The organism is Bradyrhizobium sp. 142 (genome assembly GCF_023074015.1).
GTDB lineage: Bacteria > Pseudomonadota > Alphaproteobacteria > Rhizobiales > Xanthobacteraceae > Bradyrhizobium.
The window spans coordinates 1-47,539 of the sequence record NZ_JADPKQ010000417.1 but is presented as its reverse complement, the minus strand read 5'-3'; the positions used below and the strand labels follow the sequence as shown (position 1 = coordinate 47,539).

At 61.5% G+C, this 47,539-nt stretch carries 40 protein-coding genes, 1 tRNA gene and 4 pseudogenes; 24 read left to right on the top strand and 21 right to left on the bottom strand.

Features of this window, described 5'->3' with window-relative positions; translation table 11 throughout:
• Positions 1-918: 918 nt before the first annotated feature.
• Positions 919-1,044: pseudogene (locus IVA82_RS38825) on the top strand (ISAzo13 family transposase); the annotation flags it as partial.
• Positions 1,045-1,442: 398 nt separating this feature from the next.
• Here IVA82_RS38825 and IVA82_RS38820 read toward each other — a convergent pair.
• The 3 genes from IVA82_RS38820 to IVA82_RS38810 all read right to left on the bottom strand — a co-directional run bounded on the left by IVA82_RS38820 (position 1,443) and on the right by IVA82_RS38810 (position 5,616).
• Positions 1,443-2,609: a hydrogenase maturation nickel metallochaperone HypA gene (locus IVA82_RS38820; RefSeq protein ID WP_247493838.1), complete on the bottom strand. Its 1,167-nt coding sequence runs from the start codon at positions 2,607-2,609 to the stop codon at positions 1,443-1,445.
• 9 nt (positions 2,610-2,618) lie between these two features.
• Complete coding sequence (locus tag IVA82_RS38815) at positions 2,619-4,934, bottom strand: SNF2-related protein (protein ID WP_247493837.1); 2,316 nt, start codon at positions 4,932-4,934, stop codon at positions 2,619-2,621.
• A gap of 606 nt (positions 4,935-5,540) precedes the next feature.
• Positions 5,541-5,616 (bottom strand) — tRNA-Ile (locus tag IVA82_RS38810).
• 280 nt (positions 5,617-5,896) lie between these two features.
• Between IVA82_RS38810 and IVA82_RS38805 the strand changes: the two genes are divergently transcribed.
• The 4 genes from IVA82_RS38805 to IVA82_RS38790 all read left to right on the top strand — a co-directional run bounded on the left by IVA82_RS38805 (position 5,897) and on the right by IVA82_RS38790 (position 10,451).
• Positions 5,897-6,208 carry an alpha/beta fold hydrolase gene (locus IVA82_RS38805; RefSeq protein WP_247383677.1) on the top strand — a complete coding sequence of 104 codons (312 nt, stop codon included), beginning with the start codon at positions 5,897-5,899 and terminating at the stop codon, positions 6,206-6,208.
• A 14-nt stretch (positions 6,209-6,222) separates the two neighbouring features.
• Positions 6,223-7,854, top strand: a complete 1,632-nt coding sequence (locus IVA82_RS38800) for an MFS transporter (protein WP_247493836.1) — start codon at positions 6,223-6,225, stop codon at positions 7,852-7,854.
• Positions 7,855-8,101: 247 nt separating this feature from the next.
• Complete coding sequence (gene acs / locus IVA82_RS38795; protein ID WP_247493835.1) at positions 8,102-10,078, top strand: acetate--CoA ligase; 1,977 nt, start codon at positions 8,102-8,104, stop codon at positions 10,076-10,078.
• 88 nt (positions 10,079-10,166) lie between these two features.
• The gene (locus IVA82_RS38790; protein ID WP_247493834.1) at positions 10,167-10,451 is read left to right on the top strand and encodes a nucleoside monophosphate kinase; all 285 of its coding nucleotides are present in this window, start codon (positions 10,167-10,169) and stop codon (positions 10,449-10,451) included.
• A gap of 138 nt (positions 10,452-10,589) precedes the next feature.
• Here IVA82_RS38790 and IVA82_RS38785 read toward each other — a convergent pair whose 3' ends face one another.
• Genes IVA82_RS38785 through mdcA form a run of 7 tightly spaced genes read right to left on the bottom strand, consistent with a single transcriptional unit; the run spans position 10,590 to position 16,601 of the window.
• Complete coding sequence (locus IVA82_RS38785; protein WP_247493839.1) at positions 10,590-11,507, bottom strand: acyltransferase domain-containing protein; 918 nt, start codon at positions 11,505-11,507, stop codon at positions 10,590-10,592.
• Positions 11,501-12,355, bottom strand: coding sequence for a triphosphoribosyl-dephospho-CoA synthase MdcB (gene mdcB, locus IVA82_RS38780; protein ID WP_247493833.1), 855 nt, complete (start codon positions 12,353-12,355; stop codon positions 11,501-11,503). Before mdcB ends, IVA82_RS38785 begins: the two co-directional genes overlap by 7 nt.
• Positions 12,352-12,999 carry a malonate decarboxylase holo-[acyl-carrier-protein] synthase gene (gene mdcG, locus IVA82_RS38775; RefSeq protein WP_247386173.1) on the bottom strand — a complete coding sequence of 216 codons (648 nt, stop codon included), beginning with the start codon at positions 12,997-12,999 and terminating at the stop codon, positions 12,352-12,354. The genes mdcB and mdcG overlap by 4 nt, the downstream gene beginning before the upstream one ends.
• Positions 12,992-13,729: a biotin-independent malonate decarboxylase subunit gamma gene (gene mdcE, locus IVA82_RS38770; protein ID WP_247386175.1), complete on the bottom strand. Its 738-nt coding sequence runs from the start codon at positions 13,727-13,729 to the stop codon at positions 12,992-12,994. Before mdcE ends, mdcG begins: the two co-directional genes overlap by 8 nt.
• A complete protein-coding gene (locus tag IVA82_RS38765; RefSeq protein WP_247386177.1) occupies positions 13,716-14,630 on the bottom strand; it encodes a biotin-independent malonate decarboxylase subunit beta in 915 nt (304 codons plus the stop codon). Before IVA82_RS38765 ends, mdcE begins: the two co-directional genes overlap by 14 nt.
• Complete coding sequence (gene mdcC, locus IVA82_RS38760) at positions 14,627-14,944, bottom strand: malonate decarboxylase acyl carrier protein (protein ID WP_247386178.1); 318 nt, start codon at positions 14,942-14,944, stop codon at positions 14,627-14,629. The genes IVA82_RS38765 and mdcC overlap by 4 nt, the downstream gene beginning before the upstream one ends.
• 10 nt (positions 14,945-14,954) lie before the next feature.
• Positions 14,955-16,601: a malonate decarboxylase subunit alpha gene (gene mdcA, locus IVA82_RS38755; protein WP_247386180.1), complete on the bottom strand. Its 1,647-nt coding sequence runs from the start codon at positions 16,599-16,601 to the stop codon at positions 14,955-14,957.
• A 193-nt stretch (positions 16,602-16,794) separates the two neighbouring features.
• On the opposite strand from mdcA, the gene madL reads away from it, so the two are divergent.
• From madL to IVA82_RS38740, 3 genes are read left to right on the top strand one after another with little or no spacing between them, the layout of a single operon-like run.
• Positions 16,795-17,229: a malonate transporter subunit MadL gene (madL, locus tag IVA82_RS38750; RefSeq protein WP_247386181.1), complete on the top strand. Its 435-nt coding sequence runs from the start codon at positions 16,795-16,797 to the stop codon at positions 17,227-17,229.
• Positions 17,226-17,990 (top strand): malonate transporter subunit MadM, encoded by a 765-nt coding sequence (gene madM, locus IVA82_RS38745; protein ID WP_247386183.1) that lies wholly within the window; start codon positions 17,226-17,228, stop codon positions 17,988-17,990. The genes madL and madM overlap by 4 nt, the downstream gene beginning before the upstream one ends.
• Entirely contained in the window at positions 17,991-18,686 is a 696-nt protein-coding gene (locus IVA82_RS38740; RefSeq protein WP_247386184.1) for a GntR family transcriptional regulator, read from the top strand.
• Between the two features lie 149 nt (positions 18,687-18,835).
• Here the strand turns inward: IVA82_RS38740 and IVA82_RS38735 are convergent, their stop codons facing one another.
• The 6 genes and pseudogenes from IVA82_RS38735 to IVA82_RS38710 all read right to left on the bottom strand — a co-directional run bounded on the left by IVA82_RS38735 (position 18,836) and on the right by IVA82_RS38710 (position 23,567).
• On the bottom strand, positions 18,836-19,462 hold the full coding sequence (locus IVA82_RS38735; RefSeq protein ID WP_247493832.1) for a LysE family translocator: 627 nt from the start codon (positions 19,460-19,462) through the stop codon (positions 18,836-18,838).
• Positions 19,463-19,476: 14 nt separating this feature from the next.
• Positions 19,477-20,106, bottom strand: a complete 630-nt coding sequence (locus IVA82_RS38730) for an FMN-binding negative transcriptional regulator (RefSeq protein WP_247493831.1) — start codon at positions 20,104-20,106, stop codon at positions 19,477-19,479.
• A gap of 60 nt (positions 20,107-20,166) precedes the next feature.
• A complete protein-coding gene (locus IVA82_RS38725) occupies positions 20,167-20,658 on the bottom strand; it encodes an ester cyclase (RefSeq protein WP_247493830.1) in 492 nt (163 codons plus the stop codon).
• A 38-nt stretch (positions 20,659-20,696) separates the two neighbouring features.
• Positions 20,697-21,905, bottom strand: a pseudogene (locus IVA82_RS38720) (PLP-dependent aspartate aminotransferase family protein).
• 97 nt (positions 21,906-22,002) lie between these two features.
• Positions 22,003-22,986: an MDR family oxidoreductase gene (locus IVA82_RS38715; protein ID WP_247493829.1), complete on the bottom strand. Its 984-nt coding sequence runs from the start codon at positions 22,984-22,986 to the stop codon at positions 22,003-22,005.
• A gap of 14 nt (positions 22,987-23,000) precedes the next feature.
• Complete coding sequence (locus IVA82_RS38710) at positions 23,001-23,567, bottom strand: TetR/AcrR family transcriptional regulator (RefSeq protein ID WP_247493828.1); 567 nt, start codon at positions 23,565-23,567, stop codon at positions 23,001-23,003.
• Positions 23,568-23,917: 350 nt separating this feature from the next.
• Here IVA82_RS38710 and IVA82_RS38705 point away from each other — a divergent pair, with 350 nt between their 5' ends.
• The 13 genes from IVA82_RS38705 to IVA82_RS38645 all read left to right on the top strand — a co-directional run bounded on the left by IVA82_RS38705 (position 23,918) and on the right by IVA82_RS38645 (position 35,968).
• Positions 23,918-24,913, top strand: a complete 996-nt coding sequence (locus tag IVA82_RS38705) for a tripartite tricarboxylate transporter substrate binding protein (RefSeq protein WP_247493827.1) — start codon at positions 23,918-23,920, stop codon at positions 24,911-24,913.
• 18 nt (positions 24,914-24,931) lie between these two features.
• A complete protein-coding gene (locus tag IVA82_RS38700) occupies positions 24,932-26,110 on the top strand; it encodes an acyl-CoA dehydrogenase family protein (protein ID WP_247493826.1) in 1,179 nt (392 codons plus the stop codon).
• Between the two features lie 20 nt (positions 26,111-26,130).
• A complete protein-coding gene (locus IVA82_RS38695; RefSeq protein ID WP_247493825.1) occupies positions 26,131-26,793 on the top strand; it encodes a 3-oxoacid CoA-transferase subunit A in 663 nt (220 codons plus the stop codon).
• Positions 26,790-27,467, top strand: coding sequence for a 3-oxoacid CoA-transferase subunit B (locus tag IVA82_RS38690; RefSeq protein WP_247493824.1), 678 nt, complete (start codon positions 26,790-26,792; stop codon positions 27,465-27,467). The genes IVA82_RS38695 and IVA82_RS38690 overlap by 4 nt, the downstream gene beginning before the upstream one ends.
• Positions 27,464-29,107: a thiamine pyrophosphate-dependent enzyme gene (locus tag IVA82_RS38685; protein WP_247493823.1), complete on the top strand. Its 1,644-nt coding sequence runs from the start codon at positions 27,464-27,466 to the stop codon at positions 29,105-29,107. The genes IVA82_RS38690 and IVA82_RS38685 overlap by 4 nt, the downstream gene beginning before the upstream one ends.
• 35 nt (positions 29,108-29,142) lie before the next feature.
• Positions 29,143-29,652 (top strand): MOSC domain-containing protein, encoded by a 510-nt coding sequence (locus IVA82_RS38680; protein WP_247493822.1) that lies wholly within the window; start codon positions 29,143-29,145, stop codon positions 29,650-29,652.
• Positions 29,653-30,603 carry a PDR/VanB family oxidoreductase gene (locus IVA82_RS38675; protein WP_247493821.1) on the top strand — a complete coding sequence of 317 codons (951 nt, stop codon included), beginning with the start codon at positions 29,653-29,655 and terminating at the stop codon, positions 30,601-30,603. It abuts the gene before it with no gap.
• Positions 30,604-30,692: 89 nt separating this feature from the next.
• On the top strand, positions 30,693-31,226 hold the full coding sequence (locus IVA82_RS38670; RefSeq protein WP_247386223.1) for an XRE family transcriptional regulator: 534 nt from the start codon (positions 30,693-30,695) through the stop codon (positions 31,224-31,226).
• Between the two features lie 11 nt (positions 31,227-31,237).
• Positions 31,238-31,705, top strand: a complete 468-nt coding sequence (locus IVA82_RS38665) for a tripartite tricarboxylate transporter TctB family protein (protein WP_247493820.1) — start codon at positions 31,238-31,240, stop codon at positions 31,703-31,705.
• Positions 31,706-33,259 (top strand): tripartite tricarboxylate transporter permease, encoded by a 1,554-nt coding sequence (locus tag IVA82_RS38660; RefSeq protein ID WP_247493819.1) that lies wholly within the window; start codon positions 31,706-31,708, stop codon positions 33,257-33,259.
• A gap of 805 nt (positions 33,260-34,064) precedes the next feature.
• Positions 34,065-34,844 (top strand): YggS family pyridoxal phosphate-dependent enzyme, encoded by a 780-nt coding sequence (locus IVA82_RS38655; protein ID WP_247493818.1) that lies wholly within the window; start codon positions 34,065-34,067, stop codon positions 34,842-34,844.
• A gap of 447 nt (positions 34,845-35,291) precedes the next feature.
• Complete coding sequence (locus IVA82_RS38650; RefSeq protein ID WP_247493817.1) at positions 35,292-35,648, top strand: hypothetical protein; 357 nt, start codon at positions 35,292-35,294, stop codon at positions 35,646-35,648.
• 14 nt (positions 35,649-35,662) lie between these two features.
• Positions 35,663-35,968, top strand: a complete 306-nt coding sequence (locus tag IVA82_RS38645) for a WGR domain-containing protein (protein ID WP_247493816.1) — start codon at positions 35,663-35,665, stop codon at positions 35,966-35,968.
• Positions 35,969-36,039: 71 nt separating this feature from the next.
• Here the strand turns inward: IVA82_RS38645 and IVA82_RS38640 are convergent, their stop codons facing one another.
• Positions 36,040-36,195, bottom strand: coding sequence for a hypothetical protein (locus IVA82_RS38640; protein WP_247493815.1), 156 nt, complete (start codon positions 36,193-36,195; stop codon positions 36,040-36,042).
• A gap of 585 nt (positions 36,196-36,780) precedes the next feature.
• On the opposite strand from IVA82_RS38640, the pseudogene IVA82_RS38635 reads away from it, so the two are divergent.
• Positions 36,781-36,981, top strand: a pseudogene (locus IVA82_RS38635) (hypothetical protein); the annotation flags it as partial.
• A 124-nt stretch (positions 36,982-37,105) separates the two neighbouring features.
• Here the strand turns inward: IVA82_RS38635 and IVA82_RS38630 are convergent.
• A pseudogene (locus IVA82_RS38630) lies at positions 37,106-37,800 on the bottom strand (transglycosylase domain-containing protein).
• A gap of 1,432 nt (positions 37,801-39,232) precedes the next feature.
• Here IVA82_RS38630 and metC point away from each other — a divergent pair.
• Positions 39,233-40,459 (top strand): cystathionine beta-lyase, encoded by a 1,227-nt coding sequence (gene metC, locus IVA82_RS38625; RefSeq protein WP_247493814.1) that lies wholly within the window; start codon positions 39,233-39,235, stop codon positions 40,457-40,459.
• A 937-nt stretch (positions 40,460-41,396) separates the two neighbouring features.
• The gene (locus tag IVA82_RS38620; protein WP_247493813.1) at positions 41,397-42,122 is read left to right on the top strand and encodes a LuxR family transcriptional regulator; all 726 of its coding nucleotides are present in this window, start codon (positions 41,397-41,399) and stop codon (positions 42,120-42,122) included.
• A 481-nt stretch (positions 42,123-42,603) separates the two neighbouring features.
• Here the strand turns inward: IVA82_RS38620 and IVA82_RS38615 are convergent, their stop codons facing one another.
• The 3 genes from IVA82_RS38615 to IVA82_RS38605 form a co-directional block, all read right to left on the bottom strand.
• The gene (locus tag IVA82_RS38615; RefSeq protein WP_247386243.1) at positions 42,604-43,341 is read right to left on the bottom strand and encodes an outer membrane beta-barrel protein; all 738 of its coding nucleotides are present in this window, start codon (positions 43,339-43,341) and stop codon (positions 42,604-42,606) included.
• Positions 43,342-45,152: 1,811 nt separating this feature from the next.
• Positions 45,153-46,193, bottom strand: a complete 1,041-nt coding sequence (locus tag IVA82_RS38610; RefSeq protein ID WP_247493812.1) for an IS110 family transposase — start codon at positions 46,191-46,193, stop codon at positions 45,153-45,155.
• A gap of 684 nt (positions 46,194-46,877) precedes the next feature.
• A partial coding sequence (locus IVA82_RS38605) for a hypothetical protein (RefSeq protein WP_247493840.1) occupies positions 46,878-47,539 on the bottom strand: 662 nt, incomplete at its 5' end.

The following is a 47,539-nucleotide window of genomic DNA, read 5'->3' as shown; positions in this document are numbered from 1 at the left end:
CTCGTGAGGGCCGCCCGGGCTTCCGCCGGAAGCTCCGGCCATGCTGGCGCGCCGATGGCGCCGTTCGACAGGCCGCTCCCGAACAGATCCATCTGCGGCCGCGGTTGTCGATTGTGTCGGTATCCGCTCCCTGGCATTGCCGTCTGCCGTGACATGGGTCTCTCCCCGAATCTGGTCGTGAGAGGCTCTGGATGCGCCAGAAAGCAGGGCAGCTGATGGCGTTCGATCCTTCAACGCCAGATCGAGAAGCGCAGAAAGCGCTGCAAGTGCGGTTATGCTGACAAATGGCCGAGCTGCCAAAAGCTCAGCCTCAGGGCATGCCGTCCGGTCGAACATCCAGGCTGGAACCTCCAGCCAACGATCTGTTTGCGATCCATCCAGCGAGCAGCGGAAAGCGACTTCATCAGCCTTGTCGACCGTTCCGTGAACGTAAACTCGGCAGCCAAACCAAGGATGATATCGATAAAGAATCTCGCGAAGAACGGTCCTGTGGGCGTTCTCAAACCTTGTTGTACAACGGACGAAGGCCCCATTCGAGTCTTGACGACATGACCCCGGATCAAGCCTACTTCAACCTTCCGCCGCTCCGCGCGGCGGCCTAATCCCGGCAGAGGCTCCACTTATCGACGCGGAAAATCTGTTCAGACAACCGGAGCCGGCTCTCTCCGCGCTGGGCATGCGCGATGGCTTCTTTGGCGGCGATGAGGGGGAGATCGCAGCGACCGGAACCTTCAGCTTGCCTTCATCGATGAGGCGAACGGCGGTCGCGACATGCTCGGCCACCTTCAGCAAGCTGCTCCACGCGGGATTGCCGAGCCAGAATCTGACGAGACTAATGTTCTTGAAGATGAGCTGACCGGGATGCACGGCGCCGGGCTTGCCGCTCATGCCGGCGTAGAAGACGAGCTTTCCGCCCGGAGCGTTGATACGAAAAAGAAGGAGTTGGCAGGCAATTTCAAGAATAACGGGCGGGAATGGCGGCGCGGTGGAGTGCCCGAACTCGTCAACGTCCACAATTTCATCGATCCCAAGCTGAGCCGTGCCACACTCTATGATAGGCCGCCGCTGCTTCGCCAGGTCTCATGGATCTTCGGAAGCGGGAGCATCCTCTCTCGCCGCAAGCTTCCGCGCTTTCCTCGCCCGGCGCCTTTCCATTTCGGCCGCAGCGGTCTCCTCGATCGAGCGTACCGCGTCCGGCAATTTTCCGAAGCGCTTGACGTAGAGATGCGCGATGAAATCCGGCAACGGCATCTTCCACGGTTCCTGACGATGATTGGCGAGCTTGCCGAATTTGTCGGGGTTTAATCCGAGCTCGCGTGCCATCTGGATATGCATATGCGACAGGTTCCATCGCCGTCGTGCATCGATCCACGGCCGCAATCGGTTCTGAATAGACTCTCGACTATTGCTCATGACGCGACGCTCTGCGCTCGGGTCTTCGATCACTCTGCAGGCATCGGGCTTGTCTGGCCGCACCGTGGGCAAGCCATCGGGAAGCAGGCGCGACAGAAGAGCTTGCCGCAAGACGAGCAAGCCGCCTGGCCTGCGGGTTCGGTGAGATGCAGCTTGTCGTCGCAAACCAGGCGAACCCGACCGCGACCGAACCCCGCCTCGCACAGCGGCGGCTCCATCGCCTTGATGAGAGGATGCCAATCGACTCTGATCAAGCGCTCGCCTTTGCGGCGACGTATCAGCACATCGAAGCGTTGCACCGGCACGTACAATTCCAGCGTCTGGACCCATTCCACCGTGACCCGCAGGGCGTAGTTGTGGCGCAGATCATCGAGCTTGGCTCGATGCTCGCGCTCTATGGCCTGGATGCGCAATGTCTCGCGCTGGCGGTCGTCCTGCGCCCGCTCGCCCCCTGCGTGAGCGAGCGTCGCAAGGCGTTTGCGAGCCGCGCGGTACAGTTCGTCATGAAAGGCGTGGACGCGATCGCGGTCGCGCGTCAGCCGCCGCCTCATGGCGCGCAGGAACGGTTCGATCTCGTCGCGCACCTGACGACCGAGCAGCGGGCGTAGCCTGGATTCAATCGTGGCAGCGTCCCATCCGGGACCGGCCGCGCGCATCGTGGTCGGAGCGGGCGCCTGCCAATCGGGCAACTGCGCCAGGATCTGCCGCATTTGCGGCACCAGATCAGTGATCGCCGCCCCGGTGCTGGTGTTGACGCCCAGCCATATCAGTCCCTCGCGCTTGTCGTCCGATGCTGCGACATAGCGGAAGGTCAGGATCAGGCAGCGCGCATAGGTTGCATTCATGCCCTGGAAGCGCCAAACCGCGTTCGGAAGGTCTAACGTGCGGTCGAGGACTCGTTGCGGCTCGCTCGGCGGCGTCGGGACGCCGTCGCCGGGCGAAACCTCTCGCGTGGCCCAGCGCCCGTCGTCGCTGAGCAACGCAGCAAGCCGGTCCACCCAGTCACCTTCCAGCCCGATCGGAATCGCCGCGGGGGAACGTTCCGTACCGAAACCGAGCCGCGAAAACTCGGGCCAGCCCATCGACTTCTGAACGTAGGGTGGCGCGAGCACGGCAAGCTCCTCTGCATCGACCACCTCGACAGCCGCGCCTCTGCGCTCCAGCAGATCAGCAACGAACCCCTGCAAGTCGCCCATCGCTCCGCCTCACGCAGCTTCGAAATCTTCGCCGAACAACGACTCGTCGAGCGTCTTGGTGTCCTCATGCTGCTCCCGCGCCTCCAGCAGGCGACGGCCGAGCGCCGCCACGGCCTCGTCGCGGCCAGTTTCCGTCACTTGCAGCCAGGCATCCAGCATCAACTCCGCGAAATCGTGATCCTCATCGAGGCTGCCAAGGATCGCCCCCACTTCGCCTACCACGAGCTCGAACATCGAGATCTTCTCGTCGAGCAGGTGAAGAATCTGCTCCTCCAGCGTGCCGCGAGTCACCAGGTTGAAGACGAAAACCTCGCGCTGCTGGCCGATGCGATCGATTCGTCCAATGCGTTGCTCGATCGCCATCGGATTCCAGGGCACGTCAAAATTGATCAGCGTGTTGCAAAACTGAATGTTGCGTCCTTCGCCGCCGGACTCGGTGCACAGAAGGACTGGCACCTCTGCGCGGAACTGCTTGATGGCGCCGTCCTTTTCAGGACCGCTCAGGCTTCCGTCGAAGCGCGCAAAGGCAACGCCTTCCCTGTGCAACATGTCGGCGAGATGGTCCAGCGTTTCGCGATAATGGACAAAGACAAGCTTCTTTTCATCGGGATTTCGCCGCAGCAGAGTGAGCAATTCGGTTTCCTTGCCGCCGTTGCCGATACGCTCCCAGCGGTGGGCGATTGCATGCCAGTCCGGAGAGTCTGAATTGCGTTCGGCGAAACGCTTCACCGCAACCGCAACCGCGGCCGGAGAGGAACCCGCGGCCCCGAGCAGATGCTGCAAAGCGAGGCGACTCTTCGCGGTGCCGTCCGCAGCTTCCTGCCGGCACGCCGCCGCCAGCTCCTGGTACGCCGCCCGCTCGTCCTGGGCGCCGTCCACCCGGATCGTTGTCGCGTGGCGGCGCGGCAGCTTGAGTGCCACGACAGCGCGCGTATTGCGGACCATGGCATCACGCATCAACGCGCGAAGCCGTTGAGGATCGGCAGGTTGACGCGGTTTGCCCGGCATGACGTGGGCGGCTCGAAATTCCTTCGGAGTCTTGAAAATGCCCGGCTTGAGCAACGTGAGTATGTTGTACAGCTCGGTGAGGTCATTCTGTACCGGCGTGGCCGACAGCAACAGCAGGAAGCGCTTGTTGAGTGCGTCCACAAGCTTGTAGCTCTGGCTCGAGCGATCGCGCAGGTGATGGGCTTCGTCCACAATGACGAGATCGAATTTGCGTTCCAGCAGTCGGCTCGCGTGCTCGCTCCGTCGCGCCACCGGCAGTGACGCTATCAGGCTCCGCTCGTTCCAGAAGCCCTCTGGGTCGCTGCGTAAACGCGCTTCATGAGTTGTGGCGCAGGTGATGCCAAATTTCGTCTCAAGTTCTTCCCGCCACTGACCGACGAGAGATGCGGGCGTCAGCACAAGGAAGCTCTCGACCATTCCTCGCAACAGGTATTCTTTGAGAACAAGGCCGGCCTCGATCGTTTTGCCAAGCCCAACTTCGTCGGCGAGAAGTACCCGGCCGCGGAACTGCTTCAGCACCTTGCGTACCGTCTCTACCTGATACCAGAACGTGTCGACCCCGCGCAGGTGCGGCAAGCAAAGCAATTCGTCGAAGCCTTGTGCCAGACCGAGACGGGCATGGCACTCACGCAGGCCATACCAACCGCTGTCGTCACAAACCGGCGGTTCCCGCACGGCAGCCAGCAGCGGCGCAAGATCGATTTCGGCGTCGAATGGGATATCGACGTCGATCAACGACAGGCCTGCAGATTCCGCGACCTCCTCCGCCGACGCTCCTGCTTTCTTGCCGGCAGTCACCGGCGTGGCCCTAGTTGGCCGCCCGGCCGATTTGACCTGTGGCTTGCTTCGCGCGACGCTGGTCCTCGAAGCTGCTCGCTCGCGGCGCGGTGGCTTGCGTCGCTCGAAGATGCGTTCCAACTCGCGATTGAGCCAGGCCCGGCGAGCCCAACCAGCGGGGAAGTTGACGAAGGCGCGATACGGATCGGCAAGCCCATGCGTTTCGAGCACCGAGCGCGCAACTACGAGCTTGTTCTGCTGTGCAAGCGCCAAGGCGGCCAGGAGATGATAAGCCTCGACCAGGACGTAACGTTTGGCAAATCGCTTTAGAAACGTCAGCGCTCGCTCGTGATTCCGATCAAGGAGGGCGGCGGTCGCGGCGAGTAACAGGACACGTCCATCGCCCGGGCGGCTTCGAACGGCCTGCTCGGCAAGTGGCAAGAGCCCAGACTCGCGATCCGGGTCGGTGATCGCCGCAAGAAGAGCATCTTCCGGGAGCGTCTGGTCGGCTGTTTCCGGCGCCACACTCGCGGCCGCCATCGGCTCTTTCGATGCGTTCGGCAGTGCTTCGAACGGCAAGATCATCTGCGGCGACGGACGGGTCATGATCGCGTCGTATGTTGCTGAGCCGGGAACTACGGATGATTCGATCCGCAGAGCGTAGCAATGTCAGCCGCGCAAGCAAACGATTGAAATGCGGCTCACGAGTCCTGTGGATAGCAGGCGCCAGTCTGGAATGCGCTATAGCCGCCGCTCCAGCTCCGCGTGCCGTTATTGGAGACCCCTCAACCTCCATTGGGCGAACCGGTCCCAAAAAGACAGCCTGGACTTAATGTCCTCGCGTTGAGGGTATCGCCGAAGAGCAAGGAGCGATGGAGGAGGCGGGCGATGTCCAGGTGCGGGTTGGCTGCCGTCGGGATGCACGAACAGGCACGAATACGCAGCGCCGCGTTTGCTGGCGTGGCGAATAATCTTACGGCTCAGCAATCCGAACAGGAGCACCATGAAGAAGTTCGTACCTCGGCCGCGAGCGAACGCGGCGTCTGGTGGCCCGATGAGCGAGGCGATGGCGCTCCCGGGCTTCAAAATCCGAACCGATTCCTCGATCGCATCGCCCCTGACAGTGCCGAGCACGCGAGCGAAGGTTGGTGGGCCCGGCAGGACTCGAACCTGCAACCAGACCGTTATGAGCGGCCGGCTCTAACCATTGAGCTACAGGCCCCAAGGCGACCGCTGAAAGATGGCCGGCAACGGTGCGCCGTTCGTCTACAGGATGGACGGCATTCCGGCAATCTCAAATTGCTCCGATTGAGTCACGCCTTAGCTCATCTCCACCGAACAGAACAAGCCAACCGTGCAGGTGAATTTCTCACGTCGCTCCAGCAAGGGATCTGGGCGTTGTCACGGCGAGCCAAACGGTCATCGAACGGTCCTTCGGATCCGCTGCAAGCCGCGCGCTCATCGACTTCGCCAAGAAGGAGGTCGCGCAGACACCAGCCTTCGTGGCCCGACAGGCGATTGCCTCACTTAACGCGTCGGATAGCCGCGCCAAACTCGGCGATATCCGCGTACCGACGCTGGTCATCGTCGGCGAAGAAGACATCATCACGCCGCCAAAGGAGTCGCAGATCCTTGCGGAGGGCATTCCTAACAGCAGGCTCTATAACATTCCAGCGGCCGGGCATTTTCCGATGCTCGAGCAGCCGAATACGTTCAATCAATTGCTGGGAGAATTTTTGGTGCGACAGGGAATGATGCCGCCACCGCCTCGCGTTGCAGTCTGTGCGACGTCCCTCGTCCACCAAAACATCTGATGCGGGAGAGCAAAATGTCCGTTCAATCCGTTCATACCATCCATTCAGGCACTGATGTCGCCTCCCATCGTCTTGATCGCGATACTAAGCGTATCATCTTCGCAGCTGCCCTCGGCACCGTCTTCGAGTGGTATGACTTCTTCGTCTACGGCTCTCTTGCCGCGTTCTTCAGCACGCTGTTCTTCCCAAAGGGAAATGAGACAGCGGCATTGCTCGCGGCGTTGGCGACTTTCGGGGCGGGCTTCGTCCTTCGCCCGTTTGGTGCGGTCGTCTTCGGGCGGCTCGGCGATCTCGTCGGGCGCAAGAAGACGTTTCTCGTCACAATGCTGGTGATGGGTCTCGCCACCGCGGCAGTCGGTCTGCTGCCGACCTTCGAAACCTTCGGTTGGTGGGCGCCCACAATCCTGGTCGGCCTTCGCCTGCTGCAAGGTCTCGCGGTCGGCGGCGAGTTCGGCGGCGCAGTGACCTATGTTGCGGAGCATTCTGATGCGGACCGCAGAGGGTTCACCACGAGCTGGATCCAGATCACGGCGACGCTCGGATTATTTCTTTCGCTGATCGTGATCCTGCTGTGCCGCTCTTCGATGTCAGCGGAAAGCTTCTCGAGTTGGGGCTGGCGTATACCGTTCGTGGGATCGCTCGCCCTTCTTGTTCTCTCGCTTTACATTCGTCTTAAGCTGCATGAGTCACCGGTGTTTCAGCAGATGAAGGCTGAGGGCAAAGGCTCGAGGAGTCCGATCGCAGATACGTTCGGTGATCGTCGCAATCTGCGTCTGGTGCTTGTGGCAATTTTCGGCGCCGTGGCTGGTCAGGCCGTGATCTGGTACACTGGGCATTTCTACAGCCTCTATTTCATGACGGCCGTGCTGAAGATGAGCCTCGAGCAGGCAAACTTGTATCTGCTCTTCGCGCTGGCTATTGGTACGCCGTTCTTTCTGTTGTTCGGCTGGCTGTCCGACAAGATAGGGCGCAAGCCGATCATCATTGCCGGATGTGCCTTGTCGGCCTTATTGATCAACCCTCTCTTCCATGGACTGGCAACCTACGGCAATCCGGCGCTCGCGGATTTCCGCTCGAAAACCGCTGTGGTGATCCACGCAAACGACTGTACCGAAAATCAGTCGTTGTTCGGTCAACTCTTCAGTCCCCAAGCGGCCAAAGAGTGCACCCGCGCGAAGTCGTTCCTAACAACGCGAGCCGTTCCTTACGTCGTGAAAGCCGATGCGGCATCTCTCACTATCCAGATCGGCGATGAAGCGGCTGTTCCCTTCGACGAGGCCAAGCTCCTAAGGGCACTCACCGAAAGGGGTCTTCCGGGATTGAAGGCGCCGGCCGAACCCAATGGTCCCATGGTAGTCGCGGTACTCTTCGGGCTGGTGTTCCTCGCGACGATGGTTTATGGCCCGCTAGGAGCCCTTCTCGTCGAACTTTTCCCGGTGCGCATCAGGTACAGCGGCGTCTCCATTGCCCTACAACTGGGCAATGGCTGGATTGGTGGATTTGCGCCATTCGTCGCGACCGCAGTCGTCATCTCTACCGGCGATATTTTCGGTGGACTCTGGTACACGATCGCATTCGCGGCTTCGACGGCAATTATCGGAGCTATACTGCTGCCGGAGACTCGCGGTCGAGACATCAATACTTGATCGTGTACCTTGGGAATCGGCGAGATCGTCTTGTTACGCTCGCCGGTTCTCCGCTCTTTCCTGACGTTTGGCTTCCGACGTCGAGCAGATGCATGCAATCCGCTGGGACGACCGGCTCGGCTGTTCAATGTGGGATGGGCCGCTACTGGCTTACGGCGGTAGCCATTTTCCGCCGCCGGATTACGAGAGCGTAGCTGCACCTTCAAGATGATATGAGTGTGCGCATGAAATGAACGGAGGATGTTCGATGGACGCAGAGAAGAGAGCGGCCGCCGAGAGGGTATATCAGGTTTCGGCCGAGTGGGCCAAGCGCGCCTGGATCGACCAGGTCAAGTACAAGGACATGTACGCCCGCTCGATCGCGGACCCGAACGCGTTCTGGGTCGAGCAGGCCAAGCGCATCGACTGGATGCACGCACCCACCAAAATCGAGAACGTCTCCTTCGCCCCCGGCAACATCTCGATCAAATGGTTCGAGGACGGCATCCTCAACGTCGCCCATAACTGCATCGACCGGCATCTCGCCAAGCGCGCCAACCAGACCGCGATCATCTGGGAAGCCGACGATCCCTCGCAGTCGAAGCACATCGCCTACAAGGAGCTGCACGACGAGGTCTGCCGGATGGCGAACATTCTGCGCACCCGCAACGTCAAGAAGGGCGACCGCGTCACCATCTACCTGCCGATGATTCCGGAAGCGGCCTACGCGATGCTGGCCTGCGCACGGATCGGCGCAATTCACTCCGTGGTGTTCGCCGGCTTCTCGCCCGACAGCCTCGCCCAGCGTATCAACGACTGCCAGTCCAGGATCGTCATCACCGCGGACGAAGGCCTGCGCGGCGGCAAGAGGGTGCCGCTGAAGGCCAATGTCGACGCCGCGATCGAAAAGAGCAGCGACGTCGATTGGGTGGTCGTGGTCAAGCGCACCGGTGCCGCGGTCAATATGAACCCGACCCGCGACCTCTGGTATCACGACGCCGCCAAAATGGTGACGACGGAGTGCCCGTGCGAGCCGATGCACGCCGAAGATCCGCTGTTCATCCTCTATACGTCGGGATCGACCGGCCAGCCCAAGGGCGTGCTGCACACCTCGGCCGGCTACCTGGTGTTCGCGGCGATGACGCATCAGTACGTGTTCGACTATCACGACGGCGACATCTACTGGTGCACCGCCGACGTCGGCTGGGTCACGGGCCACAGCTACATTCTCTACGGGCCGCTCGCCAACGGCGCGACCACGCTGATGTTCGAAGGCGTGCCGAATTACCCGGATAATTCGCGATTCTGGAACGTCATCGACAAGCACAAGGTCAACATCTTCTACACCGCGCCGACCGCGATCCGCGCGCTGATGCAGTCGGGCGACGACCCCGTGAAGAAGACCTCGCGCGCGAGCCTGCGCCTGCTTGGCTCGGTCGGCGAACCGATCAATCCGGAAGCCTGGGAGTGGTATCACCGCATCGTCGGCGACGACCGCTGCCCGATCGTCGACACCTGGTGGCAGACCGAGACCGGCGGCATTCTGATCACGCCGCTGCCGGGCGCGACCAAGCTCAAGCCGGGCTCGGCGACGCAGCCGTTCTTCGGCGTTGCGCCTGAAATCGTCGATGCCGACGGCAAGGTGCTGGAGGGAGAAACCACAGGCAATCTCTGCCTGACCCGGTCATGGCCGGGCCAGATGCGCACTGTCTATGGCGATCACGCCCGCTTCGAACAGACTTATTTCTCGACCTACAAGGGCAAATACTTCACCGGCGACGGCTGCCGGCGCGACGCCGACGGCTATTACTGGATCACCGGCCGCGTCGACGACGTCATCAACGTCTCCGGCCATCGCATGGGCACCGCGGAAGTCGAGAGCGCGCTGGTGGCGCACGAGAAGGTGTCGGAAGCCGCCGTGGTCGGTTACCCGCACGATATCAAGGGCCAAGGCATCTACGCCTATGTCACCCTGATGGCCGGCGTCGAGCCGAGCGACGAACTGCGCAAGGAGCTCGTCACCTGGGTGCGCAAGGAGATCGGCCCGATCGCCGCGCCCGACCAGATCCAGTTCTCGCCCGGCCTGCCCAAGACCCGCTCCGGCAAGATCATGCGCCGCATCCTGCGCAAGATCGCCGAGGACGAGCCCGGCAGCCTCGGCGACACCTCGACTTTGGCCGATCCCGGCGTGGTCGACGACCTCGTCAAGAACCGGCAGAACAAGCGGTCTAGCGCCTCACAATGATCGATGTGATTCCTGTTCGTGGCGCGGGGCTCATTGAATTGTCGCATCGTGCCCGACATCGCCTTAGCGGACGGAAGAGATGAGACTCGTGCTCTTGGGGCCGCCGGGCGCTGGGAAGGGGACGCAAGCATTCAAGCTGTCGCAGATTTTGCAATCCCGCAACTGTCGACCGGCGATATGCCGCGCCGCGGTGTCGGAGGAAGCGGTAATGGGGCGACAAGTGCCGGGATCTCATGAGGAAGGCAAGCTGGTGCCGGAAGACTTGGCGATCAGGCTGATGTCCGACCGGATTGCGCGTCCGGACGATAATCACGAGGCGCTCAGCCTGCACCTGACCTCCTGCGCCAAGCAAGCCAGGCCGTTGATTGAGTAATATGCGGCCAAGGGATACTGAGAACGATCGATGCGTCATTGAGCTGTAGACTACGTAACCATCGCACTCGTCCAGGCTATTAGATAACCGGGGCCCGTCGACTGCGGGATCGAGCGTGGCCCGCGTCCGGTTCTCCTCCTATTCGGAAGCAACCCAGTTACGCAGGCCCTCGAGCGTGCGAAAGCCGTCTGCGGCGTAGCAGCGTTTGGACGGCTGAGATGCTAGCATCATCTCAGCCAGCGCATGCCCGGGCCCGAGGTCCAGCACCTCCGTGACGCCCAGCTCTGTAAGCGCGTCCAGGGTTGCCGCCCAATCAATGGGACGGGCGACCTGGTTTGCCAGCTTCACCGTGGCGCCGGCGACCGAGAAGATGCGTTCGCCGTCACCGCCGGCAAGTAAGACGCGCTGGCCTGCGACGGCCGCGTCCCTGCTGGTATCGAGTGCCTGCTGCAGAGGTTTGCAGGCCCGCCCAAGCCTAGTCGTATGCGACGCGATTTTGATGGCGAGAAGCCCCGTGCGCGCTCCTTTCCTGGCGGCGTCGTCGCAGAGCGCGATGACATCCCGCTCCACGCCTCCGATCACGAAAAGAAGGTCGGGATTCCTGATCGCGATCTCGCAGCGGTGCTTTGCAAGCAGAGGTTCGATCGTAGCGCGGTCGAGCCCGCGGATGTAACCCAGGCGCCCGTCGGGCCCGGCTGCGCTTTCCATCAGCCGGGCACGAATATTGGTGAGCCGCAACGCTTCATCGGCAGTCCAAATTCCCGCGATGCTCCAGGCCGCCATCTCGCCAACGCTATAACCGGTGACGGCGGTCACTCCGGTCAGCAGGTCACAGATGCAGGCGTGGGTCGCGAGAGCCGATGTGACGGTCAGAATCTGGCTGGCATGATTCTCGGACAGTTGCTCGGCGTTGCGCGTCCGAACGAATTCGCGCGGATCCTCACCCAGACAAGCCGTCGCCGCGGCGAAGATTGACGCTGCGGCAGGCTGGTCCGCGACAAGATCAAAGATCTTGTCCGAAAGCGCACCTTGTCCGCCGCAGAGCAGTGCTAACATCCCAGATCTATCCGATCGACGAAAAGGGCCATCGCCAGCAGGTCTGCGGAGCCGCCGGGACTGAGATTGCGTGTCACAAAAGCTTCGTGAAGCTCGGCGGCGCGCCTGCGCCATCCCGGCGATCCAATCCCGCCCGCGGCAAGGAAGGTGGAGGCGCTGGCTTGCGCGAACCCCAGTCCCTCGGCCCCGCCTCGATGCAGGAGGTTGGTGTCGGTGACGCTAGTGATCAAGCTCATGCAGGTCTGAACGCGAACAGCTTCCTCGTCATGCGGCGCAAGCTCGCGCGCTGCATGCAGCGCGGGTAGAGCGATGTCGTAGACCGACGGGAAACCGTCGGCGGCTTCCCCCCTTGCGCCCCCGGCGCCGTAGCGCCGCGCGGCCACGGCGCCGTGGCTGCGCAGCGATACCGGACCGGACAGGATGTCCTCGCCCCAACGCTCCGAAACCAGCCGGCCGAGGGACTTGCGAATGCCGACGGCATTCCGATACCCGGCCGCGGCGCAGAGCAGACCCAGACCGAAGATCGCGCCGCGGTGCGTGTTGACGCCGGAGGTCGCAGCCAGCATCGCGCGCTCCGCGGCAACCCCGATGGCGCGCAGCCGGTTCATGCCCGCGCCTGCGGCGCCCGCGAGGGCGAGATCGCCGAAGAAAGGCATCAAGGTCTCAGCGCTCAGGCACAACAGCCCGGCGTCCATGTCGCGATGCGCACCATTGTCGACATGGCTGACAAGCCCGGGCTTCGGATAGGTCTCGACTTCGAGCTTCAGGCAAAGCGAAGCAAGATGACCGAGCTGCTCGGCATGAAGCGCGCGGTCCGGCAGTGATTGCCATCTGCGCGCAATGGTCATGACACATGACCTGCGAGGAAGGCCGCGCGCGTCGTGGTGGTAACCCCTGCCGTGCCCTTCACAAGCACTTCGCATTCGTCAGTGCCGGTCAGTTCGCGCCATTGAACCCCGCCGGCAGGACCTGTGACCTCACCGTCCAGCCGCATCGGCGCCCGCTTTGCGATCCGCGCGATGTTGGACAACAGAACTCCGGTCTTATGGGGCGACGAGAGAGGCCAGAGCAGATCGAGGTCCGATCCATCTGAAAGATAGGGAAGGCCGGTGAGGTGCTGCCAGGCGAGACTGCCGTAGGTGCGGGTCTCCGGCAGCAGCTGGAGGAGCTTCTCTATCGTCTCCCGCCAGGCCGCCGGCGCAGCAGTGGCGGCCTTGGCCAGCAACGGAGGCGGCGAGGACGCGACGATATCGGCGGCAGTGAGCGAGACCGCAATGCGACGTTTGCCGTGGCTTGGCGGCAGCGGCAGACCGAGCGGAACGAGGCCTGCGGTATCGCTGCAAGCCGGCCGGCGAACGACCAGCGGGCGTCCGGCGTGGACCCAGCCCGCGACGATCGGCTCGCTGGCGAGCTCGGGATAGCGGTTCATCACGGCGGCCCATCCGGCGGCCGAGGCCTTCACCATGGTATGACGCGCGAGAGGCTCAAGCATGTCGCGCCCCCTGATGCGAGGCCGCAGCGAGGGCAACGCGCTCGGCGAGTTCCGCGGCCTTCCGCCGTCCGCCGCGTTCGGTGCCGAGCCGGCCGCGGTCATCCTCTCCGTGCGGCCGTCGCAGCACGGCGGCAAGCTGCCCCGCCAAAGGTGCATGTTCGTCCCAGACGACGTGGACGCCACCAGTTCGGACCATGTTGTCGAGCCCGGGTGCGAACACCGGCGTCATTTCCGCCTTGGCCTTGAGCAGATCGATCGGCAGCTTGGTGACCCGGGCCATCGACGGCAGGTCCATGACCGCGGGATGCGCGCCCGGCAGTGCGACCAGCGTGCCCGTCGCAAGCGCGGTAGCGATGAACGCGCCGGCGGCGCTGCCGCCATAGAGCAGGCCGACCGTGCGATGTCCCTCGGCTTCCGCCAGCAGCAGCGTCTTGGCGAGATGAGACAGGTATTCGCTGAGGCCGAGCAGCTCGTCACGCTTGCTCATGCGCTGGCTGGCGGAATCCACCAGGAACAGGATCGGCGTCCGATCGCCCGATTTGATGATCTCGATCACGTGCCCTGCGAGCGCGATCGCCTCGTCGACGCCGAGCGGCTGTCCTTGCGTGATGCCGAGCACGTGGATCGACGCGCCATCCGGCGGGACCGCCTTTCCCGCGATCATCGCGCCCGTCGTTTCGATCTTGCTGCCGTTTGGGAACAGGCCGGCCAGGATATCATCGAGCGTCATCGGCGTTCTCCCTTGTGTCTGCCGCGCGTAGAAACGCGTCGGTCGCAAGCGCCGGGATCTCGGTCGGCGCCTCGATACCAAGCGTCTGCCAGATCTCGACGGCCTCCTCGGCTTCGCCGAAACGCCGCAGCCGACGCTCCAGGCGATTCTGCTCGGCTTCGAGAACGGTGGTGTCGCAGCCACGCTTGATCTTGAGCGCGTCGATCGCCGCCTCGCGAAACGCCAGCGCCTCGTCGTCGACGAACATGTCGGCGCCGCCAATGAGATAACGGTGCTTGCCGCCCATCGTGCGCCACACCAGCGCGCGGTCGCGCGAGTCGAATTCCTCGATGCCCTTGTTGGTCTCGATCACCTCGGGGCCGCTGACGCTGAGCCGGCCCTGCTCGGAGATAATCAGGCGCGAGCAGGTGCCGGCGATCAGGCTGCCGCCGCCATAACATCCGGCGCGTCCGCCGATCAGGCCGACGACGTTGATGCCGCCGCGGCGTGCCTCGATGATCGCGCGCATGATTTCCGCGATGGCGAGCTCGCCGGCATTGGCTTCCTGCAGACGCACGCCGCCGGTGTCGAACAGGATCAGCACGTCCTGCTTGAGCTTGCGGGCAGAGCGCAGCAGCCCGGTGAGCTTGGCGCCATGGACTTCACCGAAGGCGCCACCCATGAAGCGTCCCTCCTGCGCTGCGACGAGCACCGGCGCGCCGTCAAGGCGGCCGCGCCCGACGACGATGCCGTCGTCGAACTGCTCCGGCAGGCCGAAGATCGACAGATGCGGGCTGATCTCGCGCAGTTCAGGTCCGATGAATTCGGCAAAGCTGCCGGCATCGACCAGCACGTCGATGCGCTGCCGGGCGCTCGCCTCGTACCAGCTCAGCGAGTCATTGTTGGCGGTGGGGGCTGTCATCGCTCCGGCTCCTCGATCTTGCGGACGCCTTGGGCCAGGCGCAGCGCAACCGTGTCGGGCCGCGCGCCGCCGTCATTGATGGAGATGCGCAAGCCTCCGGCAGAGCGGCGGGCGACGAAATCGCGGACCACGGCGTTCCACACCATGCCGAAGCCGTGGGCCGCCGTTGCGATGTCGATGGTGCAGACATCCGGCGGCGAAGCGCGCTCCAGCAGCACCTCGAGATTGCCGGAGGCGACGACGCCGACGATAGCCTGCGGGCGAGTGCCGCCGGCGGGGATGGAGGCAGACAGTCTGAAGCTGAGCTTTTCCATGCAAAACTCCTCACCAGTTGCGGAAGCGGCTGGGCGGGCGGTAGAGACCGCCGGAGGCCAGCATGAGATCCTTGACCGAGCGGGCCGCGAGCAGCCGGCGGTCGGCATCAAGCGGATCGATGCCGAGATCCTCGGGTCGCCTGATCACGCCGCGCTGCCTGAGCTGCTCGACCAGCTTGGCATCACGGGCACGGCCGATGTCGGTGTAGCCGGCAACGCCGCGGATCGCCTGCTCGCGCTCGTCCTTGCTGCGGCACATCAAGAGGTTGGCGATGCCTTCCTCGGTGACAATGTGGGTCACGTCGTCGGAGTAGACCATCACCGGTGCCAGATCGAGTTTGAGCTCCTGCGCCAGATCGAGCGCATCGAGCCGCTCGACGAACAGCGGGGTGTTGCGCTCGCCAAAGGTCTCGCCGATCTGCACCACCAGCTTGCGGCCGCGGCGCAGCGCTGCGTCGGAGTCCGGGTCGGCCTCGGCGCCGGCCTTGAGCCAGGGTTCGCTTGGATGGCGACGGCCGCGAGGATCGGAGCCCATGTTGGGCGCGCCGCCGAAGCCGGCGATGCGGCTGGTCGTCACCGTTGAGCTGTGGCCTTCGAGATCGATCTGGAGCGTCGATCCGATGAACATGTCGCAGGCATAGAGACCCGCGGTCTGGCAGAAGGCGCGGTTCGATCGCAGCGAGCCGTCGGGCCCGGTGAAGAAGACATCGGAGCGCGCCGCGACGTAATCCTCCATGCCGACCTCCGATCCGAAGCAGTGGATCTGCTCGACCCAGCCGGATTCGATCGCCGGAATCATCGTGGGATGCGGGTTGAGCGCGAAATGGGTGCAGACCTTGCCCTTGAGGCCGAGCTTCTCGCCATAAGTCGGCAGCAAGAGCTCGATTGCGGCGGTGTTGAAGCCGATGCCGTGATTGAGCCGCCGCACGCCATAGGGCGCGTAGATGCCCTTGATGGCGAGCATCGCCGTCAGGATCTGGGTCTCGGTGATGGCGGCGGGATCGCGGGTGAAGAGCGGCTCGACATAGAAGGGACGGCCGGCCTCGACCACGAAATGCACGAGGTCGCCGGGGATATCGACGCGCGGCACCTTGTCGACGATCTCGGTGACCTGCGCCACCACGAGGCCGTTCTTGTAGCTCGTCGCCTCGACGACCGTCGGAGTGTCTTCGGTGTTTGGCCCCGTATAGAGGTTGCCGTCCTTGTCGGCGCTCACCGCTGCGATCAAGGCGACGTTCGGCGTGAGATCGATGAAATAGCGCGCGAACAGCTCCAGGTATGTATGGACGGCGCCGAGTTCGATCTTGCGGCCGAACAGCATCTTCGCGATGCGCGCCGCTTGCGGACCGGAATAGGAAAAGTCGAGCCGCCGCGCGATGCGCTTCTCGAAGACATCGAGATGCGCGGGCAGCACCACGCCGGACTGCACCATGTGAAGGTCATGAACCTCCGCAGGGTCGAGGTTCGCAAGCGCCGAGGCGAGGATGTCGGCCTGCTTCTGATTGTCGCCCTCCAGACACACCCGGTCGCCTGACCTGATCACCGCCTTCAGAAACGCACCCAGGTTCGGGATCGGGACGACCTTTCCCTTGGCGTGCCGCTGGCCGGCCGTGAGGCGCTCACCCAGGGCGGCCTTTTGCATACCCCAATCGCTCATCTTGGCTCCTTGGCATGCCGGATTGGCTTCGATGGCCGTCAATGTATGCGTATTGCCTTCAAAAGTCAATTAGTGTATGCGTTATCTCATTAGCGACGGATATTCGCATACACAGGAGGGAATTTAAGATGGGAATGCATACAAGTAGCCCAGATTGCGTGTTCGGCAGTCCCCTCGCAGCGGGGAGGCGCTCGTGACCATTTCCGGCGTAGCTCTGCTCGCTATCTGCACTCTGCTGGGGTCCTTGCTTGGAGACCTGCTCGGCCTCGCCCTCGGTGTGAAGGCCAATGTCGGCGGCGTCGGCATTGCCATGATGTTTTTGATTGCGGCCCGGCTCTGGCTGGTGCGGCACGGCCTGCTCAGCCACGGCCTCAAGACCGGCGTCGAGTTCTGGGGCAGCTTCTACATTCCGATCGTGGTCGCCATGGCGGCCCAGCAGAACGTTGTCGCCGCGGCCAAGGGCGGTCCGATCGTGGTCATCGCTGGGCTAGGCGCAGTCGCGGTCTGTTTCGCGATGGTCGCCCTGATCGGCCGGTTTAGCGGCCCCATCGAAACGATGGACGAGATCGAGGCGCGAGAGGCGATCGAGGCGAATGTGCCCCACTTCAAGTCCGGGAGGATCGGATGACCATGATATCTCACGTTCTCGCCGCCAGTTCGCTGATCACTGCGTTCGCCGCAGTGGGCATCCTGATGTGGATCTCCGGAGCGATCTCGAAATATCTCACCTTCGGGCGCATCCACGGCTCGGCCATCGCGATTATGCTGGGGCTCTTGCTCGCGTTTTTCGGAGGCATTGCCACCGGTGGTGAAAAGGGCCTCGCCGACCTGCCGGCGCTGACCGGGATCGGGTTGATGGGAGGCGCGATGCTGCGGGATTTTGCCATCGTCGCCACCGCCTTCGAGGTCGACGTCGTCCATGCGCGCAAGGCCGGACTGATCGGTGCGGTCGCGCTCGGATTGGGGACGGTCGTTCCGTTCATTCTGGGCGTTCTCGTCGCCGCCGCGTTTGGCTACACTGACGCCGAATCGCTGACGACGATCGGCGCCGGCGCGGTCACCTACATCGTCGGTCCGGTCACGGGAGCGGCGATTGGCGCGTCATCGCCGGTTATTGCGCTCTCGATCGCGACCGGTGTATTCAAGGCGGTGATCGTGATGATCGGTACGCCCTTTGTCGCGAACATGATCGGTCTGAACAATCCGCGCAGCGCAATGGTGTTTGGCGGCTTGATGGGAACGGTCAGCGGCGTGTCAGGAGGGCTCGCGGCAACCGATCGGCGTCTGGTTCCTTACGGCGCGTTGACCGCGACGTTTCATACCGGGTTGGGATGCCTCGTCGCGCCGTCCATTCTCTACTTTACGGTGCGCGCAATCATAGGAAGCTGAATGGCAGGTCTGTTCAAAGTTGCGGCTGAGGCAGAAGACGATGGCGGTCTTCTCTCCGATCGCATCCGCAATGCGCTCACCGACGAGATTGCGTCCGGTTCGCTGGTTGCCGGTTCGGCGCTGGAAGAGCAGCAGCTTGCCGATCGTTTTGGGGCTTCCCGCACGCCGGTGCGGGAAGCGCTCCGGCAGCTCGTCGTCAGCGGGCTCGTCGAGGTGCGGGGCCGTCGCGGGCTCGTCGTTGCACGGATGACACCCGAACGCATCATGGACATGTTCGAGACGAGCGCAGAGGTGGAAGCCATGTGCGTCAGGCTCGCGACCTATCGCATGACGCCGCTGGAGCGCAGCGATCTCATCGAGCTCCACGACAGCTCGCTGGCAATGGTCGACGCCAACGACGTCGATGCGTACGACGCGTTCAACCGGCTGTTCCACGAAGGCATCTACAGCGCAACGCACAACGCGTTCATGGCCGAGCAGGCGCAGGAGGTCCGTGCGCGTCTCAGCGCCTTCCGGCGCACGCAATTGCGGCAGGGCGATCGCATCCGCAAGTCCCGCGACGAGCATGATTCCATCATGCAGGCGATTGCGGAAGGCGATGGCGATACGGCCTCTCGCAGAATGCGCGCGCACATGTTGAACGCCGCCGCGGCGCTTCGCCGCTACATCGACGATCGCGCCGGCGGACAAGGTTGAATGTGACGGCAGGATGAGCCTACTTGCGCATTTGGTGATGTAGTTTAGCCATATTGGCCCATGGTCGATTAGGCCGGGCGCCTGATGTTTTGCTTGTTCTGATGGGACGACGGCATCAGATCGACACCGCGACAAAGCGTCAGCCTAAATTAGCTTGCGCGACGCGCGATAAGAAGCGCGGCTCCGAGTCCGCACATCACTGCTCCAGAGGTCTGTCTCGTCCGCGCGATGAACGTGAGTCGCCCGGCGAGTCCATCCCTCGCTTTGGCCGCCCAACGGGTCACGATCAGGTCTACGCCAGTGTTCAAGGCGACGGAAATCGTGCCGAGCACAACGAACTGCAGAGCCACGTTCACGCTCGTGTCGACGAACTGCGGAATAAAGGCAAGGAAGAACGCGGCCGTCTTTGGATTCAGTGCCTCCACGACGATGCCTTCGCGCAGCGCACGGCCAGCGCCGGTCGTCTGGACTTCGGTCGGCGCGGGGACCCGCGCTTCCCTCCACGTCTTGATGCCGAGCCAGATGAGATAGAAGGCGCCGGCGATCTTCAGCGCAGTGAACGCTTCCGCGCTCGCCATCACCAGGGCCGAGATGCCGATCGCGCCGGCGAGCACGTGTACGAAACCACCGAGACCCAACCCGACGCTGGATGCTAATCCCTCGGTCCGGCCGCCGGCCAGCGTGCGGGCGACGATGTAGAAAATGCCCGGCCCCGGCGTGACCGCCACGACCGTAGCTGCGACCAAGAACAGCGCGAACGTCTGAAGCTCGAACATCGTATCTCTGAAAGCTAGACACGCACGGGAATTAGAGGGGCCGCGGCACGGTCCGCAGGATGCTCGCTGGCGGCCAGGCCCGCCGCGACGCTGACGCGATCGGCCATTGGACGATTCTGGCTCATCTTGCGCTTGCCTTCGAAGCGCACCACCGGGATGCGGATCCCGACGATGCCGCGCAACTGGGCGGCAATGAAATCCGCGGGAGCGTCGGAGACGGCCCATGGCTTCGCGCGCGCTGCTTCGTGCTTCCGCGTCAGGCGAGTCACAACGTCGAGCAGGCGCTCTGGATCCTGGAAGAACTCGACAGGCCCGTACGCGTGCACGGCGACGTAGTTCCAGGTCGGCACGACCTTGCCGGTCTCCTGCTTGGTCGCGTACCAGGAAGGCGTTACATAGGCCTCTGGACCCATGAAGATCGTGACCGCGTTTCCGATCGGAGGAACCTGCCACTGCGGATTGGCCTTTGCCAGATGCCCGTAGATCACGCCGTGCTCGCCCTTGCTTTCGTCGAGAAACAATGGAAGCGGCGTCGCAAGCGGGCCCTCGGCAGTCGCCGTCACCAGATTGGCCAGGCGGGCGTCGCGGATGGTCGCGCGGATACTCTCGACGTCTTCGTCCTTGAATGCGGGAGGCGTATACATGGCTTGTCTCCGTTAATGGTCAAAGGTGGTCCGCTCGGCGCGAGCGGTCATGGAGCAGGGCTACTTGTCCGTTGTGAATTCCGGCTTGCTAGTCGCATCCGGCGCGAGACGACCGATCAGTCCGTGGATGTCGCCCAAGACCCACAGATCGCTCACCTTGTCGCCTCGAAACGTGAAGACCGGCGCACCGTACCACCACACGTGGCGTCCGGTGGGCGCATGGCCGAACATCGGCTTCCGATGGATGCCGTGGAAGCGCAGCTTTCCCGAGACCGCGTTGCCCTCCTCGAGGAGATCGAGGATGTCAGACGTGTAGTTTTCCAGGGAGTCTGTCACCCATCTGACGTAGTCCGCGAACTGATCGAAGCCGACGAGGACAGGACCGAGGGAGCCCCGGAAGGTGAAGCCCGGCTGAAATATTTCAGGGATTAGAGCGACGTCCGCATTGTCCCACATGTCCTTGTAGAACTTTCGAACGACTTCTTTCTGCGGGGTTAGAGCAACCCGAGCAAAGTCCATGGCGGGCTCGAGTCCTGGCGGCGGGGCAATCATGTTTGGCCTCTCCTTGACGAACACTCGTTGCGGGCGAGCTAAAGACGGTTTAGGGACTGCTCGAGGTCGCCGAGCAAATCTGCCTCGTCTTCCAGACCAACCGACAGGCGAATCAAGTCATCTCCGACCCCCTTTTGAAGGCGCGCTTCGGGACGAACGGCGCGCCGGGCATGAACCAAGCTCGCGGGATGCATGATGAGCGTTTCAGCGTCTCCGAGACTGACGGCAAGCGTAATGAGCTTGAGATGGTCGAGAAAACAGCGGGCAGCATCAAAACCACCGCGAAGACCAAAGGACAGCATTCCAGATCCCGCTGACATTTGTCTCTTTGCGATCGCATGCCGCGGATGGGACGGCAGAAATGGATAATTCACCCAATCTACCGCCGAGTGGGCGTCGAGCATGCGCGCAATCGCAAGTGCGTTGGATCCATGGCGGTCCATCCGGAGAGGAAGCGTCTTGATCCCGCGTAAAATCAGAGAAGAAACCATCGGCGACATGACGGCACCGGTGATGTAGCGCAAGCCGCGATCACGTATGTTTTCGATCAGCTCGGTCCGTCCCAGGAGAGCCCCTCCGAGAACGTCTCCATGCCCGCTGATATATTTGGTAAGGGAGTGGAGCACGATGTCCGCTCATTGGAGAGGCCTCTGCAGCGCGGGAGATGCAAATGTGCCGTCGACGATCACCAGGAGGCCGGCCCGCCGAGCACGTTTCGCAATGGCTTCGATGTCGAGCACGTCTCCTGTGGGATTGACCGGCGTCTCAAAGTAGACGGCTCTACTGCGAGATGTGAGAACAGTATCCAGATTGGCGGGGTCATTGAGATCGACAGGGATGGTCTTTATGCCGAAGCGAGGCAAGCCCTGTTCCGTCATGGTCGTCGTATTCGAATACAAGGTCCGATGGACGATGAGTTCGTCATCTTGGGATAGGAGCGAAAGAACCAAGGCACCGAACGCGGCCATTCCCGAGGCCAGTACGACGGCATCTTCGGCACCCTCCAGATTTGCCAAGCGGGATTCCAGCAATGCGGTCGTCGGATTGAACTCCCGCCCATACAGTTTGCCCCCCAATGCGGCCACCGCATCCAATTCGGCGACGCTGTCGAAGGCGAAGGTCGACGTCATATGAATGGGATGGGATACCGCGCGGGAGTGATGGGCAGGGTCATACCCATGGTGGATCGCTCGCGTCGAGAACCCGAACCCAGGTTCATCCCTTGCAATTCGTTCCGAAGCGGCCATCGTTTGGAGATCTCCCATCTTTGCGCGAGCGGTCATTGCCTTCGGGTTTGCTTCCAGGCGCGACCGCCGGTCGCGTCGCTCTACTTTTCGGTCGATGTCATCTATTGACGTTGACGACCGTGCGCCCGCGCACTTGGCCACTCATTAGGCCGCCAGCCGCGGCGACGACGTCGTTCAGACCGATCTCGACCGCCGTCTTCTCCAAATCGGCTTCGGTAAGCAAGGAAGCGAGACGATCCCAGGCTTCGACGCGTTCTGCCTTCGGGCGGGTCACGCTGTTGATGCCGAACAGCGCCACTCCTCGCAGGATGAAGGGGGCGACGCTTGCGGGAAAATTCAATCCTTGCGCCATGCCGCACGCGGCGACCGCTCCGTCCGCTTTGATCCCGGCGCAAACATTGGCGAGCGTATGGCTGCCTACCGAGTCGATCGCAGCGATCCATCGTTCCTTCTGCAGCGGCTTGCCGGGCTGCGACAATTGTGACCGGTCGATGATCTCGGCAGCCCCCAGCCTCTTGAGATAGGGCTCCTCGTCCGGTCGGCCGGTCGAAGCCACGACGCGAAAACCGAGCTTGTGGAGAAGCATGATCGCGATGCTGCCGACGCCTCCGCCGGCGCCGGTCACCAGCACGTCACCCGCGCCGGGACGGATGCCATACTTCTCGAGGGCTACGATCGACAGCATCGCCGTATAGCCCGCGGTACCGATGATCATCGCGCGGCGGGAAGGCATCGAGGGCGGCAGCTTGATCAACCAGTCGGCTTTGACCTTTGCTCGCTGCGCCAGGCCGCCCCAATGTTGTTCGCCGACACCCCAGCCGTTGAGAACCACCCGATCTCCCGGTGAGAATGCCGGGTCGGAGCTCGACGAGACCAAGCCTGCGAAATCAATTCCGGGCACCAGCGGAAAGGATCTCACGATGGGGCCCTTGCCGGTGATCGCCAGTCCGTCCTTGTAGTTCAGCGTGCTGTACTCGACGTCGACGGTCACGTCTCCTTCGGGAAGTCGGTCTTCGGACAACTCGCATACGCCGGCGCGATATCCTCGATCGTCCTTTTCAATCAACACGGCTTTGAACAACTTGAACTCCTCTTTCACGTTCTTTCCTTGGACCGGAGCTTTGGCCCGTCCGGGCGCGGGAGACCGGCGACGAAGCCGGAGATGAAGGTATCGAGTGGAGCGCCGTTCCTGACGAGGCGCGCCCGCATCACGGCTCCCTCCCAGCCGATCCAGAAGAACTCGGCCAAGGCATCGCAGTCCGCGGCGTCTCCGATCTCGCCGGCGTCGCGCGCGAGTTCCAGGCAACGCGCCACCTTCCGCTGCCAGCCCTTGATGATTCCGTCCAAAGCGGACCTGTAATCGTCGGGCAGCGCCTCGACCTCCTGGCTGAGGTTTCCGACTAGGCAGCCGCGCGTGTAGCTGTACTTCGCCATACCCGCCTTGGCGGCTTCGACGAAGGCTCGCATGCGTGCCAACGGCGCAAGCCTTTCGTCATTCAGGGCGCGGTCCAGCTTGTGCCGGAAAAAGGAATCGTAGGCCTTCATGATTTCGCGGCCATACTCCGCCTTGCTATCGAAGTAATGGTAAAACGAGCCCTTCGGCACGGTGGCGCGGCGCAGCAATGCGTCCAAGCCCGTGGCGGCAAATCCCTGCCGAGTCATCACTTCCATTCCGCAACGGATCAGAACGTCGCGCGTCGGTGCGTACCCGACGTCGTGCCGGATCGTTTCGCCCGGGTGGCGGCGATCATCTGGAGATCTGGCCATTTGTGTCCTCAGTAGACCGATCGTCTAGAACACAAATGCCGAATCTTGGCAAGCGTGGAAACGAAGCGACGGCGTGTGCCGGGACGCCATTTTTGGCCATATTGCCGATAAACTTTGCATGTTGAAGCTTTTTTCCGCAGTTTTGCCGAGTCATTGTGCGGTTCGGTGTCACGTCACGTTAGTTTCGTACTTGACACAAAGTGTCCTTAGATCGAAGGTCGGCCATTCTTCGAGAGAGGTGCTACATGTTTCGAGTTTTCCGAAAAGCCGCTTCGATTGTCGCCGGTGCGGCCGTTCTTTTCCTTGGCCCCATTGCTGAGCCGGTCGATGCGGCCGATGCCTATCCCTCGACCACGATCAAGCTGGTCGTCGGCTTCCCGGCGGGAGGCCCGACCGACATCATTGGGCGCGTCATCGGCCGTCTGCTCTCGAAGGAGTTGAATCAGACCGTCATCGTCGAGAACAATGGTGGTGCCGGCGGAATGATCGCCGCGTCAAACGTCTCCCGCGCGAAGCCCGACGGGTACACGCTTCTGGTCGCGGTGGAGTCCTCGAATACTCGCGCCAGGGCACTCTATGCGTCCGTGCGCTACGATCAGCAGAATGGCTTCACCTACATTCGGAAGGTTGCGAAACAGCGGAACCTGCTCGTGGTGAACCCGAAATTTCCAGTATCCAGTGTTCCGGAACTCGTCGCCTATCTGAAAGCGCACCCTGGGGAGGTAAACTTCGGCGGCACGTTCGGAGCGACGTCCCATGTCGGCGGCACGCTATTCGACATGGCCTACGATACGAAGATGTCGTTCATCAACTATTCGGGCGGCAATCAACCAGTTGTCGATTGCATGTCGGGCATCCTGCAGGTGGGCTTCTTCACCGAAGCCACGATCGGTCAGCAGGTCAAGGCCGGATCCCTGAAGGCGCTCGCGGTGACCTCGGCCGACCGGTCGCCGGCTTTCCCGGATCTGCCGACGATCGAGCAAGCCGGTGGCAAGCCTCTCGATATCTCGCCGTGGTTCGGCGTCGCGGGTCCGCCGAACCTTCCCGCGGACGTCGTCGCCAAGGTTGGCGCCGCACTCGACAAGGCTTCGAGCGATCCGGAATTCCTGAAGCAACTGGAAACGATCGGCGCCACGCTCATCACTGGTTCAACGGTGGAGAGCTTCACGGCCGACGTCGGACGGGAAGAGGCCTACTGGAACAAGTGGGCCAAGGACATCGGGGCGTCTCTTCAGAAGTAGCTCGCCGAAGGATCTCCTATGGACTTCTATCATCAGTACGACGCTTATCTCTCCGCCGAGGAGCGTGATCACGTGCTGAAGGCGCGGGCGTTCTGCGCCGGTGCCTTCTCCGAGAGCGTCTTCGCCGCGCATACGGCGGGTGAGGCATTTCCGGAAAAGTGGATCGCCGAGTGGGCCGCTCTCGGCATGCTGGGACTTCAGGCCAAGCGCGCTCACGGTGGCCTGGAAGCGTCATACCTGTGCAAAGTCCGCGTCGCGCAGGAAATGGCGCGCCACGGGTTTGCGGCCGCGTTCTGCCTGAACCATCACCAAGGCGGAGCGACGCGCCTGTCACAGACCGGTACGTCGATCCAGATCGAGCGCCTGCTGCAGCCCGCGCTGCGCGGCGAGCTTCTTCTGACCACCGCCATGACCGAGCCAGCGGGTGGCAGCGATGTCTCCGCCCTTACCACGACGGCCGTTCCGGTCAACGGCGGCTGGGCTCTGAGCGGCACCAAGGCGTGGATAACGGACGGCCTGCTGGTGGGTGGTCTGATCGTCCTGGCCCGCGTGGGCGACGCTGCGGGGGCGGGTGACATCGCCAGCTTCTACGTGCCTTTCGGCCAGGCCGAGACGGTGAAGCGGACCGAGATCGCTGTTCCTGGAGCGCGTTCCTTCCGTCTGGCCGAAGTGGCCTTCGACGCTCACTTCATTCCCGAGTGGTGTCTGATCGCAGCGCCGGGCGCCGCGCTCAAGGCATCTATGGCATCGGTCAACGCGGCCCGCGTTCACGTGGCCGCCATGTGCGTCGCGACGCTGCATGCGGCGCTGTGCGAGGCGGTGGGCTACTGCGAAGGCCGGCAGGCCTTCGGAAAGCCGCTGACCGGACATCAGGGCCTGCGCTGGGAGCTGGCGGAGGTGTCGGTCCGGCTCGAGGCCGCCAACGCGCTCGTCTTCCGCGCCGCCGAGCAGATACAGACCGGGGGAAATCCGGTCGCGCTGGCTGCGCAAGCCAAGAAGTTCGCTGTCGACACCGCGCTTTGGGGCATCGATCAGTGCGTCCGGATCCTGGGCGCGACGGGCGCCGGCGCGGGCCACCGCCTGAACATGCATTTCGCCGAGGTCCGGATGGCGGCCTACGCCGACGGCACTAACGAGATGCTGCTCGACCGGGTCGGCCGCGGCATGTCCGCGACGTATCCCAAATCAATCCCGTAGCAAACACGGCGGACGAAACGATGCGCAACGTAGTGGTTGAGGACGCGGCGGCCGCCGTGGAAGGCATCAAGGACGGCGACACCGTCATGATGGGCGGATTCGGCGGAGCAGGTCTTCCGCTCGGAGTGGTCAAGGCGGTGCTCGACCGGGGTGTGCGCGACCTGACGCTGATATCGAACAACGCCGGCTCCACGGAGGACGATCTGTCGCTGTGGTTCGAAGCCAGGATCGTTCGCAAGATCGTCTGCTCCTATCCGCGGAGCGCTAAGCAGTTCGCCGAACAATATCGTGCAGGCACCGTCGAGCTCGAGCTGGTTCCGCAGGGCACCTTGGTGGAGCGCATCCGGGCGGGCGGCGCCGGGATCGGCGGCTTCCTTTCTCCCGTCGGCGTCGGAACGGTGTTCGCGGACGGCAAGGAGAAGATCGTCGTCGACGGACGCGAATTCATTCTTGAGCTACCGCTTCGTGCAGATTTCGCTTTCGTCAAAGGTCATCTCGCCGACACGCTCGGCAACGTCACCTACAACAAGACGGCGCGCAACCACTGCGCGGTCATGGCGACCGCCGGCCGGACAGTGGCCGTGGAGGTCGATCGCGTGGTCGAGGTCGGCGATTTGGATCCGGAAGCCATCGTCACTCCCTGCATCTTCGTCGATCGCGTTTTCGCAAGGAGCTCCCAATGACGCCGCTTTCACGCGACGCGCTGGCGCGCATGGTCGCACTTCATTTGCCGCAGGAAGGGTTCGTCAATCTCGGTATCGGCGCCCCGACGCACGTCGCTGACTACCTACCGGAGGGGTCGGGCGTGATCCTTCACAGCGAGAACGGCGTCCTCAACGTGGGTCCGAAGCCGGCGGCGGGCGAAGAGGACTGGAATCTCATCAATGCGGGGAAGATGCCCATCTCGCTCCGGACCGGCGGTTCGTACTTCGACTCCAGCCTCTCGTTCGCGATGATGCGAGGCGGTCATCTCGACGTCGCCGTGCTCGGAGCCTTTCAGGTGTCCAAGGACGGTGATCTCGCCAACTGGACGACCGGTGACAACGGGTCGCCGCCCGGCATCGGCGGAGCCATCGATCTGGCGGTCGGCGCCAAGTCGATCTGGGTGATGATGGACCACTCCACGAAGGATGGCCGCTCCCGCATCGTGGAGCGATGCGGGTATCCACTCACCGCACGCAGAGTGGTGACCCGCATCTTCACCAGCCTCGCCATCATCGACGTGGCCGAGGGAGGACTGGCGGTCCGAGCGCTGCTCGACGGCCTCGCGATCGGGGCGCTGCGAGATCGGACGGAGGCGCCACTGCGCGTCATGGGCGATCCCCTGACCATCAGGCAGGACGGGAGCGTCGCATGAGCTATCGCGTCGCCGAACTCGTCGTGGACAGCCTCGTCGCCCATGAGGTCGACCGGGCTTTCGGTGTGCCGGGGGAGAGCTTCCTGGCCCTGCTGGACGCACTGCGCGATCGAAACGATTTCGACCTGGTGACCTGCCGCCACGAGGGTAGCGCGAGCCTCGCGGCCGTAGCCGACGCCAAGCTCACCGGCCGCGCCGGCGTCGTGATGGCGAGTCGTGGTCCGGGCGCCTTCAACGCCGCGCTTGGACTGCACGTCGCGGCGCAGGAGGCGATTCCGCTGGTGATGCTGGTCGGTCAAGTCGACCGTCCGAACCTTGCGCGCGACGCCGTGCAGGAGATCGACTGTGGTCGTTCGTTCAATGGCGTGCTGAAGTGGTCCGTGCGTCTGAACTCGGCGGATCTCGTTCCTGAGATGATGGCCCGTGCGTTCGTGGTGGCCCAAGCCGGAACGCCCGGTCCCGTCGCCATCGAACTGCCGGAAGATCTCCTTGAGGATACGGCCGAGGGATTTGCGGCCACGGCCAACGGGGCCGTGCGTCCTGAGCCGGGCGCTGCGGCCATCGAACAGGCGAGGGCGGCATTGACGGCGGCGGAGCGGCCGATCCTGCTGGTCGGCGGCGAATGCCGGACGGCATCGTTCCGCGAAGATCTGGTCGCGTTTTCCGAGAAATGGAACGTGCCGGTCGTCACCATGAACAAGATGCAGGACCAATTCCCGAACTCTCACCCGCTGTGGGCCGGTCAGTTCGGGTTCTTCACGTCTCAGCCTCATGTGAAACTGCTCGAACGCGCCGACCTCGTCGTTGCCGTCGGAACACGTCTGGGCGATCTGTCCTCGCTTGGCTTCGCATTTCCGAGACAGGCCGAGCCGCGCCAGCCGCTCGTCCACGTCTATCCGGATCCCGATACGATCGGAAAGCGCGTCCGGACCGACGTCGCGGTCGTATCCGGATCGCACGCGTTCGTGTCGGCCATGCTTGCCGCGCCCGCGACGGCGCGGGACCGCACCGAGTGGTTCCACGCGGCTGCCGCGGCGCGGACGGCCACGCATGGTTGGCCTCGGTTCGGCGTACCATCGGCGGACGTCTTCGGTCACGCGGTGGCGGCCATCGCCGCGCACTTCAGGCCCGATGGCATCGTCACGACTGACTCCGGCAATTTCGCCGGATGGGTCCATCGCATCTTCAGCCTCGAGCCGACCGCGCGGCTGCTCGGCTCGGCTTGCGGGGCGATGGGCAGTGGGGTCCCGTCCGGGCTCGCTGCCAGCCTTCGCTTTCCGGGGCGGCAAGTGGTCGCCTTCTGCGGAGACGGCGGCTTCCTGATGACGGGCAATGAGCTTGCGACGGCCGTCGCCAGAGGCGCGAACCTCAAGATCGTCGTATCCAATAACCGGTCCTACGGGACCATCCGGTCGCACCAGGAGCGGGCCTTTCCCGATCGTCCGTACGGCACGGATCTGTCGAATCCCGACTTTGCCGCTTTGGCACGCGCCTTCGGCGCGACGGGCTTCGTCATCGAGGACGCGGAACGTGCCCCGGGGACGGTCGCGGAGGCGATGACGACCAAAGGACCGGTCGTCATCGAGGTGCGATCGGACGTGCGCCAGACGCTCGACAAATCGCTCGCCGCCTCACGTTGAAACCAGTTCGGATTAAGGCCCAGGGAGAAAACACGATGGACGCGATCGCAATCGATGAGCCCGAGGTCACGATGTCTTGGCAGGGCGTCGTTCGCTTCTTGCACAAGACCCCGCGCGCCTTTTTGCCGATGCGCTCGTTTCCCTCGCTCAAGCTGGTCGCTGGACGCGGTATCGAGGGCGATCGATATTTCGTCGGCCACGAAACAGGATTCTACTCGCACAAGCCGGAGGAGGGACGGCAGGTCACCCTGTTCGAGATGGAGACGCTCGAGGCCCTGCAACGCGACCACAAGATCGAGTTGCTGCCCGAGGAACATCGCCGCAACGTGACCGTCGAAGGCGTCCCGCTGAATCATCTCGTCGGCCGTCGCTTCCGGCTCGGAGAAGCGATTGTCGAGGCGACCCGCCTTTCGACGCCGTGCCGGCACATCGAGGAGATACTCGGCAAGTCGGTCTTCGATCCGTTGATCAACCGGTCGGGGCTGAACTGCAAGATCATCGCGGGAGGCACGCTGCGCGTCGGCGACGCCGTGAGGCCGATCTAGATGGCGAAGGCGATAAAGACGGTCTCCACCGTTGTCTCGAAAGTCGAGGATCTCGGCAACGACACCAAGCGCTTCACGCTGGTCGACCAGGACGATTGGGAACTGCCACCTTTTAGGCCCGGGGCGCACATCGACGTTCACCTGGGCCAGGGTCTCGTCCGGACCTATTCGCTCTGCAATGAGCCGGACGACGATCGGCGCTACGTGATCGCAGTGAAGCGCGAACGCGAAGGCCGCGGCGGCTCGCACTTCCTGCACGACCGCGTGGAGGTGGGACAGCCCATTTCGGTCTCGCTGCCGCGCGGCGGGATCGCACTGGACCGGGAGGGAACGAACGTATTCCTCGCAGGAGGCATCGGCGTGACCCCGTTCATCTCCGCAATTCGGCATCTCGAGCGCCGAGGGCGCTCGAACTATGTGCTGCATTGGACCAGCCGCGGGCGGCCGGTCCTGCCCGACATGATCGTGCCGGCGATCGAAGCGGGCCGCGTCCGCCTGTACGACACGACCAGGCAGGCCAAGCCCGTCGTCGCCGCGATCGTCGGGGAATTCACCGGATCTGGTCTGGCGGCCTGCTGCGGACCCGCCCCGATGCTGAAGGCATTCGAAGATGCCGTTTCGGCTTGGCCGGAAGAGCGAAAGCACATCGAGATGTTCACGCCGCCGAAGGTCTCCGCCAAAAGCGACGTGCCTCCCTACGAACTTTATCTGTCGGCGAGCAAGAAGCGGGCGACCGTCACGCCGGATGTGGGTCTTCTCGGGACGCTGGATGCGCTCGGCGTCGACGTACCCGTGTCCTGCGGCGGCGGCATCTGTGGTGCTTGCCGCACACGCTGGACCGAGGGGCCGCCCATCCATCGCGATCGCGTGCTTTCGCCCGCCGAGCGGCAGAATGAACTCATCGTCTGCGTGGGCGACTGCGCCGGACAGAGACTGGTGCTGGATCTCTGATCGGTCGGAGAGCCCTTTCTACGGTTTGAATTGTCGCTGGTTTGGTGCGAGATCGATGCAGGCAATAACTTCGGAAAGATCCGAGCGCAATGACACTCAACCTCAAATTCCTCCGCGTGCAGAGCGGCATGACGCTGGAGCAGCTTGCCGCCGATTCCGGTCTGACCCGCAGCTATCTTTCCAAGCTCGAACGCGGGCTTTCCTCTCCGTCGATAGGCTCCGCGCTCAAGATCGCCGAGGCGCTCGGAACGACCTTAGACCACTTTTACGGCCAACCCGACGACCACGACCCGATCACGATCGTCCGCGCGAAGAACGGGAAGGCGGGCGACGTCGACACTCACCTGTCGCTTGTCGCGGGACTGGCTCCCGAACGTACGATGCGCGCCTTCATCGTGCGGCCGACCAAGACAGCGAAACGCGGTCGCATCATGAGCCACCACGAAGGTGAGGAGATCTTGTTCATCCTCACCGGCCGGATCGAACTCGTCATCGGAAAGCGCAAGGAGACCCTGAATCCCGGCGATTGCATCCAGTTCGATTCCACGATCCCGCACAAGCTGATCCAGGTGTCTTCCGAACCGGCATCGGCGCTCGTCGTGATAGCGACCAAGACCGCATAGAGGTGCCAAGAATGCCGATCATGCTACGAAAGAAGGACTTTTACGCCGGGCTGCTCATGGTGCTGCTAGGCGCCGGTATCGGTCTCAACTCGGCTACCTATTCGCTCGGGACCTTCGCGCACATCGGACCGGGCATGTTTCCGTTCATGCTCGGCGTGATGATGGTTATCGTCGGAGGCTTGATCTTCGTCACCGGGTTGGCGACGCCTCTCGAAGAGGGAGAGCGCATATTGCCTGCCGCAATGGAGTGGCGCGGCTGGGCCTGCATCCTCGCGGGACCGCTGATGTTCATCCTTTTCGGCGTCTATTTCGGCATGGCCGCGGCCACCTTCATGTGCGTCTTCGTCTCCGCGCTCGGCGACAGAACCGCCACCGTGAGAGGTTCGGCCGTCCTGGCTGTGGTCGTCACGGTCGCCGGCTGCCTTCTCTTTTCCTACGTGCTGAAGGTTCCTTTCCCGCTGTACCGTTGGGGGTTCTAGATGTTCGCGAGCGCGCTTTCCGATCTCTGGTACGGCTTCGGCGTCGCCTTCGAGCCACAGAATTTCATGTGGTGTTTCGTCGGCGTTCTGGTCGGCAACATGGTGGGCGTTCTGCCGGGAATGGGGCCGCTCGCCACGATCTCGGTGCTGCTGCCGCTGACGTTCGGCATCAAGCCGGTCGGCGCGATCATGATGCTGTCAGGCGTGTTTTATGGAGCGCAATACGGCGGCGCGATTTGTTCGATCCTGCTCAACCTGCCGTGCCATCCGCCGCACGCGGTGACGTGCCTCGACGGGTTTCCGCTGACGAAGCAGGGCCGCGGCGGCGCGGCGCTCGGCATCACGGTCCTATCGTCGTTCGTCGGCGCTTCCTGGGGCATCCTGGAAATGATCTTTCTGGCTCCGGTGCTGGTGAAAGTCGCGCTGGAGTTCGGTCCAACTGAAATATGCTCGCTGATGCTTCTGGGCCTGCTCGCCGGTTCCACGCTGGCGAAAGGCTCGCCGCTCAAAGGCATCGCGATGACGTTGCTGGGCCTGTTTCTAGGAATCGTGGGAACGGATGTCGAGACCGGCTCGGAGCGCTTCACGTTCGGCATCCCGAATCTCCTTGACGGCATCGAACTCGTCGGACTCGCTCTCGGTCTATTTGGTATCGCCGAGTTCATGAAGAGCGTGAACCAATACTCCGAGGTGAACACGCGCTATTCGAACGTCGGCCTGCGCGATCTGCGCCCATCACGCGACGAACTCCGCCGCTCGATTCCCGCGATGTTGCGCGGCACCATCATCGGGAGCCTTTGCTCGCTCATTCCGGGAACGGGACCAACGATCGCTTCCTTTATCTCCTACGCGGCCGAGAAAAAGGTTTCGAAAACGCCGGAGAAGTTTGGCACCGGCATGATCGAAGGCGTCGCCTGTCCAGAGGCATCGACGCATTCGTCGGTACAGGGCGACTTCATCCCGACTATGAGCCTTGGCATTCCCGGGGACGCAGTCATGGCTCTGATCCTGGGTGCGCTGATGATTCAGGGCATCGTACCCGGTCCCCAACTGATCAAAGAGCACCCCGACATCTTCTGGGGCCTGATCGCGAGCTTCTGGATCGGCAATGTCATGCTGGTCTTGCTCAACGTCCCGCTGATCGGGCTGTGGGTGAAGCTCCTGATGATTCCCTACAAATATCTCTATCCAAGCGCGCTGTTCTTCGTCGCGATCGGCGTCTACTCGACCAACAACGACATGTTCCAGGTCGGCGAGACCGTCATCGTCGGGTTGATCGGCTATCTACTCCTGCTGCTCGATTTCCACCCGGCCTCGATCCTGCTCGGCTTCGTCCTGGGGCCACGCCTGGAAGAGAATTTCCGCCGTTCGCTGCTGGTCTCGCGCGGTGACGCCATGATTTTCGTCGAGCGGCCGATCAGCGCGTTCTTTCTGTTCCTTTGCGTGACGCTTCTGGCGGCACAGGTCTACTTGCGCTTGCGCAAGCCGAAGGTCCTTGCGGCGCTCGACGTCGCAGAGGGGAACGGCGTCGCGACCGCCCGACCCGCGGAGTGAGCTTTTAATCGGCCAAGGGCCGGTTGCTTCGCGGCCCAGTAAAGAGGAGAGACGGTCCAGGCAACAAGAGCTCCAAGGCAAGAAGTATTTCGACGAACGCGCCACCCGCGAGATGGCGCAGAATCGGCACGCCAGCAAACGCACGGTGCAGGGTAGCCTCGCCTACCCTGGGCGGATACTGGCCATGCGTGCGCGTTCGGCATTGCGGGCTTTCTGGCGGAGGGACGATCTGCGGGCTTGTCGGTGACGCCGCCGTACGATCTAGTCGGGTGTCAGGCCATGGGGCTCGCTGGGATCGAACTGTCGGATTGCCCCGTAGACGAGGCTGCAGTGCTCTTTCCTCCGCCATGGCCGGTGTCGACGTCGCCCGAACGCTCGTCGCAGCCCTGTGCTGTGGAATGATGGAGGCCTTGCTCGATTGCGCGCTGGCGGCCACGAACGGCCGGACCGACTTTGGTTCGAAAACCATCGATTTTCAGGGCTGCAATGGCTGCTGGTGACGTCGCGACGGACCTTCACGCCGCGCGGCTGTTGTTCTCTGCTGCGGCATCCAAGCTCGATCGCGGTGAGCGCGCTAGAGTTGACGCCGCCCACGCGAAAAAGTTCGCCACGAGAGCCGCAATGAACGGCATCATACAGTGTATGCAATCGATTGGCGCGAGAGCGCTTTTGACCCAGACGCCGATAGCGCGTCACGTGACCGCGGCAAAGACGGCCCAATATCTGGACGGAACGACCGAAATTCAGCATGTCGTGATCTCTCGCTCACTGAAGAGTAGAGTGAGGGACCAGCAGGGAGCGGACGATGTCAGAAATAGACAACGAGAGGTTCACGAATGATCCGCGCTCGCTTTTTCGCTCCAATCTCGATGAGCTTGAACAAAGGATAAAGACGGCTTGCGTGCGGGCAGGCCGTCGCCGCTCGGAAGTTCGACTGTTGCCCGTTAGCAAGACGGTGCCAACCGTCGTCATCCGTATCGCGTCCGAACTCGGCCTCTCTAACTTTGGGGAAAACAAGGTTCAGGAAGCCGAGGGCAAGGCTCGAGATCTCGCCGATCTGTCGCTGAACTGGAGTATCATCGGCCACCTCCAGACAAACAAAGTGAATTCGATGATCAAATTCGCCAGCGAGTTTCACGCGCTGGACAGCATACGATTGGCCGATGCGCTCCAGACCCGGCTCGGCGCCGAAAGTAGACGTCTCGACGTATTCGTCCAGGTCAACACCTCCGGTGAGGTGAGCAAATACGGTCTCTCGCCGAACGAAGTGGGTGACTTTGTGCGTCGGCTTCCCGACTATCCGGCCCTGATTCCTCGCGGCTTTATGACTCTCGCAATCTTCAGTCGTGACGCCGACAAGGTTCGCGGGTGTTTCAAGTTGCTGCGGCAGTTGCGAGACGCGCTACGCGATAGGATATCGCCGCGACTTAACCTGCTCTCTATGGGTATGACAAGCGACTTCGAGATGGCAATCGAAGAGGGGGCTGACGTCATTAGAGTTGGCCAGGCCATTTTTGGGCCGCGACCGACGAAAGACGGACAGTACTGGCCCGGGCTCCTTCGAGGGAACGAAGGATCGTCTTAATATATAGTGCTTCGCGCGGCGCTAAAACGCGAGCGCGGCCTCCCTTGAAACGGTCCGCCGCTCCATGAGCAGAATCCGAGCACAATGGGTGCGACGACGATCAATCCGGAGATGGCAACCCGGTAAGGGGAAGCCCGCTTGCGGGGCTTCAGCGCAGCCGTAAGCTGGGTCCCACAGGGGCGACGCCAATTCTCGCTCGGTGAGCGGCTGGAAAATAGCCCGGAAATCTCCTGAAATTCGGTGAGCGAAAGGGACCAAAACGGTCTTTTGCGAAGAATCGCGCCGCACGTGCTGCGGAATTGGCCAGGAGCGGCTTGCGAGCGCGCTTAAATGGAACCTGCTGCTCTCCCTGGCCGAGGCAGAATTTTTTTGTCTCCGCTGGTCGAGCCGCGTCCTGGACGAGACAAGCAGCTATCGAGGAAATCTTGAGCGGCCAAGGCTTTGACGATGCAACGGGGCGCGCGGAACGGGCGCGCGCGCCAGCATGGAAGCTGCCTTCGAAGACGCCATGTTACAGATTTTGACAACTTCTCGCCGGTCGCGGCGGGTCTGCTCGATCCCGGCGATCACAACGTTGTCGCTGCGGCCGCCAAGACGCAAGCCGCAATGATCATAACGGAAAACCTTAAGGACTTTCCGGCTAGAATTCTTTCCGACCTGAACATGGAGGCGAAATCCGCCGAAGCTTTCATTGCGGATACTATTGCACTCGACGACACTCGCGACGTTGCAGCCATTCGGCGTATGCGCAAATGGTTCTCTAGTCGATTCGACCGCGACGCTCGCAACCTGACGATTCAGTAATAAGATTCTGACACATGTCCGAACTCACGGTGCAATACCTCGTGCTCGAACCTTGCGATCCGGCCCGGAACATGGCCCGTTTCTATGTGCTCACGATCGAGCCAACCCTGTTTGGCGACACTGCATTGCTGCGGGAATGGGTCGCCTCGGCCAGCGGCCGCCGGCGACTCGATCTGTTCGTTGGGCCCGGGTGCAGGGCCGCCGAGGCGCTCGAGGCTTGGCTCGTGCGTAAAGCCCGTCGTGGGCTACTTCCGGCGAAGCCCCACAGCTGCAGTGAGCGGTTCCGTCCACCGCAACAGCAAAGTCGCCAGCAAAGCTGAAGCTTATGCGAATCAAGTCATACGCGGACGCTCGAGCCTGCGTTTCAACCTACTGATGGACAATTTGCTTCTCAGAAGGATCTTGAGGGGTAACACCGTCGTTGGCGTGCAGTACAGCCACGGACATTTCCGCCGACCTTCACGTCGACGCCGGCGTCCTTGGCGGTCTTCTCGACCGCTGCGGTGCCGCCGAGAACGATCAGGTCCGCCAGCGAGACCTTCTTCACGCCGTCTCCAATCGTTGTTCATTCCCGAATAACACATGGTGATCCCAGGCGGCGCTATTCAAAGGCAGACGCGGCCGCCGCGGGTCAAGCGGGTGAACTCGCTCCAGCACTTGAGCATGTTGTCCATCGCCTTAACCTCCATCACCTTCGCCGCTGGCGCCCACGTCTTCTCGATGATCCGCGCCTTATCATCTTGCCACCAGCGCCGCCGCCGCTCCAACCCGTCCCAACCCGGCCGCCTGACGAGCTCAATGCGAGACCTAAGGTCAGCAGCTTCACAGTATACGTTGCAAACAGGCTTGCCTTCTCCGGCCGCTATTGATCAACGCTCTGCCCTCTTGCCTAACCACCCGAATGCTTCCTCATTGAGAAATGCAAGGCTTTCTCATCAGAGTAGGTAGGTGCTCGCTTCAGGTTGTTGCCGCATGCTTTCACCATCTCGCCAGACACCATTCATAACGATAGGACGCGTGCAGCAATGAAGACTTTGCTCAATCCCTCGCACGTCTCGCGCTGCCGTCAACTGTATGAGGACGCTGCCGCCCAAAACGGCATTAATGTTTCGATCGGATGATACGACTTCAACGAGTACGTCTCGATTTTGTCAGCATCTTCGCCAATGAGGGCTTCATCATTCGCCTCATCGGTGTGCTCGTGCTGAGCAGAACGATGGATGGGCCGTCCAGCGGGCACGCAACATACCTGGAAACCGTCGCCCCGTTGAGCGACGATCCGACCGTCAGCCTCCCTGCTATCGCCAGGCAACCGGCCGGCTCTTTCCGATGAATCGCGATCCGCCAGTTACATTGCGGGGTGCGATACCAATTTGCAGTCAATCAGCTGTGCTACCCTCCACTCCTTGGCAGCAGTGGCAATCATCTTCCGCGAGATCACGCTCATCTCGATCTCTTCAATTCGGCGATGCGTCCTGATGCATGAAGATCAGGCGTGCCGGATGTTGCTTTGCCGCGAACAGCTGATCATTAGTGATGAGCCCGGTCTCGACGAGGGTGTCCAGAACCAGGTTTGCACGCTCACGCGCATTCGGAAGAGCAACATGCGAAGGTAGATCTAGTGGCGCATTTATCAGGCCGGCAAGCAGGGCTGCTTCGCCAAGTTCGATATCCTGAACCTGCTTGTGGAAATAACTCTGCGCAGCTTCACTGACGCCGAAGATGCCGCCTCCGATCTGCACACGGTTTAGGTAGATCTTCAGGATTTCATCCTTGCTGAGCCGCCATTCGAGCCAAATTGCGACAAGCGCCTCCTGAATCCTGACCTCCAAAGTTGGTTCATCTGAGGGAATAGAATTCTCGCAACCTGCTGGGTAATGGACGAGCGCACGGCCTTTGTGCCCGGACCGGCATGCAATGAGAGCGCGATCGCGGTAAGGTCAATGCCGAAATGGTTATAGAAGCGGCGATCCCCGGTTGCCAACGTCGCCTTGACTAGGACGTCCGGAAGCTCCTTCACTGAAATCGAGCTGTACGTCGCGCAAGCGCTGGTCAGACCCGTGCGGCATTCCGGCAGACAGAGTGTGGGATCGGCGCCCTCGCTCCAATCCTGATCACCTGTTTTCTGAAAAACGGGGTTTGCCACGATCATTGACAGTATGAGCTGATGAGCCCGAATGTTAAGGCCTCCGAAAGCGGATCGACGATCGTACAGCGCAAAGATCGGCGAACAAGCCTCGCACCGCGCATAAGCTCCGTTAGCATGCAGGCAATCGAATAGACACGCCTGGCTCCAGCCATCATACGATCTTGGATTGGCGTTCTTCTTCGCGGTATCATCTGACTCACTTGCGTTTCAAATTATTTGAACTTGGCGCGTCGAAACGCGTGCCGCTTGCGGCACGCCGCTCCGTTCGGACGTCCCCACCAAAAAAAGCATCTGTCGTAGTTCTGGAGCCGCGACACGCCGCAGCACAACGTAAGAACTCGCGCATCAGCTGCACCTTGCCGAGGGGGCCGGCAGCGAATTCTGCAGGTGAGAGGTGAACCCGCGTGAATTGTTTAGCCCTCGCGGGTTATTGTCGAGCGCTTCTGGTCCGCAAGATCTGGTTCTGGTTGCCAGCAGGCGGGTTGCTCGAGCGAGTTGCGCGACGGCGCATGACTGCTGCAGCTCTCTGCGGAGTGGGCCGTAGCCATATGCAGCCGCGCGCGCTCTCGTCGGCTGCGAAAACGCCGAGTACGGACGCCGTAGCCAGCCCCACCGGCGGCGACAATCGAAAGGACAATAAGAGCTGCCACCATCATCTCAAGCGCGCCTCGCAGATCCTCAATGTGCCGCGCCTGCACCTTGAGGCCGGAATGTGTCTCGGTTCGGAGAATCGAACCGCTAGTTAGTACAACTTGACGCTAGGTACGATTCAAGTCTGTTAAGGGCCAGCTCTCGATTCAGTCAGGTGTCGGTTCGTGTAAGTTGTGATCATTCAGCGTAGTGGGCCTGCGCAATTCTCTTGCACCACGAACTTGCATGACGGCGGCGTAACGACCGCAACCGGTGCTTAAATGGCGCAAATCATGCTCCCCGCTTCGATATAAGCATAAGCGTGCAGCAACTAGGCCTTCATTGGGAAGTTGCAAAAACAACGCCAACGCGCGAGTTCATAAGAAGTGCAATTGTCAACCCACATCAAGATCGTCCCGATTTAACCGATTTGGCGAGGAGCCCACATGCAGCGTCTTTTGTCCGACAAGAAATTCGCCTGGTGCCGAGGCATTCGACCAGTCCGGGTTAATCCGCCTGCAGCGCGCAGCCCGCGCGTCTGGCCCAACCTTTGCTGTAGTGATGGACCCACTGTAGATCTGCATGAAGCTGACCACCGACTTTCAGGGGCGCGGTCCGGCACGGTCTCACTGTGCGGTCGACCGCGCTTTCGATCTGGGAGGAGAGCTGCTCTAACGTTGGGATATGATGACGAAGAGGCCATCGATGCAGAGTTCTCTAGTCGTCGCGCCGGAGACGAGTTGCAGATTGATAGTAGTGGGCATTCGCCGCGCATTTAAGCGGCGCGATCCCAGATAGGAGAGGTATGGATCGGATCGCTTGGGGTAAAGGCTTGCCAGAGCCCAACACGCAATTGTCTCATCTCGGTCGCGCGCCGGCTGAACACGCCGGGATGGTCAATGTTCCTGTCTATCGAGGTTCCACGATCGTTTCGGAAACCCTCGAAGAGTGGGATAGGCGCAAGCAGAATCCAGTGACGAACTACGGACGATTCGGCTCACCGCTGTCTCGCGCTCTCGAGGCTGCCATTTGTGAACTGGAAGGCGGGTATCGTTCGATCTTGTTCCCTTCGGGTCTCTCTGCGTGCTCCCACGCGCTTCTCGGGATCCTGAAGGCCGGGGATCATGTTTTGATCTGCGATAACGTCTATGAACCGGTGAGGATGTTCGCGAACCAGGTTCTAACTAGATTTAAGGTCAAGGTGGAGTACTTCCATCCCACACAACCTTCGGATCTACTCGCGAAGATTGGGACAAAAACGCGAGCTGTGTACCTGGAGTCCCCGGGGTCCATGACGTTTGAGGTACAGGATCTGCCCGTGCTGTGCGCGATCGCACATCAATCGGGTGCGCTCGTGCTCATGGACAATACTTGGGCGACGCCGCTCTATTTCAAACCCTTTCTCCATGGCGTCGACATCTCGATCCATGCCGCGACCAAGTATATCGTTGGTCATTCCGACGCCCTTCTGGGCATTGCTACCGCTAACAAGGAAGCGTGGCCGCTCCTGCAGCCAAGCGCTCATCATTTCGGGGAGATTGCTGGGCCAGATGACATCTATTTAGCTCTTCGTGGACTGCGCACACTAGCCGTTCGCATGAGGCAGCATTACGAAAATGGCCTGAAGCTGGCTCAAAGCCTGGAAGACCACCCGGCAGTGGGCCAGGTTCTACACCCTGCGCTCCCAAACCATCCCGGCTACAATATTTGGAAGCGGGATTTCTTGGGTGCAAGTGGCCTGTTCGGCGTCGTTCTGAAGCCTATGTCCAAGGCCCAGCTTTCGGTTTTCTTCCAGAAACTGCGCCTTTTTGGAATCGGATTGTCGTGGGGTGGGTACGAAAGCCTTGTGCTGCCTGTCGATGATCCTCCACGAACGGAAGCAATGGTTTCATTTGATGGACCGTTGATTCGTATTCACGCCGGCATGGAGGGGCCGAGTGATCTCATTGCGGACATGCATCAGGCGCTGCGAGCCGCCTGCGAACACTGCGTGAGCGACGCTGCTTACCAGGATGAGAGCAGAGACGGGTGATTTCAAGGGCAGTATTGATGGCGCGGAGGAGGCCGATAAAAGCGACGCTTGGGCGCTATCGAGCAGAGATCAGTAGCGCAGACAGTCGCGAGTACTGGGCATGTTGGCCGACGCGGCCGATGATCTACCATTTGTAAAGCGGATTTATGGCCGTGCATCTCCGAGGTGGAGCACCAGCCCCGTGCAGGAAGACCATGCGCACGGCTTCTGTCTGTCAATGTGCGTGAGCACAACGCCTATGACGTGCGATCAGTTGGATGTCATTTAAGCCGCAGGTGCCATTGCCGTATTCGGATGATTCGTTCGCCCAAACATGTCCGGGTGCTTTTGAACACGAGCGCTTGGCAATACGCGATCGCGCAACCGGGGATCTCCGGCGTTCCGTTCGGTACGGCGCGACCGCCATGGCAAACGGGTATCGCAGCGGATGCATGCCATTTCTGCGTCTAATTGCCTCTGCGCCCTATGACGCGGGCGCTGGGTCTACGCTAGCTCGGCTGGCCCCCGGAGCAAAGGCGGGAGGCTGACCAACGCGTAAACGATCGTTCGCGTCTTGCCGATGCAACATATATTCTTCAGCGAGCGCCAACAAGGTTGTCTCTCTTGCGACGAATGTCCGAATTCTAGCAGTGAACGTTGCGTCCCCAGTTCTCCAGCACTCGTGCTTTTGCGGCACTTGCGCCTCAGCTGGTACGACATTTGCTGGACGCTTCAGGTCCGCCTCCTCCCGAAGAAGCGCATGCACATTGTTCTCTATCGAGCAACTATCTGATCTGAGGCAACTCGATTGCAGCTCATGATGAGAAGTATGATTGTCGCGTTCGGTCGAGCACTTCGCAAGCAAGAGGAGGCTGAAGTGGCGCAGGGCCCCTGCCCAAATCGATCCACTCAAAAGACGCAGCACCGGTTTGCCTAAGTCGGTGGCGGGAGGCACCAAATGGACCTATTTTGCTTCATCGAATGCGCAAAACAGAGTCGATCTCCCGAGGTGTTGTTCGATCTGCTTGTGAGCTGTTCGAGCGAACAGGGCTTCAGTCAAGTCGCTTACGGGGCGCTGACGGACGCGGAGCCGACCCGCCGGCCAGAGTATCTGCCAGCCGCGGTGACAGTGAACTTTCCTTCCGCGTGGTGCGAGCGCTATGCTGAACGCCGATACAATGCCATCGATCCCGTGGTTCGGCGTACGACGATGCAGTCGGCGCCGTTTCTATGGGATCAACTCGCTCACAAATATCAATTGCAGCCCGGCGAAATGCGTGTGTTGAACGAGGCCAAAGAGGCCGGTCTGAAGCATGGCGTAACCGTACCACTGTTCGGACCATTTGGACAGCTATCTGTCGCATCCTTTGCATCCAGGTTCGACGATGTCGACCCTGAGTGTCGCCTCAGTCGTCTCAACGCATTGGCCTGGCAGTTTCATCATGCATTTGCAGAGATCGCGCCGTCATCGGAGGGCAGATGCCACATGCAAGTGGCCCTATCCGAACGAGAAAAGGATTGCCTCCGCTGGGTGGAAGAGGGGAAATCATCCTGGGAAATCGGAGTCATCCTGAGAGTCAGCGAGAATACGGTGAACTTTCACCTGAAGAACGCGATGCGAAAGCTAGAGACGAACAGCCGTACCCATTGCGTTGCCAAGGCGATTCGCCTCGGTCTTATCTGACGTTTCGGCGCCGCTGCCGCGTATTGACCTATGCCGAACTCACGAGCGAGCTGACCAGCGTGACAATATGACAATAGCAGCGAGGACACGTTCAGCCCAAGGTGCAGAAGATGCTGTTGCCGCGAATAGCTGACAAGCCTGTCATCTCGATCGTCTTCGGGAGCATAGATGCGCATCCCGCCGAGGGGGGGCGTGTTTTCGATGCGGGAGAGATTCGCACGATTGCCTAAATCCGACGTGGACTGGCCATGACGGGAGAGCATTCGCCGCATCGATGACGCGCGTGCGATGACAGTGATCTTCGCAAGCGTGGTTGGTTGTGGATGCCGCCACTCGTCCAGTGTGGGAGCGGTTTTTGGGCTTGGATTGCGACAACCTAGTCGCCTGGGATAACGGTATTGCTTGATGCAGCAAGCCCGCCCTCGCAAAAACAAGCCCCGGCCATGGGCCGGGGCTTTCGATCCGCCGTTCGTACTGCTGATCAGTATTTCAGAAGAAACGGGCCGCCGAACTTATAGTTGAGCCGTGCAGTCACAAGATCGAAATCCTGGCGGATGCGATCGGTTCCGCCTGCGGGCGCCGGGAAGTGCACCGCTCCGGGCTGCATGAATAGGTGGTCGTACTCGAGGCTGACCGACCAGCTCGGCGCGAAACCGTACTCAATCCCAGCTCCCAATGCACCACCCCAAAGAATGTGGTCGCTCTTCCCAAGCTGCGCGCCCGTGAGGGTCGAGCTAATCTGATAGGTATTGCTCGTCACTGCGGCACCACCTTTGGCGTAAAATAATACGTTGTCCACGGCATAACCGATCTGCCCCGTTACCACGCCGAACGCATCAATCTTGGTCTGGTTAATATCCGCAAACGCGACGCTGTCATTCGAGCCAGTCAAATCAGCCCAGTTCCCCTCGCCTTCAACACCAAGGACGATCTGGCCCATCTGCCTTCGATAGCCGATCTGGCCACCCACAGTACCGCCGGTCGCATCATGGCAGCCCTCAGGCGTGCCGCCATTGAAGTCCCAGCAATTCGAGCTTGAGCCCAAGCCGCCGTTCATACCGACGTAGTAGCCGCTCCAGTCGTAGATCGTAGCCGCAACAGGCTGCGGAGCTTTGGCATAGAGAGGCTGGACGGGCTGCGCAGCCAGATCCGCGCCGAATGCGGGCGCCATCGCGCCAAGCGCCACAATGCTTACAGTCGCAAGCAACAAGTTCTTCATTTCTACTCTCATGTCTTGAGTGCCCCGAGCCTCGCGCGTCTTAACAACATCCGCGCGAATAGCTGTAACTGCATCGCAACATTTGCGCCGAAAGGAATGCTTGAACCGAACCCTGCGTCAGGTTGCGGCGTTGCGGATCATCTTCAACTGCCTCGCAATGCTCCTTCGCGTGCGAACGTAGATTGCGTAGGCGTGGGCGAAAAGCGGGCTGCTGATCTCAGCGGATGAAGCGCACCGCAAGCCACATGATGCCCAGCCACACCGCAACCGAAAAGAGCAAAGCGCTTTGCAACGTCCTTGCTCTTATCCTGTGACGCCATCGAAGTAGCTGCGATGAGCAACCGGTGAAGCGCCGACCCCGTACAACAGCTATCACTTCATCGTAATCTGCGAACCGGAAGTGAGAGCGATGCTTGCGAATATACGCCAGCCGCTCAGTGGGTGAGAGGCACTGTGCCCACACCTCCCATGCCTCATCATCAAAACACGCGCTATTCTCAAGGACCTCGGCGAGGCGCTCGTCAGGTTTCATGATGCACCCGCTGTACTGACTATCGCGGATCGAGTTCTAGGAGGGAAGCCTCACCTTCGAAACCTCTCAGTTTAGGTAGGCGAGTTCAGCGAATCGAACTCGGCCAGGAAGCATTTGTCACGGTCAATGCGGCGCTGATCCTGCGCGAGATGAAATTCGAAGTCGTGCGATGGCTCTGGATCTCGCTTCTCGCCCAGTGCAGATCGCCACGGGCATCGAAGCGGTGTAGATGCCGCAGGAGAGTGAAAGGTGCTCCGTGTCGATGTTGTCGCAATCGTGCTCGCCGTCGCATTCAGTTCAAGCGCTGGCTCGCGTGCCAGACATATCGTCTCCGCGGTGCGCACCAGCGCTGATTGAAACTCGGTCCGGCAATGGCTTCCGCGCATGCTAAGATCACGCAAATGTACGTTGCAAGGTCCAGGGCCGGTTGCGAATCCACCGCCGCCGACTCGATCATCCGTGAACGGCCGACTCGCAGTCTTCACCGTCAGTGTCTCGGGTCAAATCGGCAATCAGTCACACGTTACACCGCGCCGTTGGGACTGACTCCACGCGAGCACGCGCGTGGCCTCCACGCTGCCTTGCGATTCTGTGCTCTACGAACTGACGACGGTGGGCGTTCGCCCTCGTGTGGCATCGGCAATTTCGAGCTTGAGCAAGGCCGAATGCAGCGTTAGGAACCACGGCGTGCGGGAACTCGGAGCGGCGGCGGAGCAGAATTGCCGGAATGAAAGTAAGCGCCATAGAGCCGGGCGTGCTCACGTCGCTTGCGGGAACGCCAGCTGCGCATAGCATATCCTAATCCAAAGCCGCCGAAGAAGATCATAGTGAGAAAAAGCAGCGGTGTCGTCATCTCGATGTCTAAACCGGAGGATTGCTTTGATGTGTTACGTCACACTCCCGCCCTCGGTCGTTGACTAGTTGGTCGACGCGAGGCGGCGGATGCCTGGTTCCTACAACGTGACGCTACGTACGATTCAAGTCCCTTCGGCTACTATAGCGCGACATATGTGGAACGGCCCCGCGGCCAAGTGCTTTTTTAGACATTTTGTCCTCCAAGAACGGTGCGGTCATATGTCCGGCCTTTCAGCGCGGTCGTGGACCGCTGGCCTCGATGAAATTCGCGATGCGAGGGGCTGATCAATCTGACGCGCTTTAAGCGCATTGTCGCGCCGGCCTCTCTCGCCTCGGGATTTCCTCCCGTGGGGTCATCGTCTAATTATGCACCTCGCCTCTGTCCGGCTACGTGCCGGGCAGTCTGTTCTGGTCGTCGTTCGGCTCAGGCACGTGCTGCGCCGCTTGCCACGCCAGTATTTCGATAGCTTCCGCCCTTGGTGAGGAGCGCCCAGATGATCCTCGCGATCTTGTTGGCAAGCGCGACCGCGACTACCTTGAAAGGCCGTCGCGCCAAAAGCGCGATTAGCCACCGCGGCGCTTTCTCGTTGCCCTTCACGCGTCGCAAGACCGACGTCGCGCCACAAACAAGCAGCGAGCGGAGCGTTGGATTCCCCATTTTCGATATGCCGCCGAGCCGTTCCTTGCCACCGCTAGAATGGGGCTTTGGCGTCAGTCCCAGCCAGGCGGCGAAGTGACGGCCGGATTTGAATCCTTCGGGATCCGGGACCAGCGCTTTGACGGAAGCCGCCGTGATCGCTCCAACGCCCGGAATTGTGATCAGGCGCCGCATGTCCTCGTCACGCTTCACCTCGCCGACGTTACCTCGTTCGAGCTTATCGATCTGGCGCGTCAACGCCTGGATCTGATCGGCGATTTCAGCCAAAGCCAAACGGGCGACTTTTGGCAGGCAAACGTCCTCTTCGTCCCGCACGATCTCGATCAACTCTGCTACTTTCGCCGTGCCGGTGGCGGCTATAATGCCCAACTCCGACAAATGCCCGCGAAGCGCGTTGATCGCCTGAGTTTGCTGGCGGAGTAAAAGAGCGCGCGTCTTCAGCACTATGGCCGCCGCCTGCTGATCGGCCGATTTGATCGGAACGAAACGCATGGTCTTGCGGGTCACAGCTTCGCTGATCGCCTCGGCGTCGGCAGCGTCCGTCTTGCCCCGTTTCACGAACGGCTTTACGTAAACCGGCGGGATCAAGCGCACGTCGTGACCGAGCGCCGCAATCGCGCGCGCCCAATAATGGGCACCGCCGCACGCCTCCAAGCCGACCAGACACGGCGGAAGCTTTTCGAAAAAGCGCAGCACCTCGGTCCGACGCAGTTTTCGATTGAAGATCGGCGCGCCCTCGGCGTCGGCGCCGTGTATTTGAAAAACGTTCTTGGCCAAATCCAGGCCGATGGTGCTAATCTGATTCACGGAACGGCTCCCTACCTTGTGGCGTTGCTAGCAACGACCCACGTTTTAGCACTTTGATGCTGTCGGTAACGGGGCCGTTCCACACCATCAATCTGGATGGGACGCACTTCCATCCTGATTGCCGCGCCGCAAGCTACTCCCAGCCAAAATGTATTCTAACTTGAGGTGGCCTGCAGCAGCAGTGTGCGTGGAGCCAGGCGTAGGATGCAGATCCGCGGAGCGGCCCACGCCGTGATCGTCGCAGGAAAACGACATTCGTGATGGCTGCTACCTGCGGTCAGAGTGCTGCGCTTCTCTCGGCGGCATTGCCCCACCCGCCGGGGCAACAGAGAAGACTTTCGGTCGCAAAACGTGGACGAGACTAGCCGTCTCGCGGCGCAGTCGGAGTGCCGTTAGGACTTGGACTATTTGCGCGTCGCGGCGGCCGGCAGGTGGTCGCACTGCAGTGCAAGGGGTACCGTACTCATCCTTTGAGACCGAGGGCTTGAATACACGGTTCTTGCCTTGACGATGCCGGAGAAGTGGTCCTGCCACCTGTCCCGCGGCCTGCCTGCTGACGAGACGAAACTGTTGGGAAAAGCAGGCTGCCTGCATACCAATCGCTGGGCGATCTCGAAAGGACCGCAGTTCTCAAAACCAGGACGATGTCTTCTTATTACCCGATCGAGTGATCTAACCTACGCCTTATGCAGAATTCCGCCAGGTGCTAAGCGGAACCTCGATTTGATTAGACGAGTAAGAGTTGAACGTCTGATCGAGCAAATCGCCAAGAACGCAGGCGCCATGAGTCGGGTCGGACTTGGCTTCACGTGTCGTTCCCCGAGCTAGAACAAGTTTGGCGATTTGCGTACGATTGGCGATAGTACGGCGATCTGGCGGTAAATCTGCGACTGCCTGGTCGAAAATGTTAGCTAGGATGCGGAGGTCTTCTGGATAGAAGAGGTCACCGTATTGTTTCGCCGGGACTGTTCGCCTGCTGGGCCTGCTGGCGCTCGCCTCGCCTATTGCGCCGAGTTCCAGCTTCGTCGCGACCAGTTCGCTTGTGAGTTCGTCGAGCAGCTTGACCGCTCCAAGCGCGAATTTGTCCTGGCAGATCAGTTGAGCAACGACCTCCAATTGTAGAGCAATGCGGTGCTCAAGGTGCTGAATGCGCGACGTGCAAACAATCTCCTTCGGCTTGTCGGTTGTCGGGCCCGGGCACAAAAGCTTGCCATGCGTTCCATTTCCGTCGGGCAAATCGGCTGGTCTGCGCGAGAGCCAGTCGCTGTTGCTCAAGGTACAGAGCGCATAGGCTTTCATCGGGAGCAGGAGGAAGATGTTGATCGGGGTGTGGAGCGAGAAGCCGA

Coding starts and splice junctions, on each gene's coding strand:
- IVA82_RS38695 (WP_247493825.1), top strand. CDS start 26,131: ATGCGCAACGTAGTGGTTGAGGACGCGGCGGCCGCCGTGGAAGGCATC.
- metC (WP_247493814.1), top strand. CDS start 39,233: ATGGATCGGATCGCTTGGGGTAAAGGCTTGCCAGAGCCCAACACGCAA.
- IVA82_RS38725 (WP_247493830.1), bottom strand. CDS start 20,658: ATGATTGCCCCGCCGCCAGGACTCGAGCCCGCCATGGACTTTGCTCGG.
- IVA82_RS38620 (WP_247493813.1), top strand. CDS start 41,397: ATGGACCTATTTTGCTTCATCGAATGCGCAAAACAGAGTCGATCTCCC.
- IVA82_RS38680 (WP_247493822.1), top strand. CDS start 29,143: ATGGACGCGATCGCAATCGATGAGCCCGAGGTCACGATGTCTTGGCAG.
- IVA82_RS38765 (WP_247386177.1), bottom strand. CDS start 14,630: ATGACAGCCCCCACCGCCAACAATGACTCGCTGAGCTGGTACGAGGCG.
- IVA82_RS38815 (WP_247493837.1), bottom strand. CDS start 4,934: ATGGCGGCCGCGAGTGTGGCGCCGGAAACAGCCGACCAGACGCTCCCG.
- acs (WP_247493835.1), top strand. CDS start 8,102: ATGGACGCAGAGAAGAGAGCGGCCGCCGAGAGGGTATATCAGGTTTCG.
- IVA82_RS38660 (WP_247493819.1), top strand. CDS start 31,706: ATGTTCGCGAGCGCGCTTTCCGATCTCTGGTACGGCTTCGGCGTCGCC.
- mdcC (WP_247386178.1), bottom strand. CDS start 14,944: ATGGAAAAGCTCAGCTTCAGACTGTCTGCCTCCATCCCCGCCGGCGGC.
- IVA82_RS38820 (WP_247493838.1), bottom strand. CDS start 2,609: ATGGGCGACTTGCAGGGGTTCGTTGCTGATCTGCTGGAGCGCAGAGGC.
- IVA82_RS38675 (WP_247493821.1), top strand. CDS start 29,653: ATGGCGAAGGCGATAAAGACGGTCTCCACCGTTGTCTCGAAAGTCGAG.
- IVA82_RS38700 (WP_247493826.1), top strand. CDS start 24,932: ATGGACTTCTATCATCAGTACGACGCTTATCTCTCCGCCGAGGAGCGT.
- IVA82_RS38665 (WP_247493820.1), top strand. CDS start 31,238: ATGCCGATCATGCTACGAAAGAAGGACTTTTACGCCGGGCTGCTCATG.
- IVA82_RS38690 (WP_247493824.1), top strand. CDS start 26,790: ATGACGCCGCTTTCACGCGACGCGCTGGCGCGCATGGTCGCACTTCAT.
- IVA82_RS38740 (WP_247386184.1), top strand. CDS start 17,991: ATGGCAGGTCTGTTCAAAGTTGCGGCTGAGGCAGAAGACGATGGCGGT.
- IVA82_RS38645 (WP_247493816.1), top strand. CDS start 35,663: ATGTCCGAACTCACGGTGCAATACCTCGTGCTCGAACCTTGCGATCCG.
- madM (WP_247386183.1), top strand. CDS start 17,226: ATGACCATGATATCTCACGTTCTCGCCGCCAGTTCGCTGATCACTGCG.
- IVA82_RS38670 (WP_247386223.1), top strand. CDS start 30,693: ATGACACTCAACCTCAAATTCCTCCGCGTGCAGAGCGGCATGACGCTG.
- IVA82_RS38650 (WP_247493817.1), top strand. CDS start 35,292: ATGCAACGGGGCGCGCGGAACGGGCGCGCGCGCCAGCATGGAAGCTGC.
- IVA82_RS38710 (WP_247493828.1), bottom strand. CDS start 23,567: ATGACTCGGCAGGGATTTGCCGCCACGGGCTTGGACGCATTGCTGCGC.
- mdcE (WP_247386175.1), bottom strand. CDS start 13,729: ATGACGCTCGATGATATCCTGGCCGGCCTGTTCCCAAACGGCAGCAAG.
- mdcA (WP_247386180.1), bottom strand. CDS start 16,601: ATGAGCGATTGGGGTATGCAAAAGGCCGCCCTGGGTGAGCGCCTCACG.
- IVA82_RS38685 (WP_247493823.1), top strand. CDS start 27,464: ATGAGCTATCGCGTCGCCGAACTCGTCGTGGACAGCCTCGTCGCCCAT.
- IVA82_RS38705 (WP_247493827.1), top strand. CDS start 23,918: ATGTTTCGAGTTTTCCGAAAAGCCGCTTCGATTGTCGCCGGTGCGGCC.
- IVA82_RS38735 (WP_247493832.1), bottom strand. CDS start 19,462: ATGTTCGAGCTTCAGACGTTCGCGCTGTTCTTGGTCGCAGCTACGGTC.
- IVA82_RS38730 (WP_247493831.1), bottom strand. CDS start 20,106: ATGTATACGCCTCCCGCATTCAAGGACGAAGACGTCGAGAGTATCCGC.
- IVA82_RS38800 (WP_247493836.1), top strand. CDS start 6,223: ATGTCCGTTCAATCCGTTCATACCATCCATTCAGGCACTGATGTCGCC.
- IVA82_RS38655 (WP_247493818.1), top strand. CDS start 34,065: ATGTCAGAAATAGACAACGAGAGGTTCACGAATGATCCGCGCTCGCTT.
- mdcG (WP_247386173.1), bottom strand. CDS start 12,999: ATGCTTGAGCCTCTCGCGCGTCATACCATGGTGAAGGCCTCGGCCGCC.
- mdcB (WP_247493833.1), bottom strand. CDS start 12,355: ATGACCATTGCGCGCAGATGGCAATCACTGCCGGACCGCGCGCTTCAT.
- IVA82_RS38785 (WP_247493839.1), bottom strand. CDS start 11,507: ATGTTAGCACTGCTCTGCGGCGGACAAGGTGCGCTTTCGGACAAGATC.
- IVA82_RS38615 (WP_247386243.1), bottom strand. CDS start 43,341: ATGAAGAACTTGTTGCTTGCGACTGTAAGCATTGTGGCGCTTGGCGCG.